This window comes from Streptomyces sp. NPDC003042, assembly GCF_053591315.1.
This window is the reverse complement of record NZ_JBSFTP010000065.1, coordinates 1-42,257: the sequence shown is the minus strand read 5'-3', so window position 1 is coordinate 42,257 and position 42,257 is coordinate 1. Positions and strand designations below refer to the sequence as shown.

The 42,257-nt window shown below is 71.3% G+C and carries 41 protein-coding genes, 1 tRNA gene and 1 pseudogene; 20 read left to right on the top strand and 23 right to left on the bottom strand.

Annotated features, from left to right (window positions below; translation table 11 throughout):
* Nucleotides 1–348 precede the first annotated feature (348 nt).
* Nucleotides 349–819, bottom strand: a complete 471-nt coding sequence (locus tag ACWDYJ_RS26950; protein WP_451568171.1) for a RidA family protein — start codon at nt 817–819, stop codon at nt 349–351.
* Nucleotides 816–977 carry a DUF4177 domain-containing protein gene (locus ACWDYJ_RS26945; protein WP_007264966.1) on the bottom strand — a complete coding sequence of 54 codons (162 nt, stop codon included), beginning with the start codon at nt 975–977 and terminating at the stop codon, nt 816–818. Before ACWDYJ_RS26945 ends, ACWDYJ_RS26950 begins: the two co-directional genes overlap by 4 nt.
* Before the next feature lie 72 nt (nt 978–1,049).
* On the opposite strand from ACWDYJ_RS26945, the gene ACWDYJ_RS26940 reads away from it, so the two are divergent.
* Nucleotides 1,050–2,036 carry an ArsA family ATPase gene (locus ACWDYJ_RS26940; RefSeq protein ID WP_451568170.1) on the top strand — a complete coding sequence of 329 codons (987 nt, stop codon included), beginning with the start codon at nt 1,050–1,052 and terminating at the stop codon, nt 2,034–2,036.
* On the top strand, nt 2,033–3,271 hold the full coding sequence (locus ACWDYJ_RS26935) for an ArsA family ATPase (RefSeq protein WP_451568169.1): 1,239 nt from the start codon (nt 2,033–2,035) through the stop codon (nt 3,269–3,271). The genes ACWDYJ_RS26940 and ACWDYJ_RS26935 overlap by 4 nt, the downstream gene beginning before the upstream one ends.
* Before the next feature lie 47 nt (nt 3,272–3,318).
* On the opposite strand, the gene ACWDYJ_RS26930 is transcribed toward ACWDYJ_RS26935, so the two are convergent.
* On the bottom strand, nt 3,319–3,669 hold the full coding sequence (locus tag ACWDYJ_RS26930) for a WhiB family transcriptional regulator (protein ID WP_053676911.1): 351 nt from the start codon (nt 3,667–3,669) through the stop codon (nt 3,319–3,321).
* 397 nt (nt 3,670–4,066) lie between these two features.
* Between ACWDYJ_RS26930 and ACWDYJ_RS26925 the strand changes: the two genes are divergently transcribed.
* Complete coding sequence (locus ACWDYJ_RS26925) at nt 4,067–6,373, top strand: transglycosylase domain-containing protein (RefSeq protein WP_451568168.1); 2,307 nt, start codon at nt 4,067–4,069, stop codon at nt 6,371–6,373.
* Nucleotides 6,374–6,465: 92 nt separating this feature from the next.
* Here the strand turns inward: ACWDYJ_RS26925 and ACWDYJ_RS26920 are convergent, their stop codons facing one another.
* Nucleotides 6,466–6,927 carry a GatB/YqeY domain-containing protein gene (locus ACWDYJ_RS26920; RefSeq protein WP_451568167.1) on the bottom strand — a complete coding sequence of 154 codons (462 nt, stop codon included), beginning with the start codon at nt 6,925–6,927 and terminating at the stop codon, nt 6,466–6,468.
* 68 nt (nt 6,928–6,995) lie between these two features.
* On the opposite strand from ACWDYJ_RS26920, the gene ACWDYJ_RS26915 reads away from it, so the two are divergent.
* Together ACWDYJ_RS26915 and ACWDYJ_RS26910 are read left to right on the top strand one after the other, a co-directional pair.
* A complete protein-coding gene (locus ACWDYJ_RS26915) occupies nt 6,996–7,934 on the top strand; it encodes a metallophosphoesterase (RefSeq protein ID WP_451568166.1) in 939 nt (312 codons plus the stop codon).
* Nucleotides 7,935–8,056: 122 nt separating this feature from the next.
* Nucleotides 8,057–8,130, top strand: a tRNA-Pro gene (locus ACWDYJ_RS26910).
* A 75-nt stretch (nt 8,131–8,205) separates the two neighbouring features.
* Here the strand turns inward: ACWDYJ_RS26910 and ACWDYJ_RS26905 are convergent.
* On the bottom strand, nt 8,206–9,654 hold the full coding sequence (locus ACWDYJ_RS26905) for a vanadium-dependent haloperoxidase (protein WP_451568165.1): 1,449 nt from the start codon (nt 9,652–9,654) through the stop codon (nt 8,206–8,208).
* Nucleotides 9,655–9,860: 206 nt separating this feature from the next.
* Here ACWDYJ_RS26905 and ACWDYJ_RS26900 point away from each other — a divergent pair, with 206 nt between their 5' ends.
* Nucleotides 9,861–10,316, top strand: a complete 456-nt coding sequence (locus ACWDYJ_RS26900) for a TetR-like C-terminal domain-containing protein (protein ID WP_451568164.1) — start codon at nt 9,861–9,863, stop codon at nt 10,314–10,316.
* Between the two features lie 37 nt (nt 10,317–10,353).
* Here the strand turns inward: ACWDYJ_RS26900 and ACWDYJ_RS26895 are convergent, their stop codons facing one another.
* From ACWDYJ_RS26895 to ACWDYJ_RS26885, 3 genes are read right to left on the bottom strand one after another with little or no spacing between them, the layout of a single operon-like run.
* Nucleotides 10,354–10,947 carry an HD domain-containing protein gene (locus tag ACWDYJ_RS26895; protein ID WP_451568163.1) on the bottom strand — a complete coding sequence of 198 codons (594 nt, stop codon included), beginning with the start codon at nt 10,945–10,947 and terminating at the stop codon, nt 10,354–10,356.
* 11 nt (nt 10,948–10,958) lie between these two features.
* Nucleotides 10,959–12,260: a cytosine deaminase gene (gene codA / locus ACWDYJ_RS26890; protein ID WP_451568162.1), complete on the bottom strand. Its 1,302-nt coding sequence runs from the start codon at nt 12,258–12,260 to the stop codon at nt 10,959–10,961.
* Nucleotides 12,261–12,300: 40 nt separating this feature from the next.
* The gene (locus ACWDYJ_RS26885; protein ID WP_451568161.1) at nt 12,301–12,477 is read right to left on the bottom strand and encodes a hypothetical protein; all 177 of its coding nucleotides are present in this window, start codon (nt 12,475–12,477) and stop codon (nt 12,301–12,303) included.
* A gap of 90 nt (nt 12,478–12,567) precedes the next feature.
* On the opposite strand from ACWDYJ_RS26885, the gene ACWDYJ_RS26880 reads away from it, so the two are divergent.
* The gene (locus ACWDYJ_RS26880; RefSeq protein ID WP_451568160.1) at nt 12,568–14,430 is read left to right on the top strand and encodes a prolyl oligopeptidase family serine peptidase; all 1,863 of its coding nucleotides are present in this window, start codon (nt 12,568–12,570) and stop codon (nt 14,428–14,430) included.
* 44 nt (nt 14,431–14,474) lie between these two features.
* On the top strand, nt 14,475–15,293 hold the full coding sequence (locus ACWDYJ_RS26875) for an SURF1 family protein (RefSeq protein WP_451568159.1): 819 nt from the start codon (nt 14,475–14,477) through the stop codon (nt 15,291–15,293).
* Here the strand turns inward: ACWDYJ_RS26875 and ACWDYJ_RS26870 are convergent.
* From ACWDYJ_RS26870 to ACWDYJ_RS26840, 7 genes are all read right to left on the bottom strand, one after another.
* Complete coding sequence (locus ACWDYJ_RS26870; RefSeq protein WP_451568158.1) at nt 15,271–16,422, bottom strand: hypothetical protein; 1,152 nt, start codon at nt 16,420–16,422, stop codon at nt 15,271–15,273. The genes ACWDYJ_RS26875 and ACWDYJ_RS26870 overlap by 23 nt on opposite strands.
* Nucleotides 16,419–17,195 (bottom strand): SigE family RNA polymerase sigma factor, encoded by a 777-nt coding sequence (locus ACWDYJ_RS26865; protein ID WP_451568157.1) that lies wholly within the window; start codon nt 17,193–17,195, stop codon nt 16,419–16,421. Before ACWDYJ_RS26865 ends, ACWDYJ_RS26870 begins: the two co-directional genes overlap by 4 nt.
* A gap of 170 nt (nt 17,196–17,365) precedes the next feature.
* The gene (locus ACWDYJ_RS26860) at nt 17,366–18,439 is read right to left on the bottom strand and encodes an aspartate-semialdehyde dehydrogenase (RefSeq protein WP_451568156.1); all 1,074 of its coding nucleotides are present in this window, start codon (nt 18,437–18,439) and stop codon (nt 17,366–17,368) included.
* The gene (locus tag ACWDYJ_RS26855; RefSeq protein ID WP_451568155.1) at nt 18,436–19,710 is read right to left on the bottom strand and encodes an aspartate kinase; all 1,275 of its coding nucleotides are present in this window, start codon (nt 19,708–19,710) and stop codon (nt 18,436–18,438) included. Before ACWDYJ_RS26855 ends, ACWDYJ_RS26860 begins: the two co-directional genes overlap by 4 nt.
* A gap of 169 nt (nt 19,711–19,879) precedes the next feature.
* Nucleotides 19,880–20,527: a DUF5063 domain-containing protein gene (locus ACWDYJ_RS26850; RefSeq protein WP_451568154.1), complete on the bottom strand. Its 648-nt coding sequence runs from the start codon at nt 20,525–20,527 to the stop codon at nt 19,880–19,882.
* Nucleotides 20,520–21,119 carry a recombination mediator RecR gene (gene recR, locus ACWDYJ_RS26845; RefSeq protein WP_451568153.1) on the bottom strand — a complete coding sequence of 200 codons (600 nt, stop codon included), beginning with the start codon at nt 21,117–21,119 and terminating at the stop codon, nt 20,520–20,522. Before recR ends, ACWDYJ_RS26850 begins: the two co-directional genes overlap by 8 nt.
* Before the next feature lie 51 nt (nt 21,120–21,170).
* Nucleotides 21,171–21,515: a YbaB/EbfC family nucleoid-associated protein gene (locus ACWDYJ_RS26840; protein WP_451568152.1), complete on the bottom strand. Its 345-nt coding sequence runs from the start codon at nt 21,513–21,515 to the stop codon at nt 21,171–21,173.
* A gap of 267 nt (nt 21,516–21,782) precedes the next feature.
* On the opposite strand from ACWDYJ_RS26840, the gene ACWDYJ_RS26835 reads away from it, so the two are divergent.
* Nucleotides 21,783–22,508, top strand: coding sequence for an SLATT domain-containing protein (locus ACWDYJ_RS26835; protein WP_451568151.1), 726 nt, complete (start codon nt 21,783–21,785; stop codon nt 22,506–22,508).
* A gap of 89 nt (nt 22,509–22,597) precedes the next feature.
* Here ACWDYJ_RS26835 and ACWDYJ_RS26830 read toward each other — a convergent pair whose 3' ends face one another.
* From ACWDYJ_RS26830 to ACWDYJ_RS26820, 3 genes are all read right to left on the bottom strand, one after another.
* Nucleotides 22,598–23,248 carry a hypothetical protein gene (locus ACWDYJ_RS26830; protein ID WP_451568150.1) on the bottom strand — a complete coding sequence of 217 codons (651 nt, stop codon included), beginning with the start codon at nt 23,246–23,248 and terminating at the stop codon, nt 22,598–22,600.
* 200 nt (nt 23,249–23,448) lie between these two features.
* Complete coding sequence (locus tag ACWDYJ_RS26825; RefSeq protein WP_451568149.1) at nt 23,449–24,114, bottom strand: GntR family transcriptional regulator; 666 nt, start codon at nt 24,112–24,114, stop codon at nt 23,449–23,451.
* Between the two features lie 113 nt (nt 24,115–24,227).
* Nucleotides 24,228–25,583, bottom strand: a complete 1,356-nt coding sequence (locus ACWDYJ_RS26820; protein WP_451568148.1) for an aminotransferase class III-fold pyridoxal phosphate-dependent enzyme — start codon at nt 25,581–25,583, stop codon at nt 24,228–24,230.
* Nucleotides 25,584–25,760: 177 nt separating this feature from the next.
* Here ACWDYJ_RS26820 and ACWDYJ_RS26815 point away from each other — a divergent pair, with 177 nt between their 5' ends.
* Both ACWDYJ_RS26815 and ACWDYJ_RS26810 read left to right on the top strand, forming a co-directional pair.
* The gene (locus ACWDYJ_RS26815; RefSeq protein WP_451568147.1) at nt 25,761–26,390 is read left to right on the top strand and encodes a DJ-1/PfpI family protein; all 630 of its coding nucleotides are present in this window, start codon (nt 25,761–25,763) and stop codon (nt 26,388–26,390) included.
* A complete protein-coding gene (locus tag ACWDYJ_RS26810) occupies nt 26,383–26,934 on the top strand; it encodes a MarR family winged helix-turn-helix transcriptional regulator (RefSeq protein WP_451568146.1) in 552 nt (183 codons plus the stop codon). The genes ACWDYJ_RS26815 and ACWDYJ_RS26810 overlap by 8 nt, the downstream gene beginning before the upstream one ends.
* 136 nt (nt 26,935–27,070) lie before the next feature.
* Here ACWDYJ_RS26810 and ACWDYJ_RS26805 read toward each other — a convergent pair whose 3' ends face one another.
* Together ACWDYJ_RS26805 and ACWDYJ_RS26800 are read right to left on the bottom strand one after the other, a co-directional pair.
* Nucleotides 27,071–27,550, bottom strand: coding sequence for an HIT family protein (locus tag ACWDYJ_RS26805; RefSeq protein ID WP_451568145.1), 480 nt, complete (start codon nt 27,548–27,550; stop codon nt 27,071–27,073).
* A gap of 106 nt (nt 27,551–27,656) precedes the next feature.
* Nucleotides 27,657–28,885 (bottom strand): annotated as a pseudogene (locus tag ACWDYJ_RS26800) (RNA-guided endonuclease InsQ/TnpB family protein).
* 279 nt (nt 28,886–29,164) lie between these two features.
* On the opposite strand from ACWDYJ_RS26800, the gene ACWDYJ_RS26795 reads away from it, so the two are divergent.
* From ACWDYJ_RS26795 to ACWDYJ_RS26770, 6 genes are all read left to right on the top strand, one after another.
* A complete protein-coding gene (locus ACWDYJ_RS26795) occupies nt 29,165–30,181 on the top strand; it encodes an alpha/beta hydrolase (protein WP_451568144.1) in 1,017 nt (338 codons plus the stop codon).
* Nucleotides 30,174–31,364: an acyltransferase family protein gene (locus tag ACWDYJ_RS26790; protein WP_451568143.1), complete on the top strand. Its 1,191-nt coding sequence runs from the start codon at nt 30,174–30,176 to the stop codon at nt 31,362–31,364. The genes ACWDYJ_RS26795 and ACWDYJ_RS26790 overlap by 8 nt, the downstream gene beginning before the upstream one ends.
* Nucleotides 31,357–32,709: a histidine kinase gene (locus tag ACWDYJ_RS26785; protein ID WP_451568142.1), complete on the top strand. Its 1,353-nt coding sequence runs from the start codon at nt 31,357–31,359 to the stop codon at nt 32,707–32,709. The genes ACWDYJ_RS26790 and ACWDYJ_RS26785 overlap by 8 nt, the downstream gene beginning before the upstream one ends.
* Entirely contained in the window at nt 32,706–33,377 is a 672-nt protein-coding gene (locus ACWDYJ_RS26780; protein WP_451568141.1) for a response regulator, read from the top strand. The genes ACWDYJ_RS26785 and ACWDYJ_RS26780 overlap by 4 nt, the downstream gene beginning before the upstream one ends.
* 87 nt (nt 33,378–33,464) lie before the next feature.
* Entirely contained in the window at nt 33,465–34,799 is a 1,335-nt protein-coding gene (locus ACWDYJ_RS26775) for a histidine kinase (RefSeq protein ID WP_451568140.1), read from the top strand.
* The gene (locus ACWDYJ_RS26770) at nt 34,796–35,455 is read left to right on the top strand and encodes a response regulator (RefSeq protein WP_451568139.1); all 660 of its coding nucleotides are present in this window, start codon (nt 34,796–34,798) and stop codon (nt 35,453–35,455) included. The genes ACWDYJ_RS26775 and ACWDYJ_RS26770 overlap by 4 nt, the downstream gene beginning before the upstream one ends.
* Here the strand turns inward: ACWDYJ_RS26770 and ACWDYJ_RS26765 are convergent.
* Entirely contained in the window at nt 35,367–36,416 is a 1,050-nt protein-coding gene (locus ACWDYJ_RS26765) for a GlxA family transcriptional regulator (RefSeq protein WP_451568138.1), read from the bottom strand. The genes ACWDYJ_RS26770 and ACWDYJ_RS26765 overlap by 89 nt on opposite strands.
* 128 nt (nt 36,417–36,544) lie before the next feature.
* On the opposite strand from ACWDYJ_RS26765, the gene ACWDYJ_RS26760 reads away from it, so the two are divergent.
* Together ACWDYJ_RS26760 and ACWDYJ_RS26755 are read left to right on the top strand one after the other, a co-directional pair.
* Nucleotides 36,545–37,201 (top strand): HD domain-containing protein, encoded by a 657-nt coding sequence (locus tag ACWDYJ_RS26760; protein ID WP_451568172.1) that lies wholly within the window; start codon nt 36,545–36,547, stop codon nt 37,199–37,201.
* A gap of 35 nt (nt 37,202–37,236) precedes the next feature.
* Nucleotides 37,237–38,439: a cytochrome P450 gene (locus ACWDYJ_RS26755; RefSeq protein WP_451568137.1), complete on the top strand. Its 1,203-nt coding sequence runs from the start codon at nt 37,237–37,239 to the stop codon at nt 38,437–38,439.
* Between the two features lie 102 nt (nt 38,440–38,541).
* On the opposite strand, the gene ACWDYJ_RS26750 is transcribed toward ACWDYJ_RS26755, so the two are convergent.
* Both ACWDYJ_RS26750 and ACWDYJ_RS26745 read right to left on the bottom strand, forming a co-directional pair.
* Nucleotides 38,542–39,111, bottom strand: a complete 570-nt coding sequence (locus ACWDYJ_RS26750; RefSeq protein ID WP_451568136.1) for a hypothetical protein — start codon at nt 39,109–39,111, stop codon at nt 38,542–38,544.
* Nucleotides 39,112–39,551: 440 nt separating this feature from the next.
* Nucleotides 39,552–40,364, bottom strand: coding sequence for a diacylglycerol kinase (locus ACWDYJ_RS26745; protein WP_451568135.1), 813 nt, complete (start codon nt 40,362–40,364; stop codon nt 39,552–39,554).
* A gap of 184 nt (nt 40,365–40,548) precedes the next feature.
* Between ACWDYJ_RS26745 and ACWDYJ_RS26740 the strand changes: the two genes are divergently transcribed.
* Nucleotides 40,549–41,832, top strand: coding sequence for an adenylosuccinate synthase (locus ACWDYJ_RS26740; protein WP_451568134.1), 1,284 nt, complete (start codon nt 40,549–40,551; stop codon nt 41,830–41,832).
* The last annotated feature ends 425 nt before the right edge of the window (nt 41,833–42,257 follow it).

Genomic DNA, 42,257 nt, shown 5'->3' with positions numbered 1-42,257 from the left:
ACGGACCGTGCTGACCATTCGGCATGGCCGCATGCTACGACCATCCGGCCCGATGTTCGTGGGCCGCCCTCCCCGCACACCACGGGTGGCGGACCCCGCCGGGCCGACCGGGGGCCGGCCCGGCGGGCCCGCTCCCGGGGCTCCGCGCCTCGATCGCCCCAGACTCCGTCCGGGGATGCCCCTGACGAGGCTGAAAGAAGCGGCGGTCCGCCTGGCGGGTCCGGAGCTGCCGCCCGGCTCCGCCGGACGGAGTCCGGCGCAGCGGCGCGAAGCCGGGGAGGCGCTCCGGCGCCGAGCCGCGCGAGCGGCGCGTCGAGGAGGTGTGGCGCGTCGAGGAGGTGCGGCGCGTCAGGAGGAAAGCAGCTCGACCTGGATCTCGATCTCGACCGGCGCGTCCAGCGGGAGGACCGCGACGCCCACCGCGCTGCGGGCGTGGACGCCCTTGTCGCCGAGCACCGCACCGAGCAGCTCGCTCGCACCGTTCAGCACGCCCGGCTGGGCCGTGAAGTCGGGGGCCGAGGCGATGAAGCCGACGACCTTGACCACGCGGGCGATCTTGTCGAGGTCGCCGATCACCGACTTGACCGCGGCCAGGGCGTTCAGCGCGCAGGTCGCGGCCAGCTCCTTGGCCTGCTCCGCCGAGACCTCGGCGCCGACCTTGCCGGTGACCGGGAGGCTGCCCTGGACCATCGGGAGCTGGCCCGCGGTGTACACGTAGGCACCCGACCGCACGGCCGGCTGGTAGGCGGCCAGCGGCGGGACGACGTCCGGCAGGGTCAGGCCGAGCTCGGCCAGCTTGGCCTCGACGACTCCGCTCATGCCTTCTCCCGCTTGAGGTAGGCCACGAGCTGCTCGGGGTTGTTCGGGCCGGGCACGACCTGGACGAGCTCCCAGCCGTCCTCGCCCCAGGTGTCGAGGATCTGCTTGGTGGCGTGGACCAGCAGGGGGACCGTCGCGTATTCGAACTTCTTGGTCATGGGGGCGAGCGTAATGCCTCTCGTGCGGGGCTCATGCGCGGCCCTGGAACCGAGTCGTTAGGCTCGGACGCTGTGAGCAGGCTCCAGGTGGTCAGCGGCAAGGGCGGCACCGGCAAGACCACGGTCGCCGCCGCACTCGCGCTCGCCCTCGCACGCGAGGGCAGGCGGACTCTTCTGGTGGAGGTCGAGGGCAGGCAGGGCATCGCACAGCTTTTCGGCACGGAGGCACTCCCCTACGAGGAGCGGAAGATCGCCGTCGCTCCCGGCGGGGGCGGTGGTGAGGTGTTCGCGCTCGCCATCGACGCCGAACGGGCGTTGCTGGACTACCTCCAGATGTTCTACAAGCTCGGCTCGGCCGGCCGCGCGCTCAAGAAGCTCGGCGCGATCGACTTCGCGACGACCATCGCGCCCGGGCTGCGGGACGTACTGCTGACCGGCAAGGCGTGCGAGGCGGTGCGGCGCAAGGACAAGGCCGGCCGGTTCGTCTACGACCACGTGGTCATGGACGCTCCGCCGACCGGGCGGATCACCCGCTTCCTGAACGTCAACGACGAGGTGGCGGGGCTGGCCCGGTTCGGGCCGATCCACAACCAGGCGCAGGCCGTCATGAAGGTGCTCAAGTCCCCCGAGACGTCCGTGCACCTGGTGACGCTGCTGGAGGAGATGCCCGTGCAGGAGACCGCGGACGGGATCGCGGAGCTCCACGCGGCCGGGCTTCCGGTGGGCCGGGTCGTCGTCAACATGGTGCGCCCGCACCACCTGGACGAGGACACCCTGCGCGCGGCGGCCGGTGAGCGGCGCGCCGAGATCGCGCAGGCCCTGTCCCGGGCGGGGCTGGGCGGCGCGCGGCGCGGCGGGCTGGCCGAGCGGCTGGTGGATCCGCTGCTCACGCAGGCCGCGGAGCACGCGAGCCGGGTGGAGCTGGAGCGCGAGCAGCGTGCGGTGCTGGCGGGGCTGGACGTGCCGGCGTACGAACTCCCCCTGCTCGGCTCGGGGATGGAACTGGCCGGGCTGTACGAGCTGGCCACGGAACTGCGCAAGCAGGCGGACGCCGAATGAGCGAGGGTGTGGACACCGTGGGCCTGGACACGCCGCCGCGACTGGCGGTCGACGCGCTGCTGGACGACCCGAAGACCCGGATCATCGTGTGCTGCGGCGCCGGAGGGGTCGGCAAGACGACCACCGCCGCGGCGCTCGGTGTACGGGCGGCCGAGCGCGGCCGGAAGGTCGTCGTGCTGACCATCGACCCGGCCCGCAGGCTGGCCCAGTCGATGGGCATCGACTCGCTGGACAACACCCCGCGCGAGGTCGCGGACGTGGACGGCGACAGGGGCGGCCGACTGCACGCCATGATGCTGGACATGAAGCGGACCTTCGACGAGATCGTCGAGGCGCACGCGGAGGGCGAGCGGGCGCAGGCGATCCTGGCGAACCCCTTCTACCAGTCCCTGTCGGCCGGTTTCGCGGGCACGCAGGAGTACATGGCGATGGAGAAGCTGGGCCAGTTGCGGGCCCGGGACGACTGGGACCTCATCGTCGTGGACACTCCGCCGAGCCGGTCCGCGCTGGATTTCCTCGACGCGCCGAAGCGCCTCGGGTCCTTCCTGGACGGGAAGTTCATCCGGGTGCTGATGGCTCCGGCGAAGATGGGCGGCCGGGCGGGGATGAAGTTCCTCAACGTCGGCATGTCACTGATGACCGGCACGCTCAGCAAGCTGATGGGTGCCTCGCTGCTGAAGGACGTACAGACCTTCGTGGCCGCGATGGACACGATGTTCGGCGGGTTCCGCACGCGTGCGGACGCGACCTTCCGGCTCCTCCAGGCTCCCGGTACGGCCTTCCTCGTGGTCGCGGCTCCCGAGCCGGACGCCCTGCGCGAGGCGGCGTACTTCGTCGAACGGCTGGCCGCCGAACGGATGCCGCTGGCGGGCCTGGTACTGAACCGGGTGCACGGCAGCGACGCCGGCCGGCTGTCCGCGGAGCGGGCGCTGGCCGCCGCAGAGAATCTTGAAGAAGGCGGCATTGTCGATCAGGAGTCCGGGAAAGCTGGACTGCGTGAGACCGACGGACACGGCTCCCCCGACGTGGACGAGATCACGGCAGGACTGCTGCGCCTTCATGCCGACAGGATGCGGGTGATCGCGCGCGAACACCGCACACGCGATCGCTTCACCTCGCTGCACCCCGAAGTGGCGGTGACCGAAGTGGCCGCCCTGCCCGGCGATGTGCACGACCTCGCCGGGCTACGGGCCATCGGAGAACGACTCGCGGCCGGGGTTCCGGCCGGAGCTTAGGCGTTCGTACGACTGCTACGACGGTGGTGCCGTGGTGCTCGGGTGACTCACCCGGCCGCGGCGTACGTCTCGTACGGAACGTCGATCTCCGCGTCGACATCCATGGTGAGGATGCCTGTACTGCGTTCGTACTCCGTGCGTGCGGTTTCGAGCAGCCGTCGCCACGAGGTGACGGTGGGGCGCCTGCGCAACAAGGCGCGACGCTCCCGCTCGGTCATTCCGCCCCACACGCCGAACTCGACGCGATTGTCGAGCGCGTCGGCCAGGCACTCGGTCCGCACCGGACATCCGGTGCACACCGCCTTGGCCCTGTTCTGTGCCGCTCCTTGAACGAACAGTTCATCCGGATCGGTAGTGCGGCAGGCTGCCTGCGCACTCCAGTCGGTAACCCAGCCCATCCCGGTGCCGTCCTCTCCCGAATCGAGGCTCCCCCACGGCGGTAGCGGCATATTCACCGCTGCCAGTTGAGGACGTTACGGAAGGTGGGCACAGCGCAACACCCCCGACGGGCCCAATCTTGAATGGTCCGAACGGACTATGGGTAAGCGGCAGATCACCCGACGGAGTGATCCGGCGACATGCCCGACCATTCCGGCGATTCGGGTGAAATCGGGGGATGCCGGTGAGCCGCCGTCAGAGCGAAGAGCGGGATTCGGACATGTGTCCACCCCATTCGGGAAGGGTGAAAAACAAGCCGCGGGGTTGATGTCGCACCGCACTGCTGTGACAGTTGGGGACAGCTTAGGCCAAGGCATTCGCGCGTGTCCGGCGAATCAGAACGTAGGCTTCCTCCCTATGGGAAAGAAGCGCTCGGGCGGCGGGCTCACGCGGCCACAGCAGGCCGCCAAGTTCCTCGGGGTGTCCGTTCTCTCCGGAGTTGTACTGGCCGGCATCGCGATCCCGGGCGCCGGCGCGCTGGGACTCGCGGCCAAGGGCACGGTCGAGGGTTTCGATGAGATCCCGGCCAATCTCAAGACACCTCCGCTGAGCCAGCGCACCACGATTCTGGACGCGGAGGGTGGCTTGATCGCCACCGTCTATTCACGCGACCGGCAGGTGGTCCCGCTGACGGCCATCTCGCCGTACATGCAGAAGGCGATCGTCGCGATCGAAGACTCGCGTTTCTACGAGCACGGCGCGATCGACCTCAAGGGCATCCTGCGCGCGGTCAACCGCAACGCGCAGGAAGGCGGAGCCGCGCAGGGCGCGTCCACCCTCACTCAGCAGTACGTCAAGAACGTCTTCGTCGAGGAAGCCGGCGACGACGAGACGAAGGTCCGCGAGGCCCAGGAGAAGAGCCTCGGACGCAAGATCCGCGAGCTGAAGTACTCGATCCAGGTCGAGGAAGAGCTCGGGAAGAACAAGATTCTCGAGAACTACCTCAACATCACCTACTTCGGCCAGCAGGCGTACGGAATCGAATCGGCGGCACAGCGCTACTTCAGCAAGCCCGCCAAGGACCTGACGCTCGACGAGTCGGCGCTGCTGGCCGGCGTCGTGCAGTCGCCGAGCCGGTACGACCCGGTGAACGACGCGACGGAGGCGACGAAGCGCCGCAACATCGTGCTCCAGCGGATGGCCGACATGAAGGACATCTCGCAGACGGAGGCCGACGAGGCGAAGAAGAAGCCGATCCAGCTGAAGGTGACCAGGCCGAAGAACGGCTGCATCACCGCGGTCAAGGGCGCGGGCTTCTTCTGCGACTTCGTGCGCAACACCTTCCTGTCGGACACGGTCTTCGGCAAGACGCGGGAGGAGCGGGCGAAGATCTGGAACCAGGGCGGCCTGACGGTCCGCACGACGCTGGACCCGCAGTCGCAGGAATCCGCCAACGCCTCCATCCAGGACCACGTCTACGCGGACGACTCGATCGCGACGGCCGTGACCCTGGTCCAGCCGGGCACCGGACGGGTGCTGGCGATGGGCCAGTCGAAGCCGTACGGCTTCGGGAAGAACGAGACGCAGATCAACTACTCCGTCGACAAGCGGATGGGCGGCTCCAACTTCGGCTTCCAGGTGGGCTCGACGTTCAAGCCGTTCGTCGCGGCCGCCGCCCTGGAGCAGGGGATGGAGCCGACGAAGGTGTACTCGGCGCCGAACAAGATGGACTACCCGAGCCCGGTGTCACGGTGCGACGGCTCGCAGTTCCTGAACGTGCCCGTGAAGGGCAAGCGCGCGACGGCCCAGAACGAGACCGTCGACGAGATCGGTCCGTACGCGCTGAAGACGGCGATGGCGAAGTCCATCAACACGTACTTCGTGCAGATGATCTCGGAGATCGGCATCTGCCCGGTGACGGAGATGACGCAGAAGCTCGGCGTGGTGCCGGCCAGCGGCGTGAAGCTGCCCGAGGAGCCGTCCATCGCGCTCGGCTCCGCCGAACTGTCCCCGCTGACTATGGCCAACGCGTACGCCACCTTCGCCAACCGGGGTGTCCACTGCACACCGATCGTCCTGGAGTCGATCACCGACGCGCACGGCAAGGCGCTGGCGGTGCCGAAGTCGCACTGCGACCGGGCGATGGCGCCGGAGACCGCCGACACGATCAACACCCTGCTGCGCGGAGTGGTCGAAGCCGGTACCGGTGAGAGGGCCGGTCTGACCGACCGGGACAACGCGGGCAAGACCGGTACGACCGACTCCCGCTACAACGCCTGGTTCGTCGGCTACACCCCGAACATCTCCGGCGCGGTGTGGGTCGGCTCGGGCGGCGCGAAGAAGATCTCGATGGAGGACATCACCATCGGCGGGCAGTACTACCCGAAGGTCTTCGGCGGCGGTCTGCCCGGTCCCATCTGGAAGGACGCGGTCTCGGGCGCGCTGTCCGGGCGCGAGGCCCCGAGCTTCGTCACGGTCGGCATCCCCGAGCCCTCGGCAGCGGGCGACGGCAACGGCGGCGGCCGCGGCAACACGGTCCCGCCGAGCCCGAACAGGCCCAACAGGCCCGGCAAGCCGGGCGGTGACGGCAAGCCCGGCGACAGCCGGCCCGGCGGCATGACGACGGCCGGAGCCACCGGCGGCAGGACGGGCGGCACCCCGGACAACCCGTTCCCGGGGATCACCCTGGAGCCGGGGCTGATCGGCGGCCGCGAGGAACAGTAGGACGCGACGACGCGTAAAGGGGGGAGGGCCCGACCGGATCACCGGTCGGGCCCTCCCCTTCTTGCGTACGTCCAGGAAAGTCTTGCGTACGGCTAGGAGAGCTGCTGCTTGACGACGGCGGCGACCCGGCCGCCCTCCGCCAGGCCCGCCACCTTCGGGTTCACGATCTTCATGACGGCGCCCATGGCCCGCGGCCCCTCGGCGCCCGCCGCCTTGGCCTCCTCGACCGCCTGCGTCACGATCGCGACGAGCTCGTCGTCGCTGAGCTGCTTGGGCAGGTACTTGTCGAGGAACTCACCCTCCTCGGTCTCCCGCGCGCTCTGCTCGGCCCGGCCGCCCTGGGCGAAGGCCTCCGCGGCCTCGCGGCGCTTCTTCGCCTCCTTGGCGATCACCTTGAGGACTTCGTCGTCGGAGAGCACGCGCGCTTCCTTGCCCGCGACCTCCTCCTTGGTGATGGCGGAGAGGGTCAGGCGCAGCGTCGACGAGGCGAGCTCGTCGCGTGCCTTGATGGCGGTGGTGAGGTCTTCCTGAAGCTTGGCCTTGAGCGTGGTCATGGGTGGAGTGTGCCAGGTTCGGGGGCGGTGGCGCCCGCGCGTTTTGCGGGTCTGCGACGATAGGGGCCATGCGCGCGCGTTACGGAGTACCACTGAAGGTCACCGCCGGAATCGCGGCGGTGGGGGTCGCGGGAGTGACCTATGCCGCCGGGTTCGAGGCCCGTTCCTTCCGCCTTCGACGGGTCACGGTGCCCGTGCTGCCGCCGGGGACGCGGCCTCTGCGCGTGCTCCAGGTGTCGGACATCCACATGGTCGGCGGGCAGCGCAAGAAGCGCGCCTGGCTGCAGTCCCTGGCCGGCCTGCGCCCGGACCTCGTCGTCAACACGGGCGACAACCTCTCCGACACCGAAGGTGTCCCCGAGGTGCTCGACGCGCTGGGGCCCCTGATGGAGTTCCCGGGCGTGTACGTCTTCGGGTCGAACGACTACTACGGGCCGCGGCTGCGCAATCCCGGGCGCTACCTGATCGAGAAGGCCCAGGGCCGGCACGGGCTGAACGGCAACAAGCCGGTCGTCGGCGCCGTCCACAATCCGTGGGAGGAACTGCGGGACGCCTTCGACGCGGCGGGCTGGCTGAACCTCACCAACACCCGGGCCCGGCTGAAGCTGGACGGGCTGGAGCTGGCCTTCACCGGTCTGGACGACCCGCACATCAAAAGGGACCGGTACGAGCAGGTCGCGGGCGGTCCGGAGGCGGACGCGGACTTCTCGATGGCCGTCGTGCACGCCCCGTACCTGCGGGTCCTCGAAGCCTTCACCGCCGACCGCTACCCGCTGATCCTCGCCGGGCACACGCACGGCGGGCAGCTGTGCGTCCCCTTCTACGGGGCGCTGGTCACCAACTGCGACCTGGACACCAAGCGGGTGAAGGGCCTGTCCACGTACGAGGCGGACGCCCAGCGCGCCTACCTCCACGTCTCGGCGGGCTGCGGCACCAACCGCTTCACCCCGGTCCGCTTCGCGTGCCCGCCGGAGGCGACGCTCCTGACGCTGACACCGAAGGCGTAGGCACCGCGCCGCACCTCCCCGCCAAGCCCGCGCCGCCCCCGCGAAAACCGGATTTCGTCTCCGGCCGAGGGTCCGCTAAAGTAATCGATGTCGCCACGGCAGCAGAGCTGCAAGGCGGCGATCGGGGTGTAGCGCAGCTTGGCAGCGCGCTTCGTTCGGGACGAAGAGGTCGTGGGTTCAAATCCCGCCACCCCGACTTCGTAAGACCAGGTCAAGGGCCTGATCCACTCAGTGGATCAGGCCCTTCCTGCGTTCCGGGTGATCGCCGTGGTCAGAGGGCGCGGAGCTTGGTCGTGAAGACCTGGGCCGCGATCTTCTCGCCGAGGGCGAGTCCGTCGGTCGCGTCCCACGGGAAGTGCACGCCGAGCCAGACGCGGCTGTCCGCGTCCTCCTTCCCGGCGGCGCTGAAGCTGGTGAAGCGCCGGGTCTTGACGGGGGCCTGCGGTTCGTCGGTGGTGAGGTCGAAGGAGATGTCGTCACTGCCGAAGAATCGTTTCATCACGCCCGCCCAGGCACCCCCGAAGGAAGCGTGACCGGACACGTACGCCGGGAAGCAGGGGCTGACGTTGACCCCGGCGGGGCTCTTGAGCAGCGGCTTCCACTGCGGGTCGAGGCCGCCCTCGCGGATCGCGGAGACGGGGCGCCACAGGTCGACCGGGGTCGCGAACTTGGCGTCCCGCACGGCTATGCCCGTGTCCGCGAGGGCGATCGAGACGAGCGCGAAGAGGCGCGCGTTGGCGTAGACGCTCAGTTTGCGGGCCGTGGCGACCTCGCGGGTGGCCTGGAGCATCTGGCCCGGGGGCTTGTAGGTGCCGTTGTTGTCGTTGGCCCAGAACCAGGCGGCGGCCAGCTGGTCGGGCGTCCGGTTGATCACCGGGGTCGCCGCGGTGGGCTTGTCCGCGCCGGCCGACCGTACGGCCTCGACCTGCCGCTTGTACTCGTCGCTCGCGACGAGGTTCTCGTACGACCCGTACTGGGCCAGGGTCGTCGGGCGGAACTGGGAGCCCGAGGTCAGCGAGAACGGCTTGACCTGGCCCCAGAAGGGGTGGACGCCGTCGCTCTCCTCGTCGCAGGAGGCGTCGGGCATGTCCGGGTAGCTGGTCGGACGCCAGGCGCCGGGCCTCTTGTCGCCCACGTAGACCTGCGGGTTCTCGGAGCCGTCGCCGCTGCGGGCATCCGTCATCTGCTTGACCATGCCGCCGACGACGGAGGCGTCGAGGATGTCGAAGCCGGTCGGCTCGGCACCGAAGCGCTCGCGGAACCGCGCGTCGAGGTACTGGGTCTGGTCCGCGTACTGCGTCTGCCCGCTGCCGTAGAGGCCGAGCAGGATGTTGTAGGCGGTGCGGCCGATGACCCGCTCCTCCTCGTCCGGGCCCTCGATCCAGCCCGCGTACTTCTCGGCGTGGAGGTAGGGCTCCGAGGTGATCTTCCCCTTCCACTTCAGCTGGTACGAGGACTCGGCGTCGTAGATCGCCCCGTTCATCATCGCCGCGGCCCGGGCCATCGGGACGGGCCCGCCTCCGACCCGGCGGAAGACGTTCAGCAGGACGTCGTTCCAGTAGTGCACCGGGTCGGCGATCGTCCGCGTGGGCAGAGCCGCGTGGGCGGGCTGCGGGGACACGGCGAGCATGGTTCCGGTGGCCGCCAGAACGGCGGCGGTCGCCAGTGCCCGGCGCCATATCACCGTACGGCGTCTGGTGGTGCGGGTTCTTTCGGGCATGGGTGAACTCCCCCTGATCACAAGCGCTTTGGTCGCCACGGACTGTGGCGGCGTGATCATGGCGTGCCGTGCGGGCGCACGGCTTGCACAAAAGGGAAGCCCTCGCGGAATGGCCGGTCCCGCGTCTGAGGACGGCGTGAACGAGCCGCTGCCCCAGCCAGGGTCGTGCCGTCCCCGCCCGAAGCTCAGCCGACGCGATAGCGCAGGTGGGTGACCTCGGGGGTGGCGACGGTGCGGTCCGGGACCAGGCGCAGCGCCGGGTCGACCCCGTCGAGGAGGCGGATGCCGGAGCCGAGGAGGACCGGGGCGAGGTGGATCTCCAGCTCGTCGAGGAGTCCGGCGACCTCCGCTTCGCCGTGACCGAGCCCGGCTGGTTCCGGACCGCCTTCCACGCCCCGGCCGACATGACCTACGCCGAGGACGCCACGGCCGCCGGGGCGGGTGGGCTCACGCCGTTCGAGCTGCTCGGCGCCACGCTGGACGAGCTGGTCGACGCGGGCGTACTGCCGGCCGACCGGCGGCCGGGAGCGGAGTTCCTCGCCTGGTCGGCGGTGCACGGGCTGGCCGCGCTGATCATCGACGGACCGCTGCGCGGGGTCACCCCGGAACAGGCGCACGACGCGGGGCAGGACGTGATCGGCATGATCGAGCGCGGGCTCTGACCGGGCGCGGGCGGGCCGGGCCCGCCCGCCCCCGGTGTCAGTGGTCCAGGGGATTCGCCGCGATGCGGGTGGCCGCGCCGGCCGCGACGTAGGACGCCGCCGCGCACCGGGGCTTGCGTACGGCCTGGTCCTCGACCAGTGCGAGGAAGGCCGCGCCGAAGCCCAGCCGGGGGTACGCGGCGAGGAGCCCGGCCGTGAAGGAGGGGTCGAAATCGGCCACGCCCAGCCCCGAGACGTCCGCGCTGGTACCCACCTGGAGGAGGTGGCTCTCGACGTCCTCGGCAGCCGTGACGTCGTCCCGCATGTGCAGGACGATCACCTCCTCGGCCCGCGCCCGGCGGGCAGGCGACCAGCCGAGCCCCGCCGTGAAGACGCGGGCCACGTGGCCGCCCGCCTCCTCGAAGGGCAGCGTGTGGCTGTCGAAGGGCGCGGTCAGGCCGAGGTCGTGCAGCAGGGCGCTGACGTAGAGGAGTTCGGCGTCGTACGAGAGCCCGTGCCGGCGCGCGTACTCCGCGCCGAAGGCGTAGGAGCGGACGGAGTGGTTGAGCAGCGCGGTGTCCGCGTACTCGGAGGCGATCTCGAAGGCGGCCCGGGCCGGCTCGCCGTCCACGTTGCGAAGGGTCCATGTCATGGACCGGCAGCCTAGGTCAGGCGGGTGAAGTCCACCTGCGACGGCTCCTCCTCCCCCGGCCACCACAGCCGGGTCGGCGCGGCCGGGGTCTCGGCGAGGACCCGGCCGCGCGAGACGACGTAGCGGGGCCGGACCTGACGGCGGATCGCCTCCTCGGGGCTCGGTGCCGGGAGGAGCACGAAGGAGGCGGGGGCGCCCGGCGCGATGCCGTACTCCTCGGCCCCGAGGCCGAGCACCCGCGCCGCACGGTCCGTCACCATCGAGAAGGCCACCGGGATGTCGTCCGCGCCGGTGAGCTGGGCGGCGTACAGGCCGACGAGCGCGGTCTGGAGCGGATTGCCCGTGCCCAGCGCGTTCCACGGGTCCATCACGTCGTCGTGGCCGAAGGCCACGTTGACCCCGGCCGCCAGCATCTCCTTGACCTGGGTGAGCCCGCGCCGCTTGGGGTAAGCGTCGAAGCGGCCCTGGAGATTGAGGTTGGCGAAGGGGTTGGAGACGAGGTTGATGCCCGAACGGGAGAGCAGCCGCTGGAGTTTGAAGCTGTACGCGCCGCCGTAGGAGCCCATGGCCGTGGTGTGCGAGGCGGTCGCCCGCTCGCGCAGGCCCGAACGCAGCGCGAGGGTGGCCAGCACCTCCACGAAGCGGGACTGTTCGTCGTCGATCTCGTCGCAGTGGGCGTCGACGCGCAGCCCGTGCTCCTCGGCCAGCGCGAAGGCGATCCCGAGCGAGGCGACCCCGTCCTCCCGGGTGTCCTCGAAGTGCGGGATCGCGCCGACGACGTCCGCCCCGCGCCGCGCCGCCTCGCGCAGCAGCGCCTCGCCACCGGGGAAGGAGACGATGCCCTCCTGCGGGAAGGCGGTGATCTGGAGGGTCATGAAGTCCCGCACCCGGTCGCGCACCTCCAGCAGCGCGTCGAGCGCGGTGAGCGCCGGGTCGGTGATGTCGCAGTGGGTCCGTACGTGCAGTACGCCCTGGGCCGCCTGCCAGCGCAGCACCTCGGTGGCCCGCCCGATCACGTCCTCGCGGGTCAGGGTCCGCTTGCGCTCGCTCCAGCAGGCGATGCCCTCCCACAGGGTGCCGGAGGCGTTCGGGCGCGGCTCCCCGGCGGTCAGGGCGGTGTCCAGGTGGATGTGCGGCTCGACGAAGGGGGCGGTGAGCAGGCCGCCGTGCGCCTCGATCAGGATGCCGGTCGCCGGTGGTTCCTTCTGATCGTCGTACGGGATCACGCGGGCGATCCGGCCGTCCTCGCCCACCTCGATGTCGGACAGGCCCTGGGTGTGAAGCAGCCGGGCGCCCCGCACGATCATCCGCATGGCGCCACCCTACGCAGGCCGCCCGGCCCCGGGGCAGGGATCAGCCTCGTTTGGACTGGGCCTTCTGCTGCATGCCCCGCGTCTTCGCCGCGGCCGACTGGACGTCGCTCGCCGCGGCCTTGGCACGCGCCTCGGCCGCCGTGTTCTTCGCCAGGGCACGCTCTGAATCATGATGGCCGTGGTGGCCCTGGTGACCGGTACGCGCCTTCTTGGCCATGATCAACACCCTCTCGGGACACTCGGCGTACGCACACCACCATGCGCCCGTTCGGAGCAGTCGGCATCCCGGCCCGGCGATGCGGCAAGAATGGTGGGCATGACCAGCGACAGCGATCTGACCCCCGGCGAATCCCTCGAAACCCTCGAAAGCGCCGGAACCGCCCAGCCGCGCGAGACCCCCGACTGGGAGAAGCGCTTCCGGGCCCCGCGCGTCGGGCTGCCCGAGTGGGCCGAGGACGCACCGGACCGCTCTCTCTTCGTCTCGAACGCGACCGGGACCTTCGAGCTCTACGCCTGGGACCGGGCCACCGGCACGCAGCGGCAGGCCACCGACCGTCCCAACGGCACCACCGACGGCACCCTCTCCCCCGACGGCGAGTGGATCTGGTGGTTCTCCGACACCGACGGCGACGAGTTCGGCACCTGGGTCCGCCAGCCCTTCGCGGGCGGCCCCGACGAGCCCGCCACGCCCGGCCTGGAGCCCTCCTACCCCGCCGGACTCGCCATCGGCCGGGACGGCACCGCGGTCGTCGGCCGGTCCACCGACGAGGAAGGGTCCACGATCCACGTCGTACGGCCCGACGGCAGCGCGCCCACCGTCATCTACCGCCACCGCGAGTCCGCCGGCGTCGGCGACCTGTCGCGTGACGGAACCCTGGTCGCCGTCGAGCACACCGAACACGGCGACGCGATGCACTCGGCGCTGCGCGTGCTCACCCTCGACGGCGACACCGTCGCGGAGCTGGACGACTCGCGCGGCGGCACCGAGGAGCTCGGCCTGGAGGTGCTCGGCTTCGCGCCCGTCACCGGGGACACCCGGCTGCTCGTCGGCCACCAGCGGCGCGGTCGGTGGGAGCCGATGGTGTGGGACGTGGCCACCGGCACCCAGGAGGGCCTGGCGATCGATCTGCCGGGTGACGTGAGCGCCGAGTGGTACCCGGACGGGTCCGCGCTGCTCATCGCGCACAGCTTCGAGGCGCGCAGCGAGCTGTGGCGCTACGACCTGGCCGCACGGGAGCTCGTACGCGTGGACACGCCCCCGGGGTCGGTGGCGGGAGCGACCGCCCGCCCGGACGGGACGGTGGAGTACCAGTGGTCCTCGGCGGCCGAACCCGCAGCGCTGCGGTCCACCGCCGGCGGCATCGTCCTCGACCCTCCCGGCTTCCGGCCGCCCGGCTCGGTGCCGGTGGAGGACGTGTGGGTGGAGGGCCCCGGCGGCCGGATCCACGCCCTGGCGCAGCGGCCGGCGGGCCACGGGGAGGGCCCCTTCCCGACCATCTTCGAGATCCACGGCGGGCCCACCTGGCACGACAGCGACGCCTTCCTGGCGACCCCGGCGGCCTGGCTGGACCACGGCTTCGCGGTCGTGCGGGTCAACTACCGCGGCTCGACGGGCTACGGCCGCGAGTGGACGGACGCCCTCAAGCACCGGGTCGGCCTGATCGAGCTGGAGGACATCGCGGCGGTCCGGGAATGGGCCGTCGCCTCCGGCCTCGCCGACCCGGCGCGGCTGGTGCTGTCGGGCGGCTCCTGGGGCGGCTACCTGACCCTGCTGGGCATCGGCACGCAGCCCGACGCCTGGGCGGTGGGGCTGGCCGCCGTACCGGTGGCCGACTACGTGACGGCGTACCACGACGAGATGGAGGCGCTGAAGTCCCTGGACCGCACCCTCTTCGGCGGTACGCCGGAGGAGGTCCCGGAGCGCTTCGAGGTGTCCTCGCCGCTGACGTACGTGGACGCGGTGAAGGCGCCCGTCCACATCGCGGCGGGCGTCAACGACCCGCGCTGCCCGATCCGGCAGATCGACAACTACGTGGACCGGCTCGCGGCACGCGGCGCGGTCCACGAGGTGTACCGGTACGACGCCGGGCACGGCTCGCTGGTCGTCGAGGAGCGGATCAAGCAGGTCCGCATGGACCTGGAGTTCGCGCTCAAGCACCTTCCGCGCTGAACCCCGCCACCGTCCCACCGGTGCGCCCCCCGTACGGTGGTGGGGTGCACCGGTTTCTCCTGACCCCGCGCTGGTGGGGGATCAACGTCTTCGTCGCGCTCGCCATCCCCTTCTGCCTGTTCATGGGGACCTGGCAGCTCGGCCGGTTCGAGGACCGTGTCGGCAGTCACCGGGAGGCGAGGGCCGAGCGCCCCGCCGACCAGGCGGCCGCCCCGCTGGACTCGCTGCTCCCGGTGAACACCCGGACCTCCGGACGGCTGGCCTCCACGGCCGGGGTGTACGGGGAACAGCTGCTGGTCCCCGAGCGGCTCCTCGACGGGAAGTCCGGCTTCTACGTCCTGACCCTGCTGCGGACGGACTCCGGCAGGACCGTCCCGGTGGTCCGGGGCTGGCTGCCGGGGGTGGCGGACCCGGCGAAGGCTCCGGCCGCGCCGACCGGGCGGGTCGAGGTGACCGGGGCCCTGCAGGCCTCGGAGAACTCCGGCACCAAGGGCGTGCACGCGCAGGGTGGGCTGCCGCCGGGCCAGCTCGGGGTGATCGGGTCGGCCACGCTGGTCAACCTCGTGCCGGACCCGCTCTACGACGCCTGGCTGACGGTGCGGACCCCTGCGGACGGGATGGTTCCGGTGCCGGCGAAGGCGCCCAACAACACCGGCCTCGACCTGAAGGCCTTCCAGAACCTCGGTTACACCGGCGAATGGTTCGTCTTCGTCGCCTTCGTGCTGTTCATGTGGTTCCGGCTCTACCGGCGCGAGGTGGAGACCCTGCGCGACGCCGAGGCGGGGCTGCTGCCGCCGGCCGAGGCCGCCGTACGTACTGCCGCTGCCACCCCCGCCGCCGCTACGGCGCGTCCAGCGGAATGAAACCCGTCCGGTAGACCGTTCCGCCGCAGGCCTCCGGGATGGTGGTCTGCGTGACCGGAGCGCCCGCCACCGGCGTGCCGGGCGTATGGGACACCTCCACCCCGGCCGGATCCTCGGCCGGGCCCTCGCTCGGCGGGGCCGGGGCCGCCGCCCCGTCACCGTCGGCGGAGGCGCTGCGCTCCGTATCGGTGGGGGTCTGCTGCGTGCCCTCCTGCGAGGGCTCGGCGGTCGGACCGGTGGTCGCCGCCGGGCAGGACTGCGCGGAGGGCACCCAGGCGAACCGCACCTCGTACCCGGTGTTCGGCTGGAGCATCAGCAGCGGCTCCTCGGCGGACGGATCGGGCAGCAGCCCGCTCGCCGGGTCCCCCGCCGTGTGGCCTGTCACGCTCACTCCGGAGCCCTGCGGGGGCGGCGGGCCGTCCACCGGGGCGGCCGTCACGGTGTCCGGGCTGCTGACCACGCAGCCGCGCGCGGAGACGTTGGTGACCTTGAAGCTGCCGTACACCTTGCCGTCGGCCTCGGGGGCGCGGGCACTGCCCAGCACCCCCAGCTGCTCGGCGGTGCATCCCGGCACGCCCGGCGCCGCGACCGGGGGCTGCGGACCCGCGCCGGTGCCGGGGCCGGTGCCGGTCGACGTGCCGGCCGAGGCCCCCGCACTCGACGGACCGGCCACCGCACCGCCGGACGGCGAGCCGCTGGTCCGGGTGACCGGCTGCCCGCCGGCGCCGCCGGCCTCCTGGTCCTTGCCGGCGGGTTTCGTGAAGCTCGGCTGGGCCCCGGCCCCGGCCCCGTTGTGATGCGGGTCGGCGGGGCCTCCCGTCGTGGTTCCCTGCGTCGCGCCGTGCCCGGCGATGGCCGAGTGGCCGGCGGTGGCGCCCCGGTCGTCCCGCAGGTGCAGTGCGGCCGGGACCACGATGCCGGCCAGCACGATCGCCGCGGTCGCCCCGACGAGGGTGTTGCGTTTACGGGCCCGGCGGGCGGGCACCGCATGGCGCAGCCGCTCCAGCGCGCCCTCTGCGGGCTCCAGGGCCCCCACGGCCCCGGCCAGCAGGCTGCGGAGCGCCTGCTCGTCGCCGGAGCGGCCGGGCACCTTTCTCAGCTCGTCGTCCCTCAGCTCGTCGTCCCTCATGACTGCGCAGCCTCCATCGCCACCCTCAGCGCGGCAATGCCCCGCGAGCCGTACGCCTTGACCGAGCCGAGTGATATGCCGAGCGTCTCGGCGACCTGGACCTCCGTCATGTCCGCGAAGTAGCGCAGCACCAGTACCTCACGCTGGCGCCGCTGGAGGCCGCGCATGGCCTTGATCAGGTCGTCGCGCTCCAGCTGGTCGTACGCGCCCTCTTCCGCGCTGGCCATGTCAGGCATCGGCTTCGACAGCAGCTTGAGGCCGAGGATGCGGCGGCGCAGCGCGGAGCGCGAGAGGTTGACGACGGTCTGGCGCAGGTAGGCCAGGGTCTTGTCGCGGTCGCGGACCCGGTTGCGCGCCGAGTGGACGCGGATGAAGGCCTCCTGGACCACGTCCTCGCAGGAGGCGGTGTCGTCGAGGAGCAGGGCGGCCAGGCCGAGGAGTGAGCGGTAGTGGGCCTGGTAGGTCTCGGTGAGGTGGTCGACCGTGGTCCCGGCCACGACGGGCCGCGGGGCGACGGCCTCGGCGGTGGTCTCGGCGGTGGTCTCGCCGACGGCCGTGCTCCCTGCCGCACTCCCGCCCGTGTCCGCGCTATCGCGGGGCGAGGGCACTCGGCCGCCCCGGGTCGGAACGGCGGGTGGCGTGGCGGGCAGCGCGCCGGCCGGCGGAACGGGAGCGATCACCGGGAAGCCGCCGGGTGCGCCGGAGCGCCGACGCGCCGGGACGATTCCGGTGCGCGCCGGTACGACGGCGAAGTCGAGCAATGCCTCTGCCACGCCCGTTGGACACGCGTCCCCCCGTCAGGGTTGTACGCGCGAGGCAAAGCCTTCAGCAATTTCCCCATTGCCCTCATGCGTACCCGCTCTTCCCAATTGCCCTGTTTTATCCAGGCGGCAGTCGGGCCATCACCTTGATCGAGGGATCACCGCCGATCCTACAAAGCGAATTACGCGAATTCACCCGCGATCAGTTCCGAGATCTGCGCGGCATTCAGAGCCGCGCCCTTGCGGAGATTGTCGGCGCACACGAAGAACTCCAGGGACCGGACGTCGTCGAGCGAGGCCCGCACCCGCCCCACCCAGGCCGGATCCGTCCCGGCCGCGTCCGCCGGCGTCGGGAACTCCCCCGCCGCCGGATCGTCCACGAGCACCACTCCGGGCGCCGTGTCCAGGATCTCCCGGGCGTGCGCCGCGTCCACCTTCTGCTCGAAGCGGGCCCGTACGGTCAGGGAATGCCCGGTCAGCACGGGAACCTGTACGCACGTCACCGCGATCGGCAGCGAGTCCAGGTCCAGGATCCGCCGGGTCTCCGCCCGTACGGCCAGCTCGTGCGAGGACCAGCCGCCCTCGCGCAGCTCACCGGACCAGGGCACCACGTTGAGCGCGAGCGGCGCCGCGAAGGGGCCGGTGTCCTCGCCCACGGCACGGCGCACGTCCCCGGGCTGCTCACCCAGGGAGCTTCCGGCGACCAGCGACACCTGGCGGCGCAGCGCCTCCGTGCCGGCCCGCCCGGCGGCGCTGGCGGCCTGGTACGAGGAGACGACCAGGTCGGCCAGGCAGTACTCGGCATGCAGCGCGCCCAGGGCGGCGATCATCGCGGCGGTCACGCAGTCCGGGCCCGCGACGATGCCGCGCGGCCGGATCCGTACGGTGTGGCCGTTCACCTCGGGCACCACCAGTGGCACCTCGGGGTCCTCGCGGAAGGCGGCGGACTGGTCCACCGCCACGGCTCCGCGCGCGGCCACGAGGGGAGCCCAGCGCGCCGAGACCTCGGCCGGGGTCAGGAAGAGCACGACATCGCCCTTGCCGATGCCGTCGAAGGCGTCCTCGGTGAGCGCGAGCACCTCGCACTCCTCCCCGCGGACGGCCAGCACGCGGCCGGCCGAGCGCCAGGAGGCGATCAGGCGGATGTCGCCCCAGACGTCCGCCCGCTGGGACAGGATCCGGAGCAGGATCGAGCCGACCGCTCCGGTCGCCCCGACCACGGCGAGCGCCGGGCCGGAGGACCGGGGCGCGGTCATCGTCCGCTGCCTCCGTAGACAACGGCTTCGTCGCTGTCGGAGTCGAGGCCGAAGGCCGTGTGCACGGCGCGGACGGCCTCGTTGACGTCGTCCTGGCGGGTCACGACCGAGATGCGGATCTCGGAGGTCGAGATCAGCTCGATGTTGACGCCGGCGTCGGACAGCGCCTGGAAGAACGAGGCGGTGACGCCCGGGTTCGTCTTCATCCCCGCGCCGACCAGCGAGATCTTGCCGATCTGGTCGTCGTAGCGCAGCGACTCGAAGCCGATCTGGCCCTTCGCCTTCTCCAGGGCGTCGATGGCCTTGTGGCCCTCGGTCTTGGGGAGGGTGAAGGAGATGTCCGTGAGGCCCGTGGAGGCCGCCGAGACGTTCTGGACGATCATGTCGATGTTGATCTCGGCGTCCGCGATGGCGCGGAAGATCGCCGCGGCCTCGCCCGGCTTGTCCGGGACACCGACGACCGTGATCTTGGCTTCGGAGACGTCGTGCGCGACTCCGGAGATGATGGCGTGCTCCACCTGCGCGTCCCCTTGCGGATTCTCGTTGCTGACCCACGTGCCCCGCAGTCCGGAGAAGGACGAGCGGACGTGGATCGGGATGTTGTAGCGGCGCGCGTACTCGACGCAGCGGTGCAGCAGCACCTTGGAGCCGGAGGCCGCGAGCTCCAGCATGTCCTCGGAGGAGATCCAGTCGATCTTCTGGGCCCGCTTCACGACGCGGGGGTCCGCGGTGAAGACGCCGTCGACGTCGGTGTAGATCTCACAGACCTCGGCGTCCAGCGCCGCGGCGAGTGCGACGGCGGTGGTGTCCGAACCGCCGCGGCCGAGGGTGGTGATGTCCTTGGAGTCCGCGGACACGCCCTGGAAGCCGGCGACGATGGCGATGTTGCCCTCGTCCAGCGCGGTGCGGATACGGCCCGGCGTCACATCGATGATGCGCGCTTTGTTGTGGACCGAGTCGGTGATCACGCCTGCCTGGCTACCGGTGAACGACTGGGCCTCGTGGCCCAGGTTTTTGATCGCCATGGCCAGCAGGGCCATGGAGATCCGCTCTCCGGCGGTCAGCAGCATGTCGAACTCACGCCCGGCAGGCATCGGTGATACCTGCTCGGCGAGATCGATCAGCTCGTCCGTCGTGTCGCCCATCGCGGAAACCACGACGACCACTTGGTGGCCGTTCTTCTTGGCATCCACGATCCGCTTGGCGACGCGCTTGATGCCCTCGGCATCGGCTACGGAGGAGCCTCCGTACTTCTGCACGACAAGGCCCACGTGCGCTCCTCGCTCGGTCCGTCTCATTGCTGGTGCAGTCTAACGAGCGGCCGGGATCCGAACGCCCCGTGCCACATCATGAGACGAAACGATCAGAGAACCGGTTGTCCGGCGAGGCTCTCCTGTCGAGGTCGTTGGGGGTGTCGCCGGCGTCGCCCCGGTCACCGGCCTACTGCCGGCCGAGGCCGCCCAGCTCCTCGGCCATCAGGCGTCCGGCCTGCTCCGCGAGGTCCTCCTCGGTCATGTCCTCGTCCGTGTCCAGACCGTCCAGCTCCGCCAGCGGCTGATCCAGGCGCACGTGCGAGACCAGCGACTGGAGCGCGCGCAGGGTGGCCGAGGCCGTCGGGCCCCAGTTGGTGAAGTACGAGAACTGCCACCACCACAGCGCCTCGGTGATCCGGCCCGCCTGGTAGTGGATGAGCCCGTGCCGCAGGTCGGCGACGACGTCGGCCACGTCGTCGGAGATCCGGTGCGCGACCGGGGCCTTGCGGGGCTCGTAGGGGTCGAAGACCTCGGAGTAGACGTCGACCGGCTCCAGCATCAGCGCGAACCGCTCGCGCAGATCGTCCACGTCCGGCTCGGGGCCCAGGTCGGGCTCGTAGCGCTCCTCGGGCAGGACGTCCTTGTACGCGCCCAGGCGGCCGCCCGCGAGCAGCAGCTGGGACACCTCCAGCAGGAGGAAGGGAACGGCGCTGTCCGGGTCCTCGCCCTTGGCCACCTCGGTGACCGCGACGATGAAGGACTCGATCTGGTCCGAGATCTGGACGGCGAAATCGTCCGGATCCTGGCCCAGGGCGTGCAGCGTTGCGTCAGACATCGAGAAGTCGCCTTCCTTCAAAGGCCCGCCCGAGCGTGACCTCGTCCGCGTACTCCAGATCTCCCCCGACGGGGAGCCCGCTGGCCAGGCGGGTGACCTTCAGGCCCATGGGCTTGATCATGCGGGCGAGGTAGGTGGCGGTCGCCTCGCCCTCCAGGTTCGGGTCGGTGGCGAGGATCAGCTCGGTCACGGCGCCGTCCGCCAGGCGCGCGAGCAGTTCGCGGATGCGCAGATCGTCCGGGCCGACACCCTCGATGGGGCTGATCGCCCCGCCGAGGACGTGGTACCTGCCCCGGAACTCACGGGTCCGCTCGACCGCCACGACGTCCTTCGGCTCCTCGACCACGCAGATGACCGAGGTGTCGCGGCGCGGGTCACGGCAGATGCCGCACCGCTCCTCCTGCGCCACGTTCCCGCACACCGCGCAGAACCGGACCTTGTCCTTGACCTCGAGCAGCGTGTGCGCGAGGCGGCGGACGTCGGTCGGCTCGGCCTGCAGGATGTGGAAGGCGATCCGCTGCGCGCTCTTGGGCCCGACGCCGGGCAGCCTGCCCAGTTCGTCGATCAGGTCCTGGACCACGCCTTCGTACAACGGACTGCCTTCTCTCGGTTTCGGGGCGGTTGCGGTGGTGTGGTGGGAGGGCTAGAACGGAAGGCCGGGGATGCCGGTGCCGCCGCCCAGGCCCTGGGTGAGGGGGCCCATCTTCTCCTGCTGGAGCGCCTGCGCGTTCTCGGTGGCCGCCTGGACCGCCGCGACCACCAGGTCGGCCAGCGTCTCGGTGTCCTGCGGGTCCACGGCCTCGGGGTCGATCACCAGCGCGCGCAACTCACCGGCACCCGTGACGGTCGCCTTGACCAGGCCGCCGCCGGCCTGACCCTCGACCTCGGCCCGCGCCAGCTCTTCCTGGGCAGCGGCGAGGTCCTGCTGCATCTTGTGGGCCTGCTGGAGCAGCTGCTGCATGTCGGGCTGGCCACCACCGGAAATCACAGGGACTCACTCCATAGCGTCGGGACGACCTTCGGGAACGCTCGGTCAATCCGAGCCTACGTGCTCCCCGCGCCCTGCGCCCTACGCCGGGAGGACCAACTCTTTCGAGTGAGAGTCGGGGCGTGCGCGTACCTGATGGAGCCCTCCTTGCGGGCGGAAAACCGGGGATTCGTCGTCCATCGCGCGTCATTCGAAGGTAGGAAGAGCATGCGCACCATTACGCACACGCGCACCACCACACGTCAGCGCAGGCAGAGGGAGTGCCGGGTGAGTCAGCCGGAGATGCAGCCCGAGGGGCCACCCCGGGATCCCGCAGAGGACGGCGACCTGACCGGCCGGCCGTTCCCTCTCGGGGACTGGGGCGAGCCCGCCGAGCGGCTCGACGAGCTCTACCGGCGGGTGGAGGCCGATGCGCTGCGCACCGCCGAGTGGTACCTCTCCGACCGTGCGTGGAAGCGCCGGGGCGCGCGGACCCTGCGCGTGGGCGCGGCCGCAGGCGCCGTCACGGGCGCCGCGATGCCGCTGCTGGAGCTGACGCGTTCGGTGCCGGGTGCGGCCTCGTACGGCTACCTCTCGCTGCTGCTCGCCGCCGCCTGCCTGGCCTGTGACCGGTTCTTCGGGCTGACGTCCGGGTGGATGCGGGACGTGGCGACGGCGCAGGCGGTGCAGCGGCGGCTGCAGACGCTCCAGTTCGACTGGGCGTCGGAGAACGTACGGGAGGTGCTGGGCCCGACGGAGGGCACGGCGAGCGAGGCGGCCGAGCGCTGCCTGACCGTGCTGCGCCGGTTCTCGGAGGACGTCACGGAGCTCGTGCGCTCCGAGACCGCGGACTGGATGGTGGAGTTCCGCGCGGGTCCGGCGCCGCTGGTGATGCAGTCGCTGGCCGGCTCCGCCGCCCGCCCGGACCCTGGCCTTCCCCCGGCCCGCTTCTCCCTTCCCCCGGGCACCCGCCCGAACATGCCGCGCCAGCGGCCTCCGGAACAGCCGCGCTGAGGACGGCCCACCCGCTGAGGCCCCTCGGAGGGGTCCCAGCGGGCAGGGCGCGAGCGTGGGGGCGAGCGTGGGGGCGAGCGTGGGGCCCGTCAACTGAAGATGATCATCGAGCCCTGCCCCAGACTCCGCGTCGCCGCCGCGTGCAGCCCGAGCCACACGTGCCGCTCGCGCGCGAAGGGGCTCTCGTCGTACGGGATCGGCCCCGCCGACTCCTCCAGCGACGTCGGCCGCCCCGGCGGCGCCGGCGCGGCGGGCGGATTCGCGGGGTCTATCCCGATGGAGGGCGCGACGAAGGCCAGCTCCCGCAGCAGCCCCTGCGCCGACCCCAGCGGCCCGCCCCCGGCCAGCAGCTCCTCGTTGGCCAGCGGGGCCGCGAAGTCCACCGGTACGTAGGCGCCCGCGTGGTCGTAGTGCCACACCAGGTGCGACTGCTGCGCCGTGGACTCGAACATCTCCAGCAGCTGCTCGTAGTCCCCGCCCAGCTCGTCCACCGGCGTCACCGGCAGCCGGCAGATCTGGAGCAGGTACGCCCGCCGCAGGAAGTGCAGGGCGTCGTAGTCGAAACCGGCCACGGGGGCCACGTCCCCGCTCAGGCCCGGCATGTAGGCGAACACCGGCACCGACGGCAGGCCCGCCGCGCCCAGTGCCTTGTCGTACGAGGCGATCTCTTCCGCGAAGGGATTGTCGGGGCTGTGGCACAGCACGTCGACAAGGGGGACCAGCCACAGGTCACAGGCCACGCGGGCTCCGATCGGTCGGATCAGCGGGATCGTCGGGTCAGCGGGATCGGTCGGGTCAGCGGGATCAGCGCGACCAGCCGGATCAGCCGGATCAGCCGGATCAACCGTGCCGATCAGCCGCCGATCGGGCCAGCGTAGTGCTCCGCACACGCTCCGCGAAGGGGTGCGCAGAACCCTCGTCCGCGCCCCTACAGTCCGGCCTACAGTCCGGCCGCCCAGTCCAGCCCGTGCTGGTTGTAGGCGTGCACGATGCGCCGTACCTCGTCGGCGTCGGCCAGCGTCACCGCGTCCACCAGCTCGTTGTGCCCGACCCACAGCGCGGACCGAAGCTCCGAGGCCCCCTGGAGGTGCGGCACGGAGAAGACCCAGCACTGCACCCGGATCCGGTGCAGGAAATCCGAGATGTACGTGTTTCCCACCAGTCCGCTCAGCTCCCGCCAGAAGCGCAGGTCGTAGCCGATCAGCACTTCGAGTGAACCGGTCTGCGCGGCCCGCCGCGCCTCCTCCGCCCGGCGGCGCACCGACACCAGCATCTCGCTCGATCCGGGCGCGGTACCACGCTCCACGAGCCGGCGGAATATCCCGTCCACTATCAGCGTCCGGGCCTCGATCATGCCCCGGAAGTCGTCGACGGAGTAGACCCGCACCCGGAACCCCCGGTGCTGCACCGACTCCAGCAGCCCCTGCGCCGAGAGGTCCACCAGCGCCTCGCGTACCGGGGTCGCCGAGACCTCGTACTGCTCCGCGATCTGCTTGACCGTGAACTCGGTGCCCGGCGGCAGACGTCCCGCGAGCACCTCGTCACGCAGCGCGTCCGCGATCTGCTGTCGCAGGGTGTTGCGGTTGACAGCTCCACTGCCTGGCATAGGGGTCCGTCTCCCTCGGTAGAACTTCGGACACCTTAAGGCCAGGCAGCGCGGCTGAAACCGAACGGTTCGCGGCCGATATGCGGATGTACCGCCCGTTATCCGGACAGCGCCTACCCGCGACGCGCGGTGTGCCGGTCCGCGACCGTCAGCGCCTCGTCGAGCAGGGCCAGTCCCTCCTTCGCCTCGGCCTCCGTGACCGTGCACGGGGGGACGACGTGCGTCCGGTTCATGTTCACGAACGGCCACAGACCGCTCTTCTTGCAGGCCGCCGCGAACTCGGCCATCGGCGCGTTGTCGGCCCCCGCCGCGTTGTACGGGACGAGCGGTTCGCGCGTCGCCCCGTCCCGTACGAGTTCCAGCGCCCAGAACGTACCCAGGCCGCGGACCTCCCCGACCGAGGGGTGGCGCTCCGCGATCGCGCGCAGGCCCGGACCGATCACGTCCTCGCCGATGCGGGCGGCGTTCTCGACGATGCCCTCCTCCTCCATGGCGTTGATCGTCGCGACCGCGGCGGCGCAGGCCAGGGGGTGACCGGAGTACGTCAGTCCGCCCGGGTACGGGCGCGTGGCGAAGGTCTCCGCGACGGCGGCGGAGATGGCGACGCCGCCGAGCGGCACGTATCCGCTGTTCACTCCCTTGGCGAAGGTGATCAGGTCGGGGGTGACGTCCCAGTGCTCGGCGGCGAACCACTTGCCGGTGCGGCCGAAGCCCGACATGACCTCATCAAGGATGAAGACGATGCCGTGGCGGTCGCACAGCGCGCGCACGCCGGCGAGGTAGCCGGCGGGCGGGGTCATGATCCCGGCGGTGCCCGGCACCGACTCCAGGATGATCGCGGCGACGGTCTGCGGCCCCTCGAAGGCGAGGGTGTCGGCGAGGTGGGCGAGGGCCCGCTCGCACTCCTCGGCCTCGGTGACCGCGTGGAAGGGCGAGCGGTAGAGGAACGGTCCCCAGAAGTGCACGACACCGGCCGAGGCGGTGTCCGAGGGCCAGCGGCGCGGGTCGCCGGTCAGGTTGATCGCGGCGGAGGTGGCGCCGTGGTACGAGCGGTAGGTGGAGAGCACCTTGTGGCGGCCGGTGTGCAGCCGGGCCATCCGTACGGCGTTCTCCACGGCCTCGGCGCCGCCGTTGGTGAAGAAGATCTTGTCGAGGTCGCCGGGAGTGCGCTCGGCGATGAGGCGTGCGGCCTCGGAGCGGACGTCGACGGCGAAGCCGGGGGCGAGGGTGCAGAGCCGGGCCGCCTGCTCCTGGACGGCGGCGACGACCTTGGGGTGCTGGTGGCCGATGTTGGTGTTGACCAGCTGGGAGGAGAAGTCGAGGAAGCGGTTCCCGTCGTAGTCCCAGAAGTACGAGCCGTCGGCCCCGGCGACGGCGAGCGGGTCGATCAGGGCCTGGGCGGACCAGGAGTGGAAGACGTGAGCGCGGTCGGCGGCCTTCACGGTCGCGCCGGTGACATGAGGGGTCATGGCGTCACGCTAGAAGTGCGCAGGTGGGGAGGGACATCGGCGGACTGTATGGGGGTGGGGGGCCGCCCTCGGCAGTCTGTCTGGCACCGCTTCACTTGACAGCATGCTGCCGAAATGGCAGTCTGCTGTCATCTTGACGTTCACGCTGCTGAAGTCACGCTGCTGGAGGCGAGCACCATGAGTGAGACCCCGCGCAAGCCCGTCCACCTCGCTGTCTACGACACCTACGCGGACTGGGAGACCGGCCACACCACCGCCCACCTCGCCCAGCGCGGCCACGAGATCCGTACGGTCGGCTTCGCCGCCGGGCAGCCGGTCACCACCATGGGCGGCGTCCGCATCCAGCCCGACCTCTCCCTCGCCGACCTGCGGCCCGAGGACTCCTCGCTGCTGATCCTGACGGGCGCCTCGCTCTGGGACACCGGCGACGAACTGGCCCCCTTCGCGGCGAAGGCCCGGGAGTTCCTCGCCGCCGGGGTACCGGTCGCGGCGATCTGCGGAGCCACGGCGGGCCTGGCCCGGGAAGGCCTGCTGGACGGCCGGCGGCACACCAGCGCGGTCTCCTTCTACCTGGCGGAGCAGCCGGGCTACGGGGGCGGCGAGCAGTACGTGGAGGCGGACGCCGTCACCGACGGCGACCTGATCACGGCGGGCCCGACCGAGCCGGTGGCGTTCGCGCGGGAGGTGTTCGCCCGGCTCGGCGTGTACAAGCCGGACGTGCTGGACGCGTGGTACCGGCTGTTCCACGACTCGGACGCGAGCGCGTACCCCGTGCTCATGGCGGCGGCGGAGTCCGGCGATGCCTGAACCGGCACCGGCTCCCCTGGCCGTCCGGGCCCAGCAGGACCTGCTGAGCCGCACGGCCCTCGGCGTCTTCCAGCTCAACGGCCAGTTCCTCGCCGTCTCGGAGGAACTGGCCCGCCCGGCCGGGCTGACGGCCGCATGGTGGCAGGTCCTGGGCGCCGTGCTGCGCGAGCCCCTGCCGGTCGCGGGCATCGCGCGGTCCATGGGCATCACCCGCCAGAGCGTGCAGCGCATCGCGGACCTGCTGGCCGCGAAGGGGCTCGCCGAGTACCTCCCGAACCCCGCCCACCGCCGGGCGAAGCTCCTGCGCCCGACGGAGGCGGGCCGCGCCGCGATTGCCCGCATCAACCCGGGCCACGCGACCCTTGCGGCCCGCCTGGCGGCAGAACTGGGCGAATCCGCCTTCGCGGAAACAGCCCAGGTCCTGGAACGCCTCTCGTCGGCCCTGGACAAAATCACGACAGAACACAACGCCGCAGAACCCTGCTCCGCACCACCCAGCGCAGCAGAACCCAGCGCCGCCAAATCCAGCCCCGCCGGTGTTTGAGGCGCGGGGTCCGGGGCGGAGCCCCAGGGTGCTTCAGCCCCGCCGGCGATTGAGGCGTGGGGTCCGGGGGCGAGGCCCAGCAAGATCGATTTCGACGGCGTAGCTCCCGAGTAGGGGGTGTCGTCCGCCCGCCGGACTACCCGCCGAGCCGGTCGAGTTCCTCGGTCAGGGCCGCCCGCATCGGGTCGTGCCGGGAGGCCAGCGCGTGCCGTTCGCCGCGCCAGAACTCCTCGTCCTCGTAGAGCCAGACCGGCCGCCGGACGAGATCGGCGGGCTCCCAGTCGTAGCGGGGCCAGATGTGGGCGTGGAGATACGGATCGGTGTTGCCGAGGATCTCGATGTTCACGCGCCGGAAGGCCGGGTCGAGCCGCACGCAGGCCCGCTCGACGGCCTCGGCGAGCCGCTCCAGGTCGGTGAGGTACGCGATCCTGCGCGCCGGGGGCAGGTCGGAGAGCCGCGTCACGGCAGGGTCGTCGGTCAGCAGCACCGAGTACCCGGGCAGGAACTGCCGGTCCCCGATGGCCGCGAACCCGGAGTCGAGGCGGCGCAGGACGGTGGGATTCTGCCCCCGGCGCGCGCTCCCGATGCGGTCTCTTCGCCAGTCGATCTCGGTCATTCCCGGACCCTAGCCGAGGGGCTGGGGCTGCTCTCGCGTATTGAATCCTCCCCTCCCAGAAGGGAGGGGATTCCTCACCCTCCAGGGCTGATCGGGGATTTCTAGCTCACGCTGCCAGGCCAGGCGGCGCCTGGTCCGGTCTTCCACGATCAGCACCAGCCGGGCTGAGACCAGCCCGGACCAGCATCACGCGGGCGGAGTTCTTATCCCTGGGGGATACGACTCCGCACACGGTGCAGGCATACGTTCGCTCTGCGAGAGGTAGTGCGTGCTTGGTTCTCGCTCCGCACGGTGCGCAGTCCATGGTGGTGTGCGCGGGGTGGACCAGGTGCACGGCACGGCCGTGCTTGCGGCCCATCTCGACCAGGGCCGTCTTCGTCGCGGAGATCGCCGCGTCGGCCGCCTTGCGGGCCATGGTCGTCTTGGCGAGGAACTTCGGCCGGAAGTCCTCCACGGCCAGGGCGTCGTGGTCGCGCACGACCTTGTTGGCCCACTTGCGGCCGGTGTCCTGACGCTGCCGGGCCACCTTCTTGTGCAGCTTCGCAGCCTGCCGTTTCGCATGCTTGTAGCCCTTCGAGCCGGGCTTGCCCTTCGGGGGCTGCCGGCGGGCCATCATCCGCTGGTATCGGGCGAGCTTCTGCGCGGCCGTCCTGCCGTGCTGGGCGTGGGGCAGGTCGTGGACGTCGGATGTGGTGGTCGCGGTCTCGCGCACGCCCCAGTCGATCCCGATCACCGCACCCGTCTCCGGGAGCGGCTGCACCTCGGCGGGCACGACGAAGGAGCAGTACCAATGCCCGAGGCTGTCCTGATAGACGCGCACGGACGAGGGGGCTGCGGGCAGTTCCCGCGACCACACCACCATCACGGCGATACCCCCGGCGAGGTGCAGCGTCCCGTCCTTCAACCGGAACCCGCGCAGGGTGTAGTTGAGACTCGGCCGGGCTTCGCGCTTCCTCTTCCACCTGGGCATCCCGGCCCGCTGCCGCATCGGCAACCGCTCCTTGACGTCCTTCTGCGCCTTGGCGCGGGACTTCCCGAAATCCCGGATCAACTGCTGCTGCGGAACCGAGGGCCCTTCACGAAGCCAGGTGTTCCTGGCGCGGGCTTCAGTCAACATCCTGTCGAGCTGCGCCGGTCCGCAGGTCCGCTTGTCCCTCCCCTCGGGCCGGTCCTGTTCCACAGATGCGTCTGCTTCGACTTCGCGCAGCACTCGTTCCACACCCAGCGGCACCGGTCCCACTCGCCCATCAGGGCGGCGAGAGCGGCAGACGACACGCGCACGCGGAAGGTCCACCGGGCATGCCCGGCATCCGCCACTACCGGTGTCGTTGCCACCCCAACAAGCTATCCCCGACCACTGACAACAGCCCAAAGGGCAGGTCAGACCAGTTGCGAACCGACCTCCGGCGCTCCGCGCCCACGCTCCAAGGACCCATTCCTCCCCGGCCTGAAGGCCGGGGCATCCCGGGAGAAATCCGGTGACTGTCATACCTGAGAGCTACTTGCGAAGACGGCTCCACAGCGTGACGCCGACCACGGCCCCCGATTCCTAACTTCGGTACCAGAGCGGGCGCCTGCCCCTCGGGACCGAAGGACAAGGAAGAGGGACACGCCATGACCAGTGGCAGCCGTATCCGCCGCACTCTGCTGGCCGGCCTCGTCGCCGCGTCCGTCGTGCTCCCCGTGTCCGCCGCCGCGTCCCCCCAGGTGCCCGCTCCCGGGCCGACGCTGTTCACCGACGCCGCCACACCTCAGGCCCGTTACGCGGCCAACCTCGACAACCTCGCCGAGGCGGCCCGTATGGCGGAGGAGGCCGGCCGCACCGGCCGGGCCTCGAAGCTGCGGGCGATGGCGATGGCACCGACGACGGCTCCGACTGCGGCTGCGAACGGCGGCCTGGGCGGGGCGGGTTCCGAAGCCCGGTTCCTCGACTTCGACGGACGGGGCAAGGGGCGTGCCATCGAGGTGTTCGGGGATCTGGAGACCGCCGACCGGGTCACCGTCCTGGTGCCCGGTTCTGACACCACCCTGGACACCTACCAGCGTTTCCGTGGCGGAGCACTCTCCCTCCACCAGGGCCTCCATGCGGAGCATCCGCGCTCCGCCGTGGTCGCCTGGCTCGGGTACGACACCCCCGGGACGGTGAGCACCACGGTCCTGACCGCCGACCGCGCCGACGAGGCCGCCACCGAACTGGGGCCGTTCCTCAGCCGGTTGCAGGCGCTCACCGGCGACGACACCCGCATATCCCTCCTCTGCCACTCGTACGGCTCCGTCGTCTGCGCCCGCACCGAAACCGGGCCGAAGGTGACCGACCTGGTCCTGTTCGGCAGCCCGGGTACGGGGGCCGAAGCCGCTTCCGACCTGCCGACCCGTGCCCGGGTGTGGGCGGGGCGGGGTACCGGCGACTGGATCGGCAACGTCCCCCATGTCCGCCTCGGCGGGGTCGGGTTCGCCGCCGACCCGGTGGATCCCGCCTTCGGTGCCAGCGTCTTCGTCGCGGGCACCGCCGGGCACAGCGACTACCTCAAGCAGGGCACCACGTCCCTCGACAGCCTGGCCCGCATCGTCATCGGCCCTGCGGCGCCCACCGCGTCTCCCGTCGGCAGCGCGGAGGCCTCCCGTGGCTAGGCTCGCCGCCCGCTGGTCCCTCCTCGCGGAGCGCATCGACCGTTCGACTCCCGAGCACCGGGACCGATCCGTGGACGCGCTGCGGGCCCTCGCGATCCTCGGCGTGGTGCTGGGGCACTGGCTGGTCACCGCACTGACCACCGCCGACGGCGGCCTCAGCGGCAGCAGTCCGCTGGCCCATATACCCTGGCTCGCCCCGGTCTCCTGGGTGTTCCAGACCCTGGCCGTGTTCTTCCTGGTCGGCGGTCATGTCGCGGCCCAGGGTTACGAATCGGCGCGGGCGCGCGGAATCTCGTACGGGGCCTGGGTCGCGCAGCGCCTCGGCCGGCTGTTCCGCCCGGTGGCGGCGGTGCTCGCCCTGTGGGCGCTGGCGGCGGGCGGGATGCTGCTCGGCGGTGCGCAGACGGCCACGGTCCGGACCCTGCTCCAGCTGGTGTGGTCGCCCCTCTGGTTCCTGCTGGTGTTCGCCGCGCTCACCGCCGCCACGCCGCTCGTCGCCCGGATGAGTCCGCTGTGGCCGCTGGCCGTGGTGGCCGGGGTCGATGCGTGGCGGTTCGGCTTCGGGGGGCCTCAGTGGACCGGCTGGGTCAATGTCGCCGCCGGCTGGCTCGTCCCGTACACCCTCGGGGCCGCCTGGTCCCGGGGCGCCTTTACCCGGCGCCGCCCGGCTCTGCTCCTGCTGGGCGCCGGCGTGACGGCCACCGCCGCGCTGATCCTGTGGGGCGGATACCCGGCGTCCATGGTCGGGGTCCCGGGGGCCGCGATATCCAACCTGAACCCGCCGACGCTGGCCGCCGTCGCCTTCGGCCTCGCCCAGTGCGGACTGGCCCTGCTGGTGCGGGAGCCACTGGCCCGGGCCATGCGCAGGCCCAGGACCTGGGCGAAGGCGGCCCTGGTGAACCTGTCCGCGATGACCGTCTTCCTCTGGCACCAGACCGCGATGATGGCCGTCACCGCCGTCGGGCTGCTGTTCCCCGCCGACCTTCCCGGGCTGCACACCGTGCCCGATTCGCTGGGCTGGATCGGCGCGCGGCTGCTGTGGCTCCCGGTGTTCGCGGCCGCGCTGACCGTCTGCTGGGCCGCGTTCCGCACGTACGAGCAGCCCCGGCGCCCCCGTCGGACACCAGCGGCCAACAGCCGCCGAGCCCACCGGCCCCAGCCCAGGGAGGCGACCCATGCCTAGGCTGACCGATGTGACCAAGCACCACGCGCCCCACGCCGTATCTCCGGCCCATGCCACCGCCGAGCCCGGCGCCCCGGCCCGGACGTCGGTCCGGCAACTGGCGCGGGAGCTGATCACGCTCCGGCGGGACCCGCTGCCCCGGATGTCCCGGCCGCGCTGGCTGGCCTGGCTGCCCCATGTCGTCGTCGTCTATGCCGCCTTGTTCTTCGGCTTTCTCACCGTGGAGCAAATCGCCGACCACTACCACGTCTCCGGCGGCGTCGTGGCCGCCGCATCGGTCATTACCGGCCTGTCCATCGTGCTCGCGATGTTCCGGCCGCTGGCCGGCTGGTGGCTCGCCCTGCTCGCGGGTGGCCTCATCGCCTGGGCCACCCACAGCACTGTCGGACACGGCCAGACCTGGCCCTGGACGCCCGGCGGACTGTTCGCCTTCGCCGTTCCGCTGCTCCTGGTCGCTCTGCGGGTACCGCCCCGGGTGACCATCGCCGTCGTCGGTCTCTCGATCGCCCTCACAGGCCTTGCCGCGGCGCTGTTCAGGCCCGATCACAGCGCCACCGGCCTCTTCGTCGCCACCCTCCTCTTCGGCTTCGCGGGGCTCCTCGGGTACGCCCTGCGCGCCCTGCGCCTGGCCCGCGGCCAACTGGTCGTCCAGGAGACCCTCACCGAGGAGGAACGGGCCCGGCGAACCCTGCTGGAGGAGCGCAGCCGTATCGCCCGCGAACTGCACGACGTGGTCGCCCACCACATGTCGGTCATCTCCATCCAGGCGCAGGTCGCCCCGCACTTGGTGGAGAACCCCTCCGAGGAGCTGAAGGAGAACCTGGCGGGCATCCGGGAGAACGCCCTGGAGGCCTTGACCGAGCTGCGCCGTGTGCTGGGTGTGCTGCGCTCGGAGCATCCCGACGATCCGACCGAGCACCATCCGCAGCCCACCCTGGCCGAGCTGGACAGCCTCGTGGACAACGTGCGGGGCGCCGGACTGGACGTCACCACCGAGGTCGCGGGCATCCGGCGCCCGCTCACCCCGGGCGTCGAACTCACCGCGTACCGGATCGTGCAGGAGGCCCTGAGCAACTGTCTGCGCCACGCACCCGGTTCTCGTGTGGAGGTCGGCATCGCCTACGGGCCGCGCGACCTGCACCTGTGCGTGGCCAACAGCGCGCCGACCCGGCCCGCCCCGCCCTCGCAGGGTGCCGGGCACGGGCTGCTCGGCATGCGGGAGCGCGCGGGCATGCTGGGGGGCGAACTGGCCGCAGGCCCGCGCCCCGACGGCGGGTACGAGGTGAGCGCCGTCCTCCCCATGGACCCGCCCGGTTCCTCCTCCGAGACGAAGAAGGACGCATGAGCACTCCGATCAGGGTGATGATCGCCGACGATCAGATGATGGTCCGGCAGGGATTCACCGTCCTCCTCAACGCCCAGCCCGACATCGACGTGGTCGGCCAGGCCGTGGACGGCGCCGACGCCGTCACGAAGGTCGCCGAACTCGGGCCGGATGTCGTCCTGATGGACATCCGCATGCCCGGGATGGGCGGGATCGAGGCCACCTCCGTCATCACCGCGGCGCCGGGATCGGCCGTGAAGGTACTGGTGCTCACCACCTTCGACCTCGACGAGTACGTGTACGAGGCGCTGCGCGCCGGCGCCTCCGGCTTCCTCCTCAAGGACGCCTCGGCCGATCAGCTGGCCGAGGCGGTGCGGGTCGTGGCCGCCGGCGAGGCCCTGCTGTCGCCGAACATCACGAAGCGGCTGATCACCGAGTTCTCCCGGATGGGGGCGCCGCGCGCACCGTCCAGGGCACGGATCGAGGAGCTGACCGAGCGGGAGACGGAGGTGCTGTCGCTGATCGCCCAGGGCCTGTCCAATGCGGAGATCGCGGACCATCTGATCGTGGCCGAGCAGACGGTGAAGACCCATGTGAGCCGGATCCTGGTGAAGCTGGGGCTGCGGGACCGCACCCAGGCCGCGGTGTTCGCGTACGAGACGGGGCTGATCCGTCCGACGGGCTACTGACGACCCCGCGTAGTACCTGAGAGGGACGCCGGGAAATCCCCTTCGGTGGCGACGCGGACGACGGTGGCCGGGACCTACGGTTTGACCATGACCGAGACGACGACCGTGACGACCACCGGGGTGACCCCCCGGCCACCCGAACTGCGGCTGGCTTCAGGCGTGATGCGGAGCCTGCGTGAGGATCTGATCACCGACGCCTTCGCGTACAGGCCGCTTCCCCCGATGCGCACGGACGGTCCGCTGACGCGCCGGCTTCCGCAGCGGATACGCCCGACGGCGGCCTACCTGCCGCACGCGGTGGTGGGTGCGTTGGCGTTCCTCGTGGTTCTGATCGCGGCCACCTCCACCTATGCGCCGCCCGCCCAGTTCCTGCTGACGGGGCTGATAGCGGCGGCGCCGGTGCTCATGACCCTGGTGCGGCCGGTGGGGGCGTTCTGGGCGGCGTTGGCCGTCACGGGCGCGCTCTCACTGGTCCACGACCGGGATCTGACCTGGCCGTGGGCCCCGAGCACGTTCGCCGCGTATCTCGCCGTGGTGATCCTCGTGGCGATGCGGACCCGGCCGAGGGTGGCTGGGTGGATGTGGGCCATCACCGTGGTGTTCGGTACGGCGATGGCCGTACTGATCGGTTCCTCGCAGTCGATCCAGGTCGCCCCGATGGCGATCGCGACGGCGGTCGCGCTGCTTGCGGTCACCGTGCTCCACATCCGCAAGGAGGCCCAGCAGGAGGTCAGCGCGCAGCAGGAGGTGACGGCCGTCGAGCGGGACCGGCGGACGTTGCTGGAGGAGCGGACGACGATCGCGCGGGAACTGCACGACGTGGTCGCGCACCACATGTCGGTGGTGGCGATCCAGGCGGAGGCGGCTCCGTACCGGGTGAAGAATCCGCCGCCCGAGCTGGAGGCGGCGTTCCTCACCATCCGGGAGAACGCCGTGGCGGCTCTGACGGAGCTGCGCAGGGTGCTGGGTGTGGTGCGCTCCGCTGACTACGAGGCGCCCGATGCCCCGCAGCCGACGCTGGCCTCGCTGGACGGGCTGCTGGCCAATGTGCGGGACGCCGGGCTGAGCGTGGACAAGACGGTCACCGGCGCTGTGCGCGAACTGCCGCAGGGCGTGGAGCTGTCGGCGTACCGGATCATCCAGGAGGCCCTGAGCAACAGCCTGCGGCACGCGCCGGGTGCGGTGGCCGAGGTGGAGGTGTCGTACGTCCTGGGCGGTCTGGGGATACGGATCGTCAACGGTGCGGCGGTCGGGGATGTCCGGCCGTCCCCCGGCGCGGGGCACGGGATCACCGGGATGCGGGAGCGGGTGGCCATGCTGGAAGGGGAGATGACGGCGGGCGGGACGGCGGTGGGCGGGTACGAGGTCGCCGTGTTCATACCGGTGCGCAGCCGGCCGGAGCCGGAGGAGGCACCGGAATGACGATCAGGGTCCTGATCGTCGACGACCAGATGATGGTCCGCGAGGGATTCTCCGTCCTGCTGAACGCGATGGACGGGATCGAGGTGGTCGGCGAGGCGGTCGACGGCCGGCAGGCCATCGCCCAAGTAGCCGCCCTGAGGCCCGATGTGGTGCTGATGGACATCCGGATGCCGGAGATGAACGGCCTGGAGGCGACGCGGCACATCATCGCCGCCGACACGGACGCGAAGGTGCTGGTCCTGACGACCTTCGACCTCGACGAGTACGTGTACCAGGCCCTGCGGGCGGGGGCGTCCGGGTTCCTGCTGAAGGACGCGTCGGCCCGGGAGTTGGCGGACGGGGTGAGGGTGGTGGCGGCCGGGGAGGCCCTGCTGGCTCCCTCGGTGACGAAGCGGCTGATCGTGGAGTTCTCGAAGCTCTCACAGGCTCCGCGGCTCACCGATCCGGCGGGTGTGGCGGAGCTGACGGAGCGGGAGACGGAGGTGCTGGTACTGATCGCGCAGGGGCTGTCCAACGCCGAGATAGCGCACCGGCTGCTCGTCGCGGAATCCACGATCAAGACGCATGTCAGCCGGATCCTGGTGAAGCTGGGACTGCGGGACCGGACGCAGGCGGCGGTGTTCGCCTACGAGAGCCGGCTGGTGAGCCCGGCATAGGGAGGGCTTCGTGGCGGGTGGTGCGGAAGCGGGACGCGTAGGCGGAGGGGGTGGTGCCCAGATGGCGGGCGAAGGCCCGGCGCAGGGACTCGTCGGTGCCGAGGCCGCTGAGGCGGGCGGCGAGGGTGACGGGCTCGCCTCGCTCCAGGAGGATGCGGGCGCTCTCCAGGCGCAGGAGCTCCACGTGGGCGGCCGGGGTGGTGCCGGTGTGGGCCTTGAAGAGGCGGGAGAGGTGGCGGGGGCTGAGGCCCGCGCGCCGGGCGAGGGCCGGGAGGCCGTGGTCGGCGGCGGGGTCGGCGGCCATGGCGTCGAGCAGGGGCCGCAGGACCGGGTCGCGGGTGGGTGAGGTCCGGGAAGCCGCGGAGAACTGGGACTGGCCGCCCGGCCGTTGCAGGAAGACCACGAGGTCGCGGGCGACGCGGCGGGCGGTGTCGGGGCCGAGGTCCTGCTCGACCAGGGCGAGGCAGACGTCGATGCCCGCGGTGACGCCGGCGGAGGTGAGGACGGGGCCGTCCTGGACGTAGATGGCGTCCGGGGTGACGGTGGTGGCCGGGTAGGCGCGGGCCAAGTCGGCGGCGTGCTCCCAGTGGGTGGTGGCGCGGCGGCCGTCCAGCAGCCCGGCCGCGGCGAGGGCGAAGGCGCCGGTGCAGACGGCGGCCACCCGGTCGGCGCGCTCGGCCAGCCGGGCGACGAGCGTGACGAGGGAGGGGTGGGCGGTGAGAGTGGCCAGGTCGGCCGGGCCGGGGACCACCAGGGTGGCGGTGCGGCCGACCGCCTCGGCGGGGAGGTCGGCGTCGATGCGCAGGCCGGTGGAGGTGCGTACGGGGGCGCCGTCGGGGGTGCAGACCTGGACGGAGTAGGGCGGGCCGGCGGTGGTGAACACCTCCAGCGGGGCGGCCACGTCCAGCAGTCGGGCGCCGTCGAAGGCGAGGACGGTGATGGTGTGGGTGGTGGCGGCCATGAGGGAACGGTAGCGGGCAGGCGTGTCCGGATGTGTGGGGTACCTGGCCGTACAGACATGGCGGGCGGGGGCGGGTGACGGGGAGGCTCGGGGCACGTCGAAAGGAGCGGGACATGGGTGAGCAGGGCATGCGGGGGTCGGGGCGGCGGGAGGACACGGCTGCCGGAGTGGGCGTGCCGGACAGCAAGCTGGCCACGGCGGCGACCGAGCTGGTGCGGGACACGACGAGCGAGTTGATCTATCACCACTCGCGCCGCGTGTACTGGTTCGGGAGCCTGCAAGGGCGGAACCGGGGCCTGGACTTCGACCCCGAACTCCTCTACATCGGGGCGATGTTCCACGATCTGGGACTCGGGGAGCGGTTCCACGGCAGCGGGCGTCGGTTCGAGGTCGACGGGGCGGAGCAGGCCCGGCGGTTCCTGGAGGGGCACGGGGTGCCGCAGGAAGGCATCCGCCGCGTCTGGACGGCGATCGCCCTGCACACGACGCCCGGGATACCGGAGTTCATGGATCCGGAGGTGGCCCTGGTGACGGCGGGGGTGGAGTACGACGTCCTGGGCATCGGCTTCGACGACATCGACGCGGCCGCCCGGGCGGAGATCACCGCCCTGCATCCGAGGCCGGACTTCAAGCGGCGGATCCTGGAGGCCTTCACCGAGGGCGTCGCACCCAAGCCGGACACGGCCTTCGGCAACGTGAAGGCCGATGTACTGCGGCACTTCGTCCCCGGCTTCACGCCGGGGGATTTCGTGCAGGTGATCCAGAACTCCCGCTGGGAGGAGTAGGGCGCCGCACCGAAGGCAAGGCCTAAGGTGCGGGGATGGGTTTTGATCCGTGGGATGCCGCGTTCGTCGCCGATCCGTACCCCGCCTACCGGGAGTTGCGGGAGCAGGGGCGCGCCGTGTGGTCACAGGCGACGGGGCAGTGGCTCGTGCCGCACTACGCCGATGTGAACGCGCTGCTGCGGGACCGGCGGCTGGGGCGGACGTACCTCCACCGGTTCTCGCACGAGGAGTTCGGGCGGCAGGCTCCGCCGCCGGAGCACGAGCCGTTCCACGTGCTCAACGGGAACGGCCTGCTGGACCTGGAGGATCCCGCGCACGCGCGGGTGCGGCGGCTGGTGGCGAAGGCGTTCACCCCGCGCACCGTGGAACGGCTTGCGCCCTCGGTGGAGCGGCTGGCCGGGGAGTTGGCGGCCGGGCTGCTGGCCGCCGGTGGCGGGGATCTGCTGACCGCCGTCGCCGAGCCCCTGCCGGTGGCGGTCATCGCGGAACTACTGGGGGTGCCCGAGGCGGACCGGGCGCTGCTGCGGCCCTGGTCGGCGGACATCTGCGGGATGTTCGAGCTCCAGCCGGGCGAGGAGACCGCCCGGCGGGCGGTGGCGGCGAGCGTGGAGTTCAGCGCGTACTTGCGGGAGCTGATCGCGGAGCGGCGCAAGCGGCCCGGGCCCGATTTGATCTCCGGGCTGATCGCCGCTCACGATGAGGAGGGCCGGCTCAGCGAGCTGGAGATGATCTCCACCTGCGTCCTCCTGCTGAACGCCGGGCACGAGGCGACGGTCAATACGACGGTGAACGGCTGGTGGGCCCTGTTCCGCAATCCGGACCAGCTCGCCACCCTCCGCGCCGATCCCGAAAAGTTGTCCACAGCTGTGGATGAACTGATGCGCTACGACACTCCCCTCCAGATGTTCGAGCGCTGGGTGCTCGACGACATCACCATCGGGGACACGGTCATCCCGCGCGGAGCCGAGGTCGCGCTGCTCTTCGGGTCCGCGAACCGGGACCCCGCGCGCTTCGAGAACCCCGACGCGCTGGACCTCGTACGGGCCGACAATCCGCATCTGAGCTTCGGGGCCGGTATCCACTACTGCCTGGGTGCGCCGCTGGCCCGGCTGGAGCTGGCGGCCTCGTTCGGGGCGCTGCTGGACGCCGGTGTCCCGCCCCTGCGGCTCGTCGAGGAGCCACAGTGGCGGGACGGCTACGTCATCCGGGGGCTGCGCGAACTGCTCGTAGAGTTCTAGCAGTTGACTCAGCGTCCCACTGGACGAGAGGAACCACCGCAGCCCGTGCCGCAGCCCGTGCCGCAGCGCACGGCGCCACGGAACGGGCGGGGGTGACGGTCTCTAACAGAATCGGTCGATCGCCTTGTTGAAGGCGACCTCGTAGGCCTTGTCGTAGGCTTCCTGCGCCGCCTTCTGGCCTGCGGCATCGGGTGCCAGCCTCTGGAGGTTCGGCGGGTTCGGCTTGGCGTCGCACGCACCGGACTGGGCCAGCTCCCTGCCCTGGGCGAACCCCTCAGTGGCCCCCCGCTTGCGTTCCTTGTCGACCAGTTGCTTGTTGACCTCGTCCTGCGCCTCCTTGCCACCCAGGCAGTTCGTGTTGGGACCGCCTTCCTGGAAGGCCCTCCACTTACCTGCCGGCACTTCACCGGACTTGAAGGTGCCGTCGTCGCCCGCCTGGGCGCTCCCCACGCCGTCGCCACCAATCTGGTCGAGGAACACCTTGCCCTTCTTGAATCCGTCACCGCTGATCGTCGCCTTGGCCGCATCGGCCGCAGCTTCGACGAAACAGGACACGGTGGGGGCTGCCGCCGGGCCCGTCGGCGCCGCGCCCCACGCGAGGGCGGCCGGACCGACGGCGAGCGAACCGGCCAGGAGCGGAGTGAGCAGGATGATGCGAGTGCGTTGCTTCATCGTTCTTCCTCACCTGTGAGGAGAAGGTTGCTTGCTGATCGCGAAACCCAGGCTGCCACCGGACAAGCTGCTCGAAAGTGCCGAACCCGGCTGCGCGCCTCTCCGGCAGGCGGAGGAAGTACGTACGGGGCACAGGGGGCGACGCGATGTGCGTCGCCGCGCGCTTGACGGTGAATACCACTGGGGGTGGCAGCTCCTGGAACTGGAGACGTCGATCTCTCCCATCGTCACCCGCCCGGCCGAAGATGTCGACCGGGAGGCGCGGCGCCGACAGCCCTTCCACCTGGCTCGCCGCATGCCCCCACACCGGCCGCTGCCCCGGCTCCCACCGTGCGCAGAGCCCGGCCTCCGACAAGCGCCGATACGGCCGCCTCGGCACGGCAACCGCCGCCGCCCTCAGCACACGGGGCCCGCCGCCCGGCGCGCCCCCGGCCCTTCCGTCAGCGCGGCAGCGTGAGCGACCACGACGCGGCGCGCAGCGTCCAGGTCCGGCGCCGTACCGGCCCCGTCGAGACCTGGTCCGCGCGGTAGCGGAAGTCCGCCCCCGAGACCGTCACCGCCTCGGCGCGCCCGGTCAGCGCGGGCGCCCCGGACAGCCGGACCACCACCTCCGCGGGCCCGCCCGGCTCCCGCGTACGCACCGCGACGTCCTCCACCGGATGGTCCACGTCCGCCATGACCACCCCGTCCGCCTCCACCCGCAGCCGGTGCACCCTCCCCGTCGCGGGCCCCGCCGGGTTCGGCAGCAGCGTGCGCAGCAGCGAGCGGTACGTGCCGCTCCACCGCGCGGCCGCCGCCGTACGGGTGAGCGGAGGCGAGATCCGCAACCCGCCCAGCACGACCCCGTCGCTGTCGTCCACCAGCAGGTCCCTCGCGTGCGCCACCCCGTCCAGGGCAGCCCGCGCCGCGAGCACCGCCGACAGCGGCACCCCCAGCGACCGGGCCAGCGCCAGCGACCCCGCAGGCCCCACCGGGACCAGGGAAATGACCCCGTCCCCCAGGCTCCGCTCCCGGTGCAGCAGGCCCACGGCCCGCACCAGCGCGCCGTCGTCGCCCACGATCACCGGCCGCCGATGACCCCGGCGGGCGAGAGCCCGCGCAAATTCCTCCCGCGAATCCGGGAGGCAGATTTTCGCTGCGGCTCCCGCTGACAACACATCCTTCGCGATTCGCACGGACTCGCCGTCAAGACGGCGGGCGACCGGGTCGACGAGCACGAGCAGGCCGCCTACCGGCGCGCCCGCATGGCTCATGGTGGGCTCTGGAGCCGACACCTCGGTCCTTCCTCGGGTAGCATCTTTGTGCAAGAGGCCCTTGCGCTATTGCGCCAGGGCCTTCGTCTATTCCGGGGCACCGGTCCGACGGCTCAGCCTGCGGTGTACATCGTCGTACGCCCCCTGACCTTGGACATGCCCCATCCGGAAGAGGTGTACGCCTGTGCCCGCTCTTGTGCTGCTCGGAGCTCAGTGGGGTGACGAGGGCAAGGGAAAGGCCACCGACCTGCTCGGTGGATCCGTTGACTATGTGGTGCGCTATCAGGGTGGCAACAACGCCGGCCACACGGTCGTCGTAGGCGACCAGAAGTACGCACTGCACCTTCTCCCTTCCGGCATCCTCTCCCCCGGATGCACCCCTGTCATCGGTAACGGTGTCGTCGTGGACCCGGCCGTCCTGCTCTCCGAGCTGCGCGGCCTGAACGAGCGCGGAATCGACACCTCCAAGCTGCTCCTCAGCGGCAACGCGCACCTCATTACGCCGTACAACGTCACGCTGGACAAGGTCGGCGAGCGTTTCCTCGGCAAGCGCAAGATCGGTACGACCGGCCGCGGCATCGGTCCGACGTACGCGGACAAGATCAACCGCATCGGCATCCGCGTCCAGGACCTGTACGACGAGTCGATCCTCACCCAGAAGGTCGAAGCGGCGCTGGAGGGCAAGAACCAGCTCCTCGCGAAGCTCTACAACCGCCGCGCGATCGACCCGGCGCAGATCGTCGAGGAGATGCTCCAGTACGCGGAGCAGATCAAGCCCTACGTCGCCGACACCACCCTGATCCTCAACAACGCGCTGGACGAGGACAAGGTCGTGCTCTTCGAGGGCGGCCAGGGCACCCTGCTCGACGTCGACCACGGCACGTACCCCTTCGTCACCTCCTCGAACCCGACCGCCGGCGGCGCCTGCACCGGCACCGGCGTGGGCCCGACGAAGATCAGCCGTGTCATCGGCATCCTCAAGGCCTACACGACCCGCGTCGGTGCCGGACCGTTCCCGACCGAGCTGTTCGACAAGGACGGCGACGACCTGCGCCGCATCGGCGGCGAGCGCGGTGTGACCACCGGCCGTGACCGCCGCTGCGGCTGGTTCGACGCCCCGATCGCCCGCTACGCGACCCGCGTCAACGGCCTGACGGACTTCTTCCTCACCAAGCTGGACGTCCTCACCGGCTGGGAGGAGATCCCGGTCTGCGTCGCGTACGAGATCGACGGCAAGCGCGTCGAGGAGCTCCCGTACTCGCAGTCGGACTTCCACCACGCGAAGCCGATCTACGAAAACCTCCCGGGCTGGTCCGAGGACATCACCAAGGCCCAGACCTTCGAGGACCTCCCGAGGAACGCCCAGGCATACGTCCGGGCCCTTGAGGAGATGTCGGGCGCGCCGATCTCCGCGATCGGCGTCGGCCCCGGCCGCACCGAGACGATCCAGATCAACTCGTTCCTGTAGGAACACGGCGGCATCCGAAGGGCGGCACGCGACCGGCGTGCCGCCCTTCGGCGTTCCGGCCGGGGCCCACCCGTCTCCGGCTGTACGCGGATCCCTCGACCCGCACCCGTTGTTCAGGGGGTGGGGGCGGGGCGGGGGCGGGGGCGGGGGCTGTACGGGATCCCGGTTAGCGGGTCGGTGAGGTGGGGCGGGGGTGTGGGGGCGGGGGTGTGGGGGCGGGGCGGGGGTCGGTGGCCGGTGTCCAGTGATCCGGGATCAGAGAAGGTATGGGGGCTTCCCGTCAGTCTCATCGTCTCTCCGTGTCGGGCCGGCCCCTCAAGAGCGCTCCTGCGTCGCGTCGCTACGCGATGTCGCTGCGCTCCACTCTTGACCGACCGTCCCGCCCCGGACATACGAAGACTGTCGGGAAACCCCCAAAAGAACGG

Coding starts and splice junctions, on each gene's coding strand:
- ACWDYJ_RS26930 (WP_053676911.1), bottom strand. CDS start 3,669: ATGGGCTGGGTTACCGACTGGAGTGCGCAGGCAGCCTGCCGCACTACC.
- ACWDYJ_RS26815 (WP_451568147.1), top strand. CDS start 25,761: ATGAGTGAGACCCCGCGCAAGCCCGTCCACCTCGCTGTCTACGACACC.
- ACWDYJ_RS26950 (WP_451568171.1), bottom strand. CDS start 819: ATGAGCGGAGTCGTCGAGGCCAAGCTGGCCGAGCTCGGCCTGACCCTG.
- ACWDYJ_RS26745 (WP_451568135.1), bottom strand. CDS start 40,364: ATGAGCCATGCGGGCGCGCCGGTAGGCGGCCTGCTCGTGCTCGTCGAC.
- ACWDYJ_RS26825 (WP_451568149.1), bottom strand. CDS start 24,114: ATGCCAGGCAGTGGAGCTGTCAACCGCAACACCCTGCGACAGCAGATC.
- codA (WP_451568162.1), bottom strand. CDS start 12,260: ATGCGGATGATCGTGCGGGGCGCCCGGCTGCTTCACACCCAGGGCCTG.
- ACWDYJ_RS26805 (WP_451568145.1), bottom strand. CDS start 27,550: ATGACCGAGATCGACTGGCGAAGAGACCGCATCGGGAGCGCGCGCCGG.
- ACWDYJ_RS26795 (WP_451568144.1), top strand. CDS start 29,165: ATGACCAGTGGCAGCCGTATCCGCCGCACTCTGCTGGCCGGCCTCGTC.
- ACWDYJ_RS26905 (WP_451568165.1), bottom strand. CDS start 9,654: ATGCCCGAAAGAACCCGCACCACCAGACGCCGTACGGTGATATGGCGC.
- ACWDYJ_RS26770 (WP_451568139.1), top strand. CDS start 34,796: ATGACGATCAGGGTCCTGATCGTCGACGACCAGATGATGGTCCGCGAG.
- ACWDYJ_RS26935 (WP_451568169.1), top strand. CDS start 2,033: ATGAGCGAGGGTGTGGACACCGTGGGCCTGGACACGCCGCCGCGACTG.
- ACWDYJ_RS26850 (WP_451568154.1), bottom strand. CDS start 20,527: ATGTCTGACGCAACGCTGCACGCCCTGGGCCAGGATCCGGACGATTTC.
- ACWDYJ_RS26760 (WP_451568172.1), top strand. CDS start 36,545: ATGCGGGGGTCGGGGCGGCGGGAGGACACGGCTGCCGGAGTGGGCGTG.
- ACWDYJ_RS26920 (WP_451568167.1), bottom strand. CDS start 6,927: ATGACCACGCTCAAGGCCAAGCTTCAGGAAGACCTCACCACCGCCATC.
- ACWDYJ_RS26880 (WP_451568160.1), top strand. CDS start 12,568: ATGGTGGGCATGACCAGCGACAGCGATCTGACCCCCGGCGAATCCCTC.
- ACWDYJ_RS26885 (WP_451568161.1), bottom strand. CDS start 12,477: ATGGCCAAGAAGGCGCGTACCGGTCACCAGGGCCACCACGGCCATCAT.
- ACWDYJ_RS26895 (WP_451568163.1), bottom strand. CDS start 10,947: ATGACATGGACCCTTCGCAACGTGGACGGCGAGCCGGCCCGGGCCGCC.
- ACWDYJ_RS26925 (WP_451568168.1), top strand. CDS start 4,067: ATGGGAAAGAAGCGCTCGGGCGGCGGGCTCACGCGGCCACAGCAGGCC.
- ACWDYJ_RS26775 (WP_451568140.1), top strand. CDS start 33,465: ATGACCGAGACGACGACCGTGACGACCACCGGGGTGACCCCCCGGCCA.
- ACWDYJ_RS26810 (WP_451568146.1), top strand. CDS start 26,383: ATGCCTGAACCGGCACCGGCTCCCCTGGCCGTCCGGGCCCAGCAGGAC.
- ACWDYJ_RS26780 (WP_451568141.1), top strand. CDS start 32,706: ATGAGCACTCCGATCAGGGTGATGATCGCCGACGATCAGATGATGGTC.
- ACWDYJ_RS26820 (WP_451568148.1), bottom strand. CDS start 25,583: ATGACCCCTCATGTCACCGGCGCGACCGTGAAGGCCGCCGACCGCGCT.
- ACWDYJ_RS26945 (WP_007264966.1), bottom strand. CDS start 977: ATGACCAAGAAGTTCGAATACGCGACGGTCCCCCTGCTGGTCCACGCC.
- ACWDYJ_RS26785 (WP_451568142.1), top strand. CDS start 31,357: ATGCCTAGGCTGACCGATGTGACCAAGCACCACGCGCCCCACGCCGTA.
- ACWDYJ_RS26750 (WP_451568136.1), bottom strand. CDS start 39,111: ATGAAGCAACGCACTCGCATCATCCTGCTCACTCCGCTCCTGGCCGGT.
- ACWDYJ_RS26755 (WP_451568137.1), top strand. CDS start 37,237: ATGGGTTTTGATCCGTGGGATGCCGCGTTCGTCGCCGATCCGTACCCC.
- ACWDYJ_RS26870 (WP_451568158.1), bottom strand. CDS start 16,422: ATGAGGGACGACGAGCTGAGGGACGACGAGCTGAGAAAGGTGCCCGGC.
- ACWDYJ_RS26860 (WP_451568156.1), bottom strand. CDS start 18,439: ATGACCGCGCCCCGGTCCTCCGGCCCGGCGCTCGCCGTGGTCGGGGCG.
- ACWDYJ_RS26765 (WP_451568138.1), bottom strand. CDS start 36,416: ATGGCCGCCACCACCCACACCATCACCGTCCTCGCCTTCGACGGCGCC.
- ACWDYJ_RS26915 (WP_451568166.1), top strand. CDS start 6,996: ATGCGCGCGCGTTACGGAGTACCACTGAAGGTCACCGCCGGAATCGCG.